The organism is Paraburkholderia sp. JHI2823 (assembly GCF_038900695.1).
In the GTDB taxonomy this organism is placed as follows: Bacteria; Pseudomonadota; Gammaproteobacteria; order Burkholderiales; family Burkholderiaceae; genus Paraburkholderia; species Paraburkholderia mimosarum.
This window is the reverse complement of the sequence record NZ_JAYMRY010000025.1, coordinates 57672-113547: the sequence shown is the minus strand read 5'-3', so window position 1 is coordinate 113547 and position 55876 is coordinate 57672. Positions and strand designations below refer to the sequence as shown.

Genomic DNA, 55876 nt, shown 5'->3' with positions numbered 1-55876 from the left:
GAGGTGAATGGTGGCAGGCATTGGCGGTGTGAGCGGCTTTCTTTTGCCTACTTTTCTTTGCCGCGGCAAAGAAAAGTAGGTGCCGCCCCGCACAGGGGCAACGCCTGCATACCGACGCGAACACAAGGAAGGGCAAAAAAAGCGAAAAGGGCGCGCCCAGCCCTCACTGCTGCTTACGCAACGGCACATCCCGCAACAGCAAAGCAAGCGCGAACGAGAAGACCACGACAACCGCGGCCGAGAGATAAACCGTGTGCAGCGCGCCGGCGAACGCATCGAGATATTGCGCGTGGAGGGCGGGCGGCAGATGGCGGATCACCTCGGGCGTGAGCGGCTGCGGCAACTCGACACCGTCAGCCAGCACCTTTTCGAGCCGCGCGTGCAACCCATGCGAGAACACCGCGCCGAACGCGGCCACGCCCACCGAGCCGCCAATCGAGCGGAACAGCGTCGCGCCCGAAGTGGCCACGCCCATGTGCCGGAATTCCACCGCGTTTTGCACAGCGAGAATCAGCACCTGCATCACCATGCCCAGACCGCAGCCGAGCAGCCCCATGTAGAGATACATGAGGTGAACCGGCGTGTCGATCTGCAGGCGCGCGAGCAGCATCATCGCCACGGCCACGAGCGCCGTGCCCACGATGGGAAAGATGCGGTACTTGCCGATCGTGCTGATGATGCGCCCCGTAATGATCGACATCACGAGCACGCCACCCATCATCGGCAGCATCTGCATGCCGGCCTGCGAGGGCGTGGAGCCCTTCACGACCTGCAGATAAAGCGGCAGGAACGTGACCGAGCCGAACAGCGAGACGCCCACGATGAAGCCGATCAGGCTCGCGAGCACGAAGGTGCGCTCGCGAAAGAGCCCGAGCGGCATGATGGGCTCGGCCGCATGCTTTTCCTCGTGGATGAAGCCCGCCACGGACACCATGCCGAGCAGCAGCGTGAGCCAGAGGGTGGGCGACGTCCACGGCAGGAGCGAGCCGCCCTCGCTCGTGAAGAGAATCAGACAGGTGAGGGCGGCGGCGAGCCAGCCCGCGCCCATGTAGTCGATCACGTGCTTCACGTGTGCGGCGTGGGGCTTGAACACCGCGCCGATCACCACGAGCGCGATCGCGCCGAGCGGCAGGTTGATGTAGAAGATCCAGCGCCACGACAGATGCTCGACGAGAAAGCCGCCGAGCAGCGGTCCGATCACGGTGGCGATGCCGAACACGCCGCCGAACATCCCCTGGTACTTGCCGCGCTGCGCGGGCGGAATGACGTCGCCGATGGCGGCCATCGTGACGACCATCAGCCCGCCGCCGCCAATGCCCTGCAAGGCGCGCAGCACGATGAGCTGCTCCATGTTCTGCGCCACGCCGCACAGCGCCGAGCCGATCAGGAAGATCACGATGGCGGCCTGCAGGACGATCTTGCGGCCGAACAGGTCGCCGAACTTGCCATAAAGCGGTACGACGATCGTCGAGGTGAGCAGGTAGGCCGTGACGACCCACGAGAGCCGGTCGAGCCCGCCCAGCTCGCCGACGATGGTGGGCAGCGCCGTCGAGACGATGGTCTGATCGAGCGCGGCCAGCAGCATGACGAGCAGCAGCGCCGGAAACAGCAGCCGGATGGGAGGGTGGCCGAGCGCTTGGCCAGCGGGGGCCGAGGGCGTCGGCGGGGTTCCGGCGGGATGCTTCGTGCTGGAGTCCATCGCGTGCATGGTCTTGAAATTAATTAATGTGGCGATTAATATTAGGGTAATTATCCCAGTCGGTCAAAATTCAAATCGTTACAAGATAAAACAGCATGAAAGCGCCAGAACCTTCCCGGGACCGCGCTGCCGGTGCGCCCGATCCGGCGCCCGCGCGCGGTCCGGGCCGCCCGAGTGGCAGCCCGGGCGGCGCGGAGCAGCGCACACGGCTCATCGAGGCCGCGCTCGCGCTATTCGCGCGTCACGGCATCCTCGATACGTCGCTTGCCGCCATTGCTCGCGAGGCGGGCGTCACACCCGCCATGGTCCACTACTACTTCAAGACGCGCGACCAGCTAATCGACGTGCTCATCGACGAGCGCTTCGTCCCGTTGCGCGAGGGACTCGGTGACATCTTCGTGGAGCATCGCGACGATCCGGTGGCCGCGCTCACCGCGCTCGCGCAGCGCTTCGTCGCGGTGGGGCAGCGCTATCCGTGGTTTCCGCCGCTGTGGGTGCGCGACGTCATCAGCGAGGGCGGCGTGCTGCGCCAGCGCATGCTCGAGCGGGTTGGCCGCGAGCACCAGGAAAAGGCGCACACGGCGATTGCCCGCTGGCAGCGCGAGGGACGGCTCAATGCGGCGCTCGAACCTTCGCTGCTGTTCCAGTCGCTGATGGGCCTGACGCTGCTCCCGCTCGCCACCAGCCAGATGTGGCGCGGCGATGCGGAGAAACCGTGCGTCGGCGTCGAGGACATCGCGCGCCATGCGGTCGCGCTCATCACGCAAGGCGTGGGGCCGGGGCCCGTCGCCCGCATCGATCGGGGCTGATCGCGGCGCCGCGCCGCGCAGGCGCTGAGTTGGCGCATTTTGTCCCTTTTTGGTCCCTTTTTTATCCCGTTTCGCGGGCACGCGGCGCCGTGTTACGCTGCGTGGCTTCGCGCAACGGCCGGTGTGCCGTGCCCGCGAAACGCACCGCAATGTGCGGCACAAAACGTCTTCCGGTCGAGGTCCGGTCTGCCTTCTTCTTCCGCCCATTCCAGGATAGCGCCAGCCATCGTCTGGTTTCGCGACGATCTCCGCCTCGCCGACCACCCCGCGCTCGCGGGCGCCGCGGCGAGCGGTCTTCCGCTGATCTGCGTCTGGATCCATGATCCGCGCGCCTGCGGCGAGCGCCCGGAGGGCGGCGCGGCGCGCTGGTGGCGTCACGAGTCGCTGCGCGCGCTCGAGGCAGCGCTGGCGGCACGCGGCGGGCAACTGCTCCTGCTCCAGGGCGACGAAGCGGCGACGCTCGACGCCCTCGTTACCGAATCCGGCGCCCAGGCCGTGTACTGGAACCGGCGCTACGGTGCGGCGCAACGCGAGGCCGATGGCAAGCTGAAGACCGCGTTGCGCGAGCGCGGCGTGAGCGTCGAGAGCTTCAACGGCCGGTTGCTCAGCGAGCCCTGGACCGTGCTCAACCAGTCAGGCGAGCCGTTTCGCGTTTTCAGCGCCTACTGGCGCGCCTGCCTGCGCATGGGCGACCCACCGCCGCCCGAGGGCGTGCCGGAACGGCTGATTTTTCAACCGCTACCCGCAAGTCTTACCCAGCGCGCATCGAAGCTCGACGATCTGGGCCTCGCGCCCCGCTCGCCCGACTGGTCGGGCGGTTTGCGCCACGCGTGGCCCGCGGGCGAGAAGGCCGCGCTTGCGCGCCTGCGCGCGTTCCTCGCCACCGATCTTGACGCCTATGCCGGCGAGCGCGACCAACCCGGCGAAACGGCGACGAGCCGCCTCTCGCCGTATCTGGCTGTCGGCGCGATCTCGCCGCGCCAGGTGTGGGCGGCGCTCAAGGCGGCGCAGCACGCGCCTGGCGGCGGGGCGGCGCGTCGCGCCGCGAGCGCGGAAAAGTTCGCGAGCGAGCTCGGTTGGCGGGAGTTCAGCCATTACCAGCGCTTTCACTACGCCGATCTGGCAACCCAGAACCTGCGTCCGGCTTTCGACGCCATGCCGTGGCGCAACGACACGGCGGCCTTGCGGGCGTGGCAGCGCGGGTTGTCCGGCTATCCGCTCGTCGACGCGGGCATGCGCGAGCTCTGGCAGACGGGCTGGATGCACAACCGCGTGCGCATGGTCGTCGCGTCGTTCCTCACGAAGCATCTGCTGATTGACTGGCGCGCGGGCGAATCCTGGTTCTGGGACACGCTCGTCGACGCGGACCCCGCGAGCAATCCGGCCAACTGGCAGTGGGTGGCCGGCTCGGGCGTGGACGCCGCGCCCTGGTTCCGCATCTTCAATCCAGTGATGCAGGGTCAGAAGTTCGACACGCTCGGCGCGTACGTGCGGCAATGGGTACCCGAGCTGGCGGGCCTGCCCGATGCGCTCGTGCACCAGCCGTGGAAGGCGAGCGCCCAGCAACTCGAAGCGGCAGGTGTGCGCCTCGGCAAGCATTATCCGCAACCGCTCGTGGAACATGAACTGGCGCGCCAGCGCGCACTCGAAGCCTATGCGCAAACGGGCGGGGCGAAGCGTCTCGCGGCTTCTAAACAGGGCGGCAACGCGTGAACGCGACTTTCATCGCGCTGTCTTGTGACACCGCTATCGTGCGCCGCGGATCGCCGTGCGCCGCGCACTGGAACTGACGGCATCAGGATTGCTCTATCAAGACGGCCCGCGTTGCGGTGCGCCCGGTTCATATCGGGCTCGCAATCCTTCCGAGGAAGCGAACGGGCAGGACGCTAGAGCAAGAAAGTAATCAGCCTGGACAGGCCCCAGCGAGGCGCAGTTGGCCACGCAGCGACTCACGCGGTAATGGGCCTGACAGACAGAAAGGCATGTAAGCAAAGACAATGAATGCAGTACACAAGCTCGACCGGACGACTATCGTTCTTGTCGAAGACGATCCGCACAGCCGGGCGTCACTGACCTCGCTACTGGAGGCGGAGGGCGCGCACGTCGTCGCGGTCGAAGACGCCGAAACGGGCGTGGAAGCGGCCCTGAGCCTGCACCCCGACGCCGTGGTTTGCGACCTCGACCTGCCGGCGATGGACGGCTTCTACCTGATCCAGCGCTTGCGCGACTACGAGATTCGCGGCGATCACGCACCGACCGTCGCCGTCGCGCTCACCGGCCATACCGACGAGAGCTGGCGTTTGCGCAGCATCGGCGAAGGCTTCCAGCACTTCATGACCAAGCCGGCCCGCCCCGAGGAACTCGTGGCGCTCCTGAGCGGCGCGATCGACGCGCGCCAGTCGCTGTGACGCAGCGCGCGTAGCTGGCGCTGCGAGAGGCGGGAAACGTGCGGGTGACGAGGCGCCGCGAACGCGGCGCTGCTTCCTGATGCCCGCGCGGCGCGGCGGGCTAAGCAGGGTTTGCTGATGCTTCAGGAGTGCGCGGCGGCTTCGGGCGCCGCGGCCGTGCCGGCTTGCCCGCCTGGGGCGGCCTGGTTGGCCTGGTTTGCCTGGCATTGCGCGCAGAGGCCCTTGAGTTCGATGCCGTCCCCGGCGAGCCGGTAGCCCGCCGCCTCGATCTGTGCAACGAGCGCTTGCCGCAGCTTGGGCTCGTGCAGCTCGGTGACGTTGCCGCACTGCTGGCACACGACGAGAATGCCGTGCTGGCACTGCGTGAGATCGTGACAGACGGCGAACGCGTTGATCGACTCGATGCGGTGAATGAGCCCCGCCGAAAGCAGGAAATCGAGCGCGCGGTAGACCGTGGGCGGCGCCGAGCCCGGATGGATCTGGCGCATTTCGTCGAGCAGCGAATACGCCTTGGTCGCGCGGCCCGACGCGAGCAGCAACTCCAGCACCTTGCGGCGGATCGGCGTGAGCTTTTCGCCGCGGGCGCGGCAATAGGCTTCGGCCATCGCGAGCGCGGACTCGAGCGACGCGCCCTGGGCGCCGTCGTGCGAGTGTGCGTGGCCGTGATCGTGCGCGTGGTCGTGCGCTTCGCCGTGCAAGGCCGTGGCGTCCAGGGACGGTTTTGCTGTCTTCATGCGTGCGATTATACGGGGCGCGCCGGCGGGCCGCCCGCGGCCCGAATCAGTCGTCGCTCAGGTGAGCGGCACGCCGATGTACTTGCGAAAGCCCTGGCGCTGCGCGATGCGCTGATACCAGCGCTCGAGATTCGGCAGCGGCTCGCGCTCCACGCCTTCGAGGCCGAACCAGCGGCGTGCGTACGCGCCGAGTACGATGTCGGCGAGCGAAAAGCGCTCGTTTTCGATGAAGAAGCGGCCGCGCAGATGGTGGTCGAGCAGCTTCCAGAGCTGGCTCAGCTGCTCAAAAGCGGCGGAGATCTGCGCGCTGTCGCGCTGTTCCGGCGGCGTGCGCACGAGGCCGATGAAAACCGGGCGCTCGGTGGGCGCGAGCGTGCTCGTCGACCAGTCGAGCCAGCGGTCGATCGAGGCGCGCACCTTCGGATCGGTGGGGTACAGCACACTCGACGGGCCATACTCCATCGCCAGATAGCGCAGAATCGCGTTCGATTCCCACAGCACGAAGTTGCCGTCCACGATCGTGGGAATCTTGCCGTTCGGATTCAGGGCGAGGTAGGAAGGCTCGTCGAGATGGCCGAACTGGCCGCCGGCGTCGACGCGCTGGAACGGCAGCACGAGCTCATCGCAACACCACAGGACTTTCTGGACATTCACCGAATTGGCGCGTCCCCAGATCGTGATCATCCGGCGTTTACTCCTTGCAAGGTAATAGGGTCAAGCGTGGCGCAGCCCGCCACGATACACGATTCTCGCGCGGTATTTTTGAGCGCCCCGCTTTTCGTAGAATAGGCGCTGCATTGCGCCCGGAGTTCCATCGCCTTGCCCGATCCGTGCGGCATCGCTCCCTCGATTCCCACGCGGTCGTTCCGCCGCACAACCCAGAACTCGCCCGAGACCCGTCCATGGCCCGCATTGTTCCCGACGACTGGCAGCATCTCGAAGCCACCGGCGCCGCCGCGCGCGAGCGCGAAACGCTCGCCGCGCTCGCGCGCGGCCTGCCCAATGGCTACACCGTGTATCACGGCGTGCACTGGACGCGCCTCTCCGAAGGCTTTTCGGTGTTCGGCGAGGCCGACTTCGTGATCGTGAGCCCCGCCGGGCGCGTGATGATCGTCGAGCAGAAAACGGGCTTTCTGCGCGAAACGCCCAACGGGCTCGTCAAGGCATACATGCAGACCGAACGGAACGTGGCAATCGCGCTGGCGCGCACGGTCGAAGGGCTGCGCCGGCGCTTCACCGCGTCGTTCGGCGCCGGCACGTACGGGCTCGACGAGCTGCTCTATTGCCCCGACCATGTGGTGCGCGAGCCGGCCATCGCGGGCGTGGACCCGGCGCGCATCGTCGATGCCACGCGCAAGACGCAGCTTGCCGCGATCGTCCTCGAAGCCATGCCCGCCGACGAGCCGCGCCTGCCTTGCGCCGCGAAGATCCACCACTTCCTCGCCGACGAACTCTCGCTCACGCCCGACACCAGCGCGCTCGTCGGCGCGGCGGGCACGCTCGTCACGCGTCTCGCGGGCGGCCTCGCCACATGGGCGCGGCGGCTCGAATTTTCGCCGTACCGGCTGCGCGTGATCGGCACGGCGGGCTCGGGCAAGACGCAACTGGCCGTGCAGGTCATGAAGGACGCGGTGGCGCGCGGCGCGCGCACGCTGTATGTGTGTTTCAACCGCCCGCTCGCGGACCATATCGCGAAGCTCGCGCCGCCCGAAGCGAAGGTGGCGACCTATCACCAGCTTTGCGACTGGGTTGCGCGCGACGGCGGCCACGTGCCCGACTTCGAGCGCCCCGGCGCGTTCGACGAACTCGTGCGGCGCTTCGGTGAGACGCCGATCGGCGAGCGCTGGCAGTTCGATACGTTGATCGTCGACGAGGGGCAGGATTTCCAGCAGCCGTGGGTCGGCGCGCTCGAACGCCTGTTGCGGCCCGGTGCGGCGTGGTGGTGGCTCGAAGATCCGCTGCAGAACCTGTACGTGCGCGAGCCGGTCGCGCTGGCGGGCTGGACCGTGTTGCGGGAGAACACGAATTACCGCAGCCCGCGCGATATTCTCGCGTTCCTGCGCGACGTCGCCGGACCGACCGTACCGGCCATCGCGCAGCTCGGGGCGGGCAGTCCGTTCGACGGGTCAGAAGTGACGGTGGCGAGCTGGGACGACCGCGAAACTGGCGCCGAGCCCGGCGTGATCCTCGCGACCAAGCGCGCCATTACGCAGGCGCTGTCGCTCGGCTTTCGCAAGCAGGACATCGTCGTGCTTTCGTATCGCGGGCGCGAGCATTCGCGTTTCTCGACGCTCGACGAGCTGGGCCCGCACCGGCTGCGCAGCTTCACCGGCGAGTACGACCTGTTCGGCAATCCGCAGTACCGCGAGGGCGACGTGCTGCTCGATTCCATCTATCGGTTCAAGGGGCAGTCCGCGCCCTGCGTCATCCTCACCGAGGTGGATTTCGAGGCGTTCGACGAGCGCGCCGCGCGCAAGCTCTTCGTCGGCGCGACGCGCGCGGCCATGAAGCTCATCGTGGTGGCGTCGCCGCGTGCAGCCCGCTTCATCGAGGGCCGGCGCGGCGGCGTGTGAGCGCCGTCAGCTCCAGGCCGAGGCGCCGATCAGCGTGCCCGTGCGCGCGTGGGCGTTCCACCAGATCACGCGCAGAAGCGGCGCGCTCTGGGCGATCAGGATGGCCTGCACCGGATCGCTCTCGATGAAATGCGTGACGCCGCAGCGAATCGCCGCCGCCGCCTTGTGAGCGGCCGCGCCCGCGGCCGTTTCGTCGTGCTCGGGCGTGCGCATGATGAGTTCGAGATGCCCGAAACCGTGGCGTTCGAGCCAGGCGAGCGTGCGCTCGCGGTCCATTTCCGGGCGGCCCGTGATGATCGCGCGCGCCCGCTGGATGTCGATGCCAGGCAGGCGCTCGAACGGCACCAGCTCGTCGCGCTCGGCGAGCGCGGCGGCGAGGTCTTCGTCGTAGCGTGCGAGCGGAAGATCGGGGAGCAGCACACCGTCCAGATCGATGGCGTAGACGGCGTACTCGTGGTCGTCGGCCATGCGCGTGCCTTCGCCGTTGCCCTCGCTGATCCAGTCGGCGCGATAGCGGTCGGTGTAGGCCTGGCGCTCCCACGGGAAGAGCGTGAAATAGCCGCTCGCATCGATCGAATAATCGGGGCGCAAACGGCTGAGGTCGTCATAGGCGCCGGTCAGCGTGCGCACGACGAGGCCGTGTTCGCTGAGGAAGGCGATGCAGTCGATCAGCGTATTGCCTCGGCCCGCGATGTCCTCGCACAGCAGCACTTTCGCGCCCGGCTCGGGCAGTGGCATCGTGGAGTCCCAGCGCACTTCGCGCGTGGCGCGGTCGTAGCGCAGGAACGCGACGCCCGCGCCCGTTGCGTGCGAAACCATCAGCGCGAGCGGGGCGCCGCCGCGCAGAATGCCGACGACGACGGCGAATTCTTCGGCGACCAGCGCCGGCTGCAGCGACTCGACCCAGTGATCGAGCTGTTCGTAAGTGAGCGGAACGACAGGTTTATCCATGGGCTGAAATGGGAGGCAACGTGGCGCGTATCTGGCCAGTGAGCGGCAAATGGGCGGCAATTGCGTTGGAAAATGCGCAACACGGGTGCAACACGCATCCGAAAGCCGCGTAGGGCAAGAAGACGCCTGGTGTCAGTGCAAGGATTGACGATATTATGCCTATGCTCGCCGGCTGCTGCTGGCCGACCGGGTGGAGCAAGCGGAAACAAGCAGAAAAAAGAAAGAAGCGGCGCAGCGCCGCCACACCACACACGAAAACGACGCGATTCATCGCGCGAAAGGGCTCGGGCAACATGCAGTATTTCAAGGTATGGCCAGGCTGGCGGCGCTGGGCCGCCGTGGCGGCGTTCGTCTTCGCGGGCGCGGCGCCGCCGTTCGCTCAGTCGGCATTTGCGGCAGACCCTGCGACTTCGCTCTCGCTCGACGTGGACGGCGAAGTCCGCGTGACCAACAATGCCACCCATACGGCGTATCACTTCAGCGAGGCGCAACTGCTCGCGCTGCCCGCGCATTCGATCACGACGACCACTACGTGGACGCCGCGCTCGACCTTTACCGGTCCGCTGCTCTCGGATGTGCTCAAGGCGGTCGGCGCGTACGGCAGCCAGATCGAGATCCACACGCTCGACGATTACACTTGCGTCGTGCCCGTGGCCGACGCCGATCGCTACGGTGTGGTGGTCGCCTACGCGATGAACGGCCAGCGCCTGAAGGTGAGCAACTTCGGTCCGCTGTTCCTGATCTATCCGCGCGACCAGTATCCGCTCGAGCTAGACGGTGCGGCCGGCGACTCGAAATTCGCGTGGCAGATCAAGTCGATGACGATCAAGCAGTGAGTAGCCGGGGTCTGGTTTACACACATATGCAACGTCCAATGCGACGCCTGTTGCAGGCGGTGATCTGGATGGCGGCGCTTGCGCCGCCGGTGGTGGCGGTCGGCTATCTGCTCTATGCGAACCTGCTCAATCCGCAGGTCGTGCAGCGCATCACCAGCAATTACGACGGTCTGTACTGGGACGCCGCGCAGCTTCAGATCGCCTATGCGCGCTTCGAGAGCCAGCTCCTCATGTTCGCCGACGGCATCGACCGCGATCTGGACAAGGTACGGCTACGCTACGAAGTGCTGCAGTCGAAGCTCAACGTGATGAAGGGCTCGACGCAATCGCTCGATGCCGCGCACGGCTTGAGGAAGCGCCAGGAAGCCGATCTGGCCATTCTCGATGCGGCGATCTCGCCGTTCGAGGCCGAAATCGCGACGCTCGCGGACAACCCGGAGCGCGCGGTGCCCATGCTCATGGCACTCGACCTGCACTGGACCCAGGTCACCGATCTGGCGCTGAACCGGCGCTTCGCCGACGTCACCGAGCGCGAGGCGATCCGGCATGACTTCATTACGAAACGCCGCGAGCTGTTCGCGTCGGGGCTCGTGCTGCTCCTGCTTGCGGCGGCGGCGGGCGTGCTGCTCGTGATGAACGGCTACCGGCGCACGCGCCTGCTGCACCAGCAGCGCGCCGCGCTCGAAGCCGAGCACCAGGCGAGCCGCGCCGCGCGCGAGGCGAGCATGGCGAAGGACGCCTTCCTCGGCATGATCAGCCACGAGCTGCGCACACCGCTGCACGCGATCGTTTCGTCGATCGAGCTGCTCGGCTTCAACTCGCATTCCGACGCCGACCGCAAGGTGATCCAGCGCCTCGAAATCGCCGCTCGTCAGCTGGAAGCGCAGATGAAGGACCTCACCGACTACGCGCGCCTCGGCGCGGGCAAGCTCGAACTGCGTCAGGAGGAGTTCGAGCCGCGCGAGCTGCTGCAGTCGATCGTCGACGAGAACGAGCAGGCGGCGCGCTCGCGCGGGCTCGAATTCGAGCATGGGTGGGCGGGGCCGGAGCGACCCGTGGTGGCCGATCCGCACCGCATTCGCCAGATCGCCAACAACCTCGTCACGAACGCGATTCGCTACACCGAGCGGGGCAAGGTGCGGCTCGAATTCTGGCTGCAGGCGCGGGAGCGGGGCGCGCGGACGTCGCCGGGCAGGGATGACGCGCGAAGGCCGGCTGGCGACGACATGCTCGTCATCGTCGTCGGCGACACGGGGCCGGGCGTGGCCACGGAGCAGATACCGCTCATCTTCAAGGAGTTCACGCAGCTCGACACCTCGCGTTCGCGGCGCTACGAGGGGGCGGGGATGGGGCTCGCGATCGTGCGCGGCCTCGTCGAGCTGTTCGGCGGCACGATCGAGACGCAAAGTCAGGTGGGCAAGGGCACCACCTTCACCGTGCGCATTCCCGTGACGGCCGTCGAGCCGCCCGCGCTCGCCGTCGTGGCCGAAGCGGCGCTGCCGGCCCATTCGCCGCCGCGGGTGCTCGTCGTCGACGACAACCCGCTCGTGCGCGATTCGCTCTGCGAGATGGTTGCGCACATGGGCTACAGCACGCTCGCGGCCGGCGACGCCGACACCGCGCTCGCGCTGCTCCACGACGAGGCGTGCGATGTCGTGCTGCTCGATTTGCACATGCCGGGCCGCGACGGCTACGACTTCGTGGCCGGGCTCGACGCGGCGCGGGGCATGCACGCGCAACCGCGCGTGATCGCGGTGAGCGCCGATGTGGCGGGGCTCACGGCGCTTCCTGATGACACGCCGGGCAGCGAGCCTGCGCCGTTCTTCGACCGGCTCACGAAACCGGTGCACTACGAGGTGTTGCGCGCGGCGTTGCAACGCGCGCTGGCGGCACCTCGCGCGGCGGCCTGAGGCGGCGCCGGTCCGAAGCGGCGTCGGCCCGAAGCGTTTGACGGGGCCGGGCCGAACCGGGCGCCGTTAGCCGCGATTGAGCCGCTTCGAAAGGTCCGCTACGAGAATCGCCATGCGCGCCGGCTTTTCGTAGCACGCCACGTTGTAGTGGCGCACGACCTGGCTGATCTCCGATTCACTGGCCTTGCCGGTCAGCAGCTCGCCGGTGAGCACGAAGATGGGCGCATCGGGGTTCTCGGAGGCGCGCACGCTGCGGATCGCTTCGGCGGCGGTCTGGCTGCCGAACAGCCAGTCGATCACGACGCCGTCGAACACGTTGTTTTCCAGCGCCTCATTGAATGCTGCGAGACCGTAGAGCGCGAGCGCCGCGTAGCCGCTGTGCTCCAGGTAGTCGCGCAGGTTGTCCGCCGAGGACCGGTCGTCGTCCACCACCGCGATGAGCGGCTTGTCGGACTCGGCGCGGCGCGGATAGATCTCGATCTTGTGGACTTCGCGCGCGTTGTGGTACAGCGCGCCGTCGGGGCGCACGACGCGCCACTGGCCCTGTTTTTCGTACGCGACGAAGTCCGGGCGGCTGCCGGCCTCGACCGGCGCGCCGATCCACGCGGTGCACGGCAGTTCGGCCGCGCTCACGCAGAGTATCGCCTCCTGCGCGCTCGCGCCGACCATGCCGGGGTCGAGCAACTGCGCGCCAAAGAGCTGGCCAGCGGGTTCGCCGAACGCTTCGGCTACCTTCTTGATCTGGGCGAGCGTCCACGGGCTGTTGCCGCGCAGCTTGCGGTGCCCTTGCGAAAAACTCAGATCAAGAATCCGGCACAGTTCGGTCGTTTGCTGACGCTTGCCGATGCCATGACGGCTCATCAGTTCGCGTACGCGCTCCGCGACCGAGGCCGAGTCGGTTGTTTGTGCGACGTTCGACATACCGCTTCAGGAGGGGATTCGTGGATTCAGTTTCTGATTCATCATGCCGCCGCGCCGTGAGGCCTGTGTGACGGGACCTCACACGGTCTCGCGCGGGGAGCACGATATTCTAAACGCATCAATTGCCAGTCACTGCTATTTTAGCCAATCCTAATCCGGCTCCGAAAAGCGGCGATGCAAGCGAAAGTTCGCCGCCAGAAGTTCGCCGCCAATGACACCCGGGGCTTTCGCGGCTCGCGGCGTTGCAGGTACGGCGCGAGCCTGCGAAGATGCACGATTCTGTACGCCGGGCGCCGGCGCGCGGGCATCAACCTTACAACGACGAGGGGTATCGCTTGGACGACGGGCACCGCGGGCACACCGGTCGCAATGGCGGGACGTGGCGGCATCGAGCCGTGCCGTATTACAGCCAGTGGGGGCGCGCCGAGTGGGTGGCGCCCATCGTCGAGCGCGGCGCCGACCCGTGCGACGACCCGGGCTGGCGGATGAGCGGCTTCGCGCACGCCGACGACTATCGGTTCTGGGCCAAGCGTCTGTGCGGCCTGACCTGCTTCGAATCGGCGCTCGATTATTGGGGTATTGCGCACGCGCCGCGCGCGCAACTGCTCGAGGAGGCGCTGCGTCACGGCGTGTACCGCGTGCGCGACGATGGCGGCGTGGACGGCCTGATCTACCGGCCGTTCGCCGCGTGGGTGCAGGCCGCGTTCGGCGTGCGCGTGGAGGTGATGACCGACGAGGGCATCGAGGCGAGCGCCGCGCGCCTCGATGCGGATACGCTCGCGATCGTCTCCGTGAGCCCCGAGATCCGCTACCCCGAGCGGCCCAATGTCAGCCAGGGCGGCCACCTGATCCTGCTGCACGGCCGCGGCGACGGCGGCGTGTGGTTTCACAATCCATCGGGCATCGCCCCGTATCAGGCTGACGCCTGGCTGCCTTATGAAACCGTCGCGCGGTTTCATGCGCGGCGGGGCATGGCGCTCACCCGGCCGCGCTGAGGCGCCACGTTCAGGCCGGCGCCGGCTGCAGGCCGCCCAGCAACTGCCGCACACGTGACAGATCGCGATTGATCGCGCCCGCGTCCTCGAACAGCTCCGCGAGCCAGTCCACGAACACGCGCACGCGGGGCGACACCTGGCGCGACTTCACGTACGCCACCGAAACCGGTGTGGGCAGCGGCTTCCATTGCGGCAGCACCTCGCGCAGCGCGCCGCTGTCCAGGTACGGCTGCGCGGCGAGCAGCGGCGGCTGGATCAGCCCGTAGCCCTGCAGGCCGCAGGTGAGGTAGGCGAACTCGTCGGAGACATGGACGAAGCCATCCACCTTCACCTTGGTCGGGCTGCCGTCCACTTCGAAGTCGAACTCGAACGGGCGGCCCGTGAGCGGCGAGAGAAAGTTGACGACCGGAGTCCGCGCGAGGTCGTCGAGCGTCTGCGGCGCGTCGTGCCGCGCGAGCCAGGCGGGGCTCGCGCAGGTCACGTGCTCCAGCACGCCAAGGCGCCGCGCCGCGAGCCCGGAGTCGGGCAGCTCGCCGAGCTGGATGCTGCAATCCACGCCTTCGCCGACGAGATCGACGTTGCGCAGGCTCACGCCGATCACGAGGTCGATCTGCGGGTAGCGCGCGTGGAAGTCGTCGAGCGCGGGCAGCACGATCGCGTTCGCGATCAGGCCAGGCATCTCCACGCGCAGGCGGCCGCCGATCGCGCCGGGCGACTGGCGCACGCTCGCTTCGGCATCGTCGATGTCGGCGAGGATTTGCGCGGCGCGCTCGTAATAGGCGGCGCCTTCGGGCGTCAGCGAAAGGCGCCGGGTGGTGCGCACGAGCAACTGCGTGCCAAGCAGCGATTCGAGGTTTTGCATCAGCGTGGTTGCGCTGGCGCGGGGCATATCGAGCGACTGCGCGGCTTTGGTGAAACTGTTGGTGTCGACGATGCGGATAAACGTGCGCATCGCCTGGATGCGGTCGATCACGGGCTAGCTCCTGAGAATGGGCTTGAGGCTTGAACGAAATCCGCGTTGCTGCTGAAAAAGGGTGAGCCGCGTAGCGCTGCTGCGCGGTGCCGGCGTCTCGCGGAAAGCGACGCGCGGCGGTCAAACGGCGAGGACGATCAGGTGGCGGCGCGCGCGGGCGCCGGCTCGACTACGGGAGGCCAAAAAAGGGAGGCCTCGAAGCGGAAGGGCTGGCGGGCCATCCTGAATGGACGGCCCGGCGGGGCAGGGTGTTACGTCAGGGTGCGCAGCGCTTGTTACTTGCGCAGCGAATCGAGGTCGATCACGAAGCGGTACTTCACATCGCTCTTGAGCATGCGCTCGTACGCGTTGTTGATGTCCTGCATCCTGATCAATTCGATATCCGAAGTAATGCCATGCTTGCCGCAGAAGTCCAGCATTTCCTGGGTTTCTGCAATGCCGCCGATCAGCGAGCCCGCGAGACGCCGGCGCTTCATGATGAGGTTGAACACTTGCGGCGACGGGTGATCGTGCTCGGGCGCGCCCACCAGTGTCATCGTGCCGTCACGGCGCAGCAGCGCGAGGAACGGGTTGAGGTCGTGCTGGGCGGCCACCGTGTTCACGATCAGGTCGAAGCTGTTGGCGTGCTTCGCCATTTGCTCCGGGTCCTTCGAGATGACGACTTCGTCGGCGCCGAGCCGCTTGCCGTCCTCGATCTTCGAAGGCGACGTGGTGAACAGCACGACGTGCGCGCCCATGGCATGCGCGATCTTCACGCCCATGTGGCCGAGTCCGCCGAGGCCCACGATGCCGACCTTCTTGCCGGGGCCCGCGCCCCACGTGCGCAGCGGCGAATACGTGGTGATGCCCGCGCACAGGAGCGGCGCGGCCGCGGCGGCGTCGAGGTTCTCGGGCACGCGCAGCACGAACGCTTCGTCCACCACGAGCTGCGTGGAATAGCCGCCGTAGGTCACGTCGCCGCTCACGCGGTCGTTGCCGTTGTAGGTGCCGACCCAGCCGTTCTCGCAATACTGTTCGAGGCCTTCGGCGCAGCTCGGGCAGGTGCGGCACGAGTCGACGAGACAGCCCACGCCGACCAGCTGGCCCACCTTGTACTGCGTGACGCCCTTGCCGACCTCGGCCACGCGGCCGACGATCTCGTGGCCCGGCACGACCGGGTACATCGTGTTGTGCCATTCGTCGCGCGCCTGGTGCAGGTCGGAATGGCATACGCCGCAGAACAGCACGTCGATGCGAACGTCGAGTTCGCGCAGGTCGCGGCGCTGGAATTCGAACGGGGCGAGCGGCGAGGCGGCGTCGCGGGCGGCATATCCGTAGGTCGGGTACATGTTGGCTCCTGTGTCGATGCGAAGTCGGGCTTTAGCCCTTACTCCAGTCCCATGCCGTGGTGGTCGGTGCAGCGCGTTGCATGGGGGTTGCGGCAGGGTTCCCATCGTAAGGATCGAGGCCCACCCAGGGAATACCTGAAGCTATCGAAGACTTGCCTGATTCTCCTGGCGCGAAGCAAAACTGCGGGTTCGGTGATAGATTGGCAAGCCTGTTTCTCTGCCTGACCGACTCTTTTGGGGCACAACCGATATGGGCTACGTCAAAACCCTCGCCGCGGCGGCCATCGCGCCGGCGGCCGCCACGCAGGCGCGCACGGTCGACCTGCTCATGCAAATCACGCAGCGCGACGGCGTGCACGCCACGGCGGTCGAAGGCGTTCGGCTCTATCGCGGCAGCAAGAGCCACCCGCGCCAGCCGGTGATGTACGAACCGAGCATCTTCATCGTTTGCCAGGGGCGCAAGCGCGGCTTTCTCGGCGATCAGATCTTCATTTACGACGCGCAGCAGTATCTCGTCCTTTCCGTGCCGATGCCGTTCGAATGCGAGACCGAGGCGAGCCCCGAGAAGCCGATTCTCGCGATCTCGATTCGCGTCGATCTCACGACCGTCGCCGAGCTGCTCATGGCGCTCGACGATCCGCGCCGCCCCGTGTCCGAGCCCTCGGGCATCTACGCCACGCCGCTCGACGCGACGCTCTCGAATGCCGTGCTGCGCCTGCTCGAGGCGCTAGCGCAGCCTCACGAGGCGCGCATTCTCGGGCCTTCGATCGTGCGCGAAATCTGCTATCGCGTGCTCATGGGCGAGCAGGGCGATGCGATTCGCGCGGCGCTCACGCATCAACATCATTTCGGGCGCATCGCGAAGGCGCTGCGGCGCATTCACACCGACTACCGCGACGACCTCGACGTCGAGACGCTCGCGTCCGAGGCGGGCATGAGCCTCGCTGTCTTTCACGCGCATTTCAAGGCAGTCACGTCGACCTCGCCGATGCAGTATGTGAAGACCACGCGCCTGCATCACGCGCGCCTGCTGATCACGCACGACGGCCTGACCGTGAGCGCGGCGGCCACGCGCGTGGGCTATGAAAGCGCGTCGCAGTTCAGCCGCGAGTTCAAGCGCCTGTTCGGCATGACGCCCGCCGACCAGATGCGACTCGTGCGCGACGCGGCGGCGGCCGCTGCGGCGCCACGCGTGGAAGTCCTGCCGCCGCGCTACGTGACGGCCGTGTGACGCCGCGTTGTGCACGTTGAGTGCGCGGTATTCCATCGATTCGATACCGACATTGGGCCGTGACACCGGCGCGGGGATCTCAAAGGCTCAACAATGAAAACGCTGATCGGCGCGCTGCAAGAGCGCGCGGCCCACGTGGTGAACCGCTTCTATGAAGAGTTGGGCCGCCTGCCCAAGTCCCGCCGCATTCTCGAAATGCTCTCGGGCGCGGAACTCGCGCATCTGAAGTCGCGGCAAATTCAGAATCTCCTCGCGCTCGCCGATTTCGGCCTGACCGCGCGCGAGCACGAGGAAATGGCGCAGCGTATCGGCCGTATCCACGCCATCGTCGGGCTCGACAAGGAAGAGCTCGTACGCAGCCGCGGCATTCTCCACGAAGTGCTTTACGCGGAAGTGGGCCGCTCCGTGAGTGCGCAGCAGCTCTCGCTCTACGCGCGGCGCCTCACGTCCGACCTCGCGTGGCAACTCAAAGCCTACCAGGACGTGCAGGATTCGCAGCAGGAGGCGCTGTTGCGCATCACGCGTCTCGTTTGGGAAGCGGGCAGCTATACGAATTTCATCGACCAGGTGATCGCCACGCTGGCGGCTCACGAGGAAGTGGCCGCCTGCACGATCGGCCGGCCCGACGAAGCGGGCATTTTTCATTTCGAGGCCGGTGCGGGCGGCAAGACCGAAAGCGGCATGCTCGACGTGCTCGCCGCGCACGATCACGAAGTCAGCGTGCGCGCCGATCACCCCCAGGGGCAAGGCGCCATTGGCCGCGCGTGGCGCAGCGGCAAGGCCGAGCGCGTGGTCAACTACCAGACCGACCCGCTCGTCGTGGCGTGGCGCGATCTCGCGGCGCGCGAAGGCGTGCGCTCTTCAGTGGCGATTCCGCTCGCTGCGCCGGGACAGGCGCCACTCGCCGTGCTCAGTTTGTATAGCGCGTTTCCGGGCGGCTTCGTCGGGCCCAATCAGGTGGCGTTCGTCGATCTGCTGCAAACGCTGCTCGGCTGCGCCACGATGCGTATCCGGACCCACGACGGCATGAGCGCCGCCGTGCCGATAAACGTGCGCCAGCATTGGGCGGCGCTCGTGCGCACCGGCGCGCTGGAAATGCACTATCAGCCGCTGCTCAGCCTGGCAACGGGGACGGCCAGCAAGGTGGAGGCGCTGGCACGCCTGCGCGACGGTGAGCGGCTGCTGCTGCCGGACGAATTTCTCCCAGCGCTCTCCTCCGACGACCTGCTGGCCCTCTTCGCGCGCGGCCTCGACGAGGCGCTCGCCGACCGTGTGCGCTGGCATGCCGAAGGCCGCGATCTGGAAGTGTCGATCAACCTGCCGCCGGCGGCGCTGAACGATATCCGCTACTACGAGTCCACCCGCGCCGCCCTGGCGAGGCACCGTTGCCCCGCCGTGCGGCTCACGCTGGAAGTTCTGGAGAACGAAGCGCTTTCGCTGAGCCAGGGTCAGAGCGCCATTCTCGCGAAGTTCCGCGAGCTGGGCGTGCTGCTCGCGCAGGACGATCTCGGCGCGGGACACAGCGGCCTCACGCGCCTGCGCGAAGTGCCGTTCGACTGGATCAAGCTCGACCGCGAGATGGTGAAGGTGAGTGGCGACGACCAATTGAATACGCTGCGCGTGATCTATCAGTTGACGCGTCTTGGCCATTCGCTGGGCCGGCTCGTGCTTGCCGAAGGCATTGACACGCTCGACCTCCTCAATGCGCTCACGATTCTCGGGGTGGACGGCGCGCAGGGTTACGGCATCGCGAAGCCGATGGAAGCCGCGCGTCTCGTCGAATGGCTGGACCGCACGCCGGCCTTCGTCGCGACGGCGGTTGCCAAAGACGGTGCGGGAAACGAAAGTCTGCTCGCGCGGCTCGCCCGCTTCGTGGTCTGGGAAGAGCGCATGCTCATGATTGCCGCCGTGCCCGAAGCGGGGCAAGCGTTGCTGCAAGCGCTGACTCGCGATACCGGGAGCGTGCCGCTCGCGCAATCGCTTACCGGCTTCGGCACCATCCTGCCTGCGGGACCGCAACGCGACGCGTTGCATCGTCAAGTGGTCGGTGCGCTGCTTACCCACGGCCCCCACAGCGAAGCTTGGCGTGTCGCGCTGAACGGCCTGATAGCGGCGATCGCGGCTACTGCGTAGACGCGGGCGGCTGGCCGCCTTCGCGCGATTGTCGTCGTGCGAAACGCTATGGAGTCGCCACTATTTCGGATTCCTTCACGATGCCGGATTCGAGAAGGCGTTGCTGGGTGGCAGCGTCGATGCCGAGTGCGTCCATCACGGCGCGCGTGTCGGCGCCGAGCGCAGGCGGACACTTGCGATAAGTCGGCGGTGTGCGCGAGAGCTTCACCGGCGCGCCCGTGCCGCGATAGCCTTCCATCTCGACGATCATGCGGCGGTGCCGCGTGTGCGGATGCGCGGCCACGGCGTCGACGGTCTGCACCGGCCCGCACGGCACACCGGCGTTGATCAGGTCGCGCGCGAGCGGCTCGCACTCGTGCGCGGCGAGCCGTGCTTCGAGCGCGGCCTTGAGCTCCGGGCGATGCGCGCAGCGGCTGCGATTGTCGGCGAAGCGCGGGTCGTCGGCGAGATCGGGTATGCCCAGGTGCGCACAGAGCCTGGCGAACTGGCGGTCGTTGCCCACCGCGAGGAAAATGGGTGCGCTGCCGGTCGCGTAGCTGTCGTAGGGCGCGATGTTCGGGTGCGCGTTGCCGCTGCGCTGGGGCGTGCGGCCGTTGCCGAAATAGTTCGGCAGATGCGGGTGCAGGAGCGACACGCCGCAATCGTAGAGCGCGATGTCCACCGACTGCCCGAGCCCGCTCTTTTCGCGTTCGGCCAGCGCGAGCAGAATGCCGGCGAGTGCGTTCAGGCCCGTGACCATGTCGACGATGGGCAAGCCGATGCGAAGCGCGGGGCCATCGCGCTCGCCATTCACGCTCATGAGCCCGGCCATGGCCTGGATGACGGCGTCGTAGCCGGGCAGCCCGCCTAGCGGGCCGTCCGCGCCGAAGCCGGAGATCGCGCAGTGAATCAGGCGTGGAAAGCGCGGGCGCAAGTCGCGCTGGTAGTCCATGCCCCAGCGCGCGAGCGTTCCCGGCTTGAAGTTTTCGACGAGCACGTCCGCGCCTTCGAGCAATTGCCAGAGGATCTCGCGGCCTTCCTCGTGCGCGAGATCGACGGCGATGCCCTGCTTGTTCCGGTTCACGCCCACGTAGTACGAGGCGGTATCGCCCACGAAGGGCGGCCCCCAACCGCGCGTTTCGTCGCCGCCGGGCGGTTCGAGCTTGATGACGTCGGCGCCGTGGTCGGCGAGCGCCTGGGTGCAGTACGGGCCGCCCAGCACGCGGCTCAGGTCGATGACGCGCAGGCCGTGCAACGCGCCGTTGACAATGGTTGATCTGGATTCCTCTGGAATGTTCATGGCGTGCAACCTCACTGCGCGGGCATCAGTTGCATGGCCTGATCCAGGGGAAGCACGTGTTCTTCCACGAGGGCGCGCAGCGTTGTGGCGTTTTCGTCGCGCTCGTCGAGCGCGAGCGGGTCGCGCGGCAGCAGCTTGTGGCGCACGAGCAGATGCGCGAGCGCGAGGCGTCGATAATCGGCGGCGCTGCGCGAAACCTGCGCCGCTTCGCAGGCCATGAAGGCGGCCGTGGTGGCGTGATAGAGCGCGCTCGCGGCCTGGCGCACCGACTCGTCGCGGCCGCATTCGGCCACGCTCATGAGCGCCGCGCCCGAGCGGTCGAACATGCGGCGCAGGAGTGTTGCGCTCGTCGCGTGCAGGCCGCATTCGGTCAGCGCTTCATGCACGTACTGCGTCAGCGCTTCGAGCGCGCCCTCGCGCTTCGCCGCGCGCGCCACGTCGAGTGCGACGATATTGCTCGTGCCTTCCCAGATCGAGCCCAGGTGCGCGTCGCGCACGAGGCGCGGGTCGCTCCATTCCTCGATATAGCCCACGCCGCCGCGCACTTCCATCGCGTCGCCGGTCACGCGGCGCGCGTCGCGGCAGGCGCGGAACTTGATGAGCGGCGTGAGGATGCGCACGCATTTCGCCGCGCGTTCGTCACCGTGGTCGGCTCGTGCGAGCAGTGTGGCGATGCGCATGAACATCGAGCGCGCCTGCTCGGCGGGCAGCATCATCTTGAGCAGTTGGCGCTGCATCAACGGCATGTCGATGAGCTTGCGGCCGAACGCCTCGCGGTTGCGCGCCACGTGCAGCGCTTCGGTCACGGCGCGGCGCATGAGGCCCGCCGCGCGCACGCCGTTCGAGAGACGCGACATATTGATCATGTCCGCCATCTGATGAAAGCCGCGGCCCACTTCGCCGATCAGCCAGGCCTGCGCGCCTTCCAGCACGATCTCGCCGCTTGCCATCGAGCGGCTGCCGAGCTTGTCCTTGAGACGCACGATGCGATAGCTGTTGCGCGTGCCGTCGGGCAGTTTCTTCGGCAGCAGGAAGAGGGCGAGGCCCTTGATGCCGGGCGGCGCGTCGTCGGGGCGCGCGAGCACCATCGCGAGATCGGCGTCGGCATTCGAGCAGAACCACTTGTCGCCGTAAAGACGCCACACGTCCTCGCCATTCGCGCCGCGCTCGCGCGTGGCGCGTGTGGCAATGCGCGCCACGTCCGAGCCCGCGGCCTGCTCCGTCATGAACATCGCGCCCTGGTACAGCGTGTCGAAGTCCTGCGAGGCGAGCATCGGCAGATAGCGCGCGATGAGTTCGGGCGAGCCGAAGCGGCGCAGCGTGCGCGTGAGCGAGTCGGTCATGCTGACCGGGCAGCACAGGCCGAACTCGGCCTGCACGAACAGGTACGTGAGCGCGTATTTGACGAGCGGCGCGGGCGCGTTCTCGCGATGGCTCATGGCCGCGAGGCCGAGTTCCGCATAAGCGACGCGTTCGAGCGCCACGTAGTCGGGATGCTTGTCGATGCGCTGGATCGCTTCGCCGCTGCGCGTGCGTTGTTCGAGCGTGGGCGGGTGCTTGTCGGCCGCTAGCGCAAGCGTGTCGAGTTCGTCGGATGCGCGCTGGCCTAGCGAGACGAGTTGCGTCTCGATCGCGCGGAATGCGGCGTCGCCGAGATAGCTGCGCAAAAGAGGCGCGAAGCCGGGATCGCTCGTGTAGAAGTTGATGCCGCGGCTATCGGGAATGTTCGCCGCGCCGCTGGCGGAGTTTGCTGGGCTCGCGTATGTGGCGTTTGTAGCTGGCGTGGCGAAGGCGGGGCGATCGTTCATCTTGTGCTGTCTCCGTTTTGTGCTCTGCGATTCGGCGTAGCTTAGGCACGGCATCGATAACGGTCCAATACAAAGGATGTCATGTACGATAAGGGCCATCTATTGATCAAAACGCCCGGGGAATCGCCATGGAACTCAAACAACTGCGCTATTTCGTGGCCGTGGCCGAGGAACTGCACTTCGGCCGCGCCGCGCGTCGGCTGTTCATCTCGCAGCCGGCGCTCAGCTTCGATATTCGCAAGTTCGAGGAACAGCTAGGCGTGCAACTGCTCGAGCGCACCAACAAGGCGGTGGCGCTGACCAACGCGGGCAACGTGTTGCTCGAAGAGGCGCGGCGGCTGCTGGAGCAGGCCGACGAAGTGCGGCGCATCGCGGCGCGTTCCGCGCACGGGCTGGCGGGGCGGCTGCGCATCGGTTTCGTCAATTCGATGCTCTATCGCGGGCTGCCCGAGGCGGTGCGGCGTTTCGAGGCCGATCATCCAGCGGTGGAAGTCGTGCTGCGGGAGATGAACACGGCGGAGCAGGTGCAGGCGCTGCAGCGTTTGCAGATCGATCTCGGCTTTGCGCACTGGGGGCGCTTTCCGGCCGAGACGCAATCAGAGGTGCTGTTTTCGGAGCCGTTCCTCTGCTGTCTGCCGGTTGCGCATCGGCTCGCACGCCAGCGCCGCATCGAGCTCGCGACGCTCGCGCTCGACCCGTTCATCCTGTTTCCGCGTTCGGTGTCGCCGCACTATCACGACCAGATCATCGCGACCTGCGTGGAGGCGGGGTTCAGCCCGCAGATCCGCCACGAAGCAAGGCTCTGGCAAACCGTCGTGACGATGGTGGAGTTCGGCATGGGCATCGCGCTGGTGCCGGCTGCGCTGGGGGCCACGGGCAGCGGGCGCGTGGTGTTTCGGCCATTGTCCAGCAATCCTTACGAATCGCAGGTGCTCCGGCTCGTGCGCGCCGGCGAGGCGAATGCGCTGGCTCAGGGATTTGCGACGTACCTCAGGGCGGGCAAGGAGAGCAGGGCGGCTGGCACGCCGCCCCGCAAGTGAGCGCCAAACCTCAGCCGCACGTCCCGATCTCTCCGCACGCCGTGCAGAAGTCGCAGCCGTCCTTGCGGATCACGGCATTCGCCCCGCACGAGCCGCATTTGCGCCCGAGCATCGCATGAGGCATGGCATGGTGCGAGTCGGCGGGCAGCGCGTTGTCGCGTTCCAGCACCTGATCGCCGGAACGTTCCGCCGGTGGCGCTCGGTCCACGTCCGCTTGCGCTTGCCCAGATCCGGTCAACGCGCCGCTGCGCAGTTGCGCGAGCAGACGTGACGGCACCTGGCGCCCTTCGGCATCGAGAAAGCCGCGCCGATGCAGGATCTGCTGGATCGCGTAGGCGATGGCCGCGACTTCGGAGTCGTGCCAAAGCGGGATGCGCCGGCCGTCGAGGCGCTGCGTTTCGCCGTAGCGCACCTGGCCGCGATCCCATGACACCTTGCGCAAGTCCTGCAGATTGCGCGCGACGAAACCGCCGCGCGCCGCCAGTGAGAGCGAACGCATCGTCGCCGTGATCCATTGCTGCGATTCATCGCGCTGGCCCACGGGAATGAAGAATTCGATAGGCCGCTCGATCGTCACGGCTTCGCCGCCGACGTGGCCGGTCACCTCCAGGAACGAGACCGCCACGTAGAGCGAGACCTTGCCGGTCTGGGTGATGTACTCGATCTTTTCGATCACGGCGGGCAATTCGCCCTTTGGCCGATGATCGATCGCCACGCGCAGCGGGTCCAGCAGCAGATCGCCGAGCGCATCGTCGGCAGGCGCCGCGGCTTGCGGCGGCAGCGTTTGCAGAACCGCGCCGAGCGTCTCGTTCGGCCGGTAGGTCGCGAGTCCCTTCAGGCCGCGCCGCCATGCGTCGAGATAGAGGTTTTCGAAGTCCTCGAAAGGATAGTCGGCAGGGACGTTGACGGTCTTCGAGATCGACGTGTCGACATAGGGCTGCACGGCCGCCATCATCGCCACGTGGTCCTGCGCGCTCATTTCCAGCGCGCTCACGAAGTACCCGGGCAGTGCGTTCACGTCGCCGCCCAGCTCGCGGTACACGCGCCACGCGTGGTCCTCGACGTTGAAGGTCTCGCGGCTGCCGTCTGCCATGCGGCGCGTGCGCTGATAGGTCCACGAGAACGCGGGTTCGATGCCGTTCGAGACGTTGTCGGCGAACGCGAGGCTCACCGTGCCCGTGGGCGCGATGGAGAGCAGATGGCTGTTGCGGATGCCATGCGCGCGGATCTCGCCCTTGAGATCGTCGGGCAGGCGCGAGGCGAAGGTGCCGGCTTCGAGATAGGTATTGGCGTCGAAGAGGGCAAACGCGCCGCGCTCGCGCGCGAGTTCGACCGAAGCGTGGTAGGCGGCGTCGCGCATCGTGCGTCCCACGCGTGCGCCGAATGCACAGCCTTGCTCGGAGTTATAGCGGATGCCGAGCATCACGAGCGTGTCGCCGAGCCCCGTGAAGCCCACGCCGATGCGCCGCTTGGCCGCCGCTTCCGCCTGCTGCTCGGGCAGCGGCCAGAGCGTGGCGTCGAGCACGTCGTCGAGAAAGCGCACCTGGGTGCGCGTGCGTTCGGCGAGTGCGTCCCAGTCGAAATCGGTGTCTTTGTATTCGCCGCGGCCGCGCAGTTGCGCGAACGGCTCGATCACGAAGCGCGTGAGGTCGAGCGGCCCGAGGTTGCAGCACCCGTAGGCGGGCAGCGGCTGCTCGCCGCACGGGTTGGTCGCGCGGATCGCTTCCTGCGCGCGCAGGTTGTTGTCCTCGTTCATGCGCGAGATGAACACCACGCCCGGTTCGGCGACGTCGTAGGTCGAGCGCATGATCGCGTCCCACAGCGCGCGGGCGCGTAGTTCGGCGTAGACCCAGTTGCCGTCGTCGCGCCGGTGCAGGTCGCCCGAGGCGCGCAGCGCGGGCGAGGGCTCGGCGCGATGCACGAGTTGCCAGGGCGCATCGTTTTCCACGGCGTGCATAAACGCGTCGGTGACCGCCACCGAGACGTTGAAGTTGTTCCAGCGCCCCTTCGAATGCTTGGCCTCGATGAACTCGGGCAGGTCGGGGTGATCGCAGTCGAGCACGGCCATTTGCGCGCCGCGCCGCGAGCCTGCGCTTTCCACGGTGCGGCACGAGGCGTCGAACACGTCGATATAGCTGCACGGCCCCGATGCGCTCGATCCCGTCGACTTCACGAGCGCGCCGCGCGGCCGGATCGCCGAGAAGTTGTAGCCCACGCCGCCGCCGCGCCGCATGGTTTCGGCGGCCTGCAGCAGCGCGACGTAGATGCCGGGGCGGCCCTCGTCGTCCACCCCCTGGATGCTGTCGCCCACCGGCTGCACGAAGCAGTTGATCAACGTGGCTTCGATGCCGGCGCCCGCCGCGCTCATGATCCGCCCCGCGCCGAGCGCGCCGTGGCGCAGGTTGTCGACGAAACGCGCCTCGACCTCGGCGCGCAGCTCCGGTGGCTCGACCTGGGCGACGCCGCGTGCGACACGGCGATAGATGTCGTCGGCGGTTTGCTCGTCGCCTTTGGCGTATTTCTCGAGCATCACGTCGAGCGAGAACTGCTGTGGAGGAAACGGAAGCGGGGGCGTGTCTTCTGCCATGGCCGGGCCTCGCATAGCGCCGCGCGCGGGCGGCGGTTGAAGGACGATTCAAGGGTGGCGGGACGGCGCGCGAGACGCGCGGCAGCCGTGCCGCATGCGCTCAACCTTACCCCAGCGGCGCGGCGTGTGCACGGCGGCGCAAGGGCGCAGGCCAGGGCGGGTGGAGTTCGCGGCGGCCGCTCGCATTCTGCGGTTACACTGCTCGCGCCCGCAGGCACATAGACAACGAGGAGACACGATGACGAACGACACAGCGCCCGTGGTCTATCACGACACGGTGCGCGCGGAGTGGGTCGATTACAACGGCCACTTGCGCGACGCCTTTTACATGTTGATCTACAGCTACGCGACCGACGCGCTGCTCGATGCCATCGGTCTCGACGCGGCGCAGCGCGATGCGCGCGGGCGCTCGATGTACACGCTGGAAGCGCACCTGAACTACCTGCACGAGATCAAGGAGGGCGCGCAGGTGCGCGTCGAGGTGCGCGTGATCGAGCACGACGCGAAGCGGGCGCGCCTCTATCTCGAGATGTACGCCGGCGAGCGAGCCGAGCCGGTCTCGGCCAGCGAGCAACTGCTCTTGCACGTGGACCGGTCGGGCCCGCGCGCGGCGGCCTTCGACCCCGACGTGCTCACCCGCGTGGCGGCGTTGTGCGCCCGCTCGGCGGGCTTCGCGCCGCGGCACGCGGCGCGCGCTATCGCGCTCGCGCCGCGCTGAGGCCGTCGCTGTGCTTACAGCGCCAGTTCCGCGCCGATGAGCTCGCCGAATACATCGGCGGCGATCATCACGGAGGCGTTGAGCGGTGCGGGACGTTCGGCCGGCTTGAACACGGCGTCGCCACGGCGGATCTTGCGGCGCGATACGGCGCAGGTGCCCGAAGAATGCGCCGAGCGACGGCGCCAGCGCTGCTCGCCATAATGACAGCGCCCAGGCTCTACCCAGCGGATCACCAGCGCCGTATCCGTCTGCTCGAGTATTTCGATGCGCTCACCGTTGGCTCCGTCAAGCGAGAGGCACGCTTTTTTCTTCATTGTCGGCTCCGAAAGTGTGGTTGCCGCGAATGTAGACCCGCTTGCTGACAAGTGCCATTGTGTCGCCGTTGAAACACCATTCCATTATCAGCAACAATTGCACAGCGACACGTGGCGATTCACGAAGGAATGGGGGTTTGCGGCCGATGGAGGGGCGACGTCGCGAATTTGTGCAACGCACTGTTGTGCGTGGCGCGACATCGATGGGCTCGTTAAGCGGTGCCGGGCGGGATGTTCGCGGTGGGGACGGAACGGACGGGACGGAGGAGGATCTGAGAAAAGCGCGGCCCGGCGCGATTGACTTGCGTGGTGAGCAAGCTTCAGACAGCTTCAGGCAGCTTCGAAACCGGAGCCCTTGTTTTGAACTTTCCAGAGGTTACATGATTCAACGTCCGCCTGTTCCGAACTCCGCAAGCGAGCAAAAAATCCAGCGCGCCGCCTCTGCGGTGCTGTTCGCCACGCTCGTGCTGCTCGCGCTGTGGATCGTGCGCGAGTTTCTGCCCGCGGTGGCGTGGGCGAGCGTGTTCGCGATCGTGCTGTGGCCCGCCTATCAGGCGATCGAGCGCCGCGCATGGTTCAGGGGCCGCAAGACGCTGATCGCCAGCCTGCTCACGCTCGCCATCGGCCTGCTCGTGCTCCTGCCCATCGCGGTCACGGCCATCCGGGCGGGCGGGGAGGCCCACGAGCTCTATCTGTGGCTGCGCGACGCCCAGCAAAACGGCGTGCCGGTGCCCGACTTTGTCGCGCGGCTTCCCATAGGCAGCCGTCAGGTGAGCGACTGGTGGCAGGCCAATCTCGCTCAGCCGCTCAAGGCCTCTCCGGCGATGAAGAGCCTGCACGGCGACACCATGGTCTCGTTCGGCCGCCACTTCGGCGCGCAAGCCGCCCACGCCACGATGACGTTCGCTTTCATGCTCATCACGCTGTTCGTGATTTTCCAGGCTGGGCCGCGCCTGTCGGCCACGGTCATGCGCGGCGCGCTGCGCGCTTTCGGTGCCGACGGCGCCCAGCTCCTGTCGCGCATGGCGGCTGCCGTGCGCGGCACGGTCATCGGGCTCGTCGTCGTGGGGCTGGGCGAGGGCGTGCTGCTCACCGCCGCCTATATCGCGACCGGCGTTCCGCACGCGGCGCTGCTGGGCGCCGTCACCGCCATCGCGGCCATGCTGCCGTTCTGCGCGCCCGTCGTGTTTTGCGGCGCGGCGCTATGGCTCCTGATACAGGGTTCGTTCGTCGGCGCTGCCGCGCTCGTCGTCTGGGGTTTCGTGGTGGTGTTCGTCGCCGAGCATTTCGTGCGGCCCGTGCTGATCGGCAATTCCACTCGCCTGCCGTTTCTGCTCGTGCTGTTCGGCATCCTGGGCGGAGCGACCACCTTCGGGCTGATCGGCATCTTCATCGGACCGGCGCTCATGACGGTGCTGATGGTGCTGTGGGTGAACTGGGCGCAATGAGCCCGGCGACGCCGGGACGAGGCGCGCCGCGTGCCTCGCTCAGCGCACGCAGGCCAGCGTGTACCTGAGCGCGGCGGGCAGCAGTTCGCGCCAGACGGGCCACGCATGGCCGCCGTCGACGATGCGCAGCGCCGCGGGGTTGCCCGCCTCGCGCAGCCGCGTGTACAGGAGCGACGCCTCGGCCTGGATCACGAGGTCGTCGTCGCCGGCGGCGATGAAGAACGGCACGCGCCAGGGCCGCGCGAAATAGGGTTTCCAGAGCGCGGGGTAGTTGAGCGTGCGCCAGATCTGCGCGTCGAACTGATGGTCGCCGAACACGCCCACATGCCGCGCCGCCGAGCTGGGCGGCGGATCGCTCGCATAGACCGCCGGCGAGAGCAGCAGCGTGCCGCAGAACATGTCGGGGTGTTCCATCGTGTAGCGCAGCGCGCCGAATCCGCCCATCGAGACGCCGCCGATCGCGCGCCCGTCCCGGGCGTCTTCCACCGCGAAGTGCGATTCGATTTCGGGCAGCAGGTCCTGGAAGAACGCCGTCTCCATCTTCTCCTTGCGGTCGACGTACCAGTCGGTGCCTCCCTGCGGCATCACGATCACTACGGGCGGAACTTCGTGGCGGGCAATCAGCCCATCGACCGTGGTCTGGAGCTGGCCTTGCGTGACCCAGTCCATCGGCTCGCCGTTGTTGCCGTGCAGGAGATAGAGCACCGGGTAGCGGTTCTGGTCGGCTCGATAACCGCTCGGCAGGTACACCACGTACGGCCAGTCGCGGTTGAGCGCCTCGGCGTGGAAGCTGCGGACCGCGATCGTGCTCGCCGCGGCAGGCGCGCCCGGCGTGACGAAGGCCGCGCATGAGAGCGCGAGCGGAAGGAGCGCGGTTCGAAGGAGTCTGCGCATGGCAGGGGCGAAGGAACGGTTGGGCACCAGTGGCGCGGGGTCATCATGCTAGCAGCCGCCCGATGGCGCCGGAAGCCGGTGCCGGCGGCCGGCTGCGCGGACGTTTATCAGCGGCGGCGTCGTTTCAGGCGGAAGCTTTGGCGCGCGAAGGCAGCAGGCGCTTGAGCGGGCCGGATGCACGCGCGACGATCAGCAGCGCCGAGATCGCGACGGCGTCTGCGACGAGGCCGAGCGGGACATCGAGGTAGCCGTCCGTGTACCAGTAGAGGACCGAGTCGACCGTGAGCGATATCACGGCGCCGGCCACGAACGAGAGCATCCCCTTGCGTCCGACGAGGCCCACCCACGGCAGTGCATGCGCGAGGCGCCTCGCCCATCCGAGGCGGATCGCGTGCGCCGTGAGCCAGGCAATGCCGAGGAAATTGAGCATGCGGAACCATGCGAGGTTGCGCTTGAAGTCGCTATCGAGCGCGACGTTGCCGAGTTGCAGGCGATAGATGGCCGCGGCCGCGACGACGGCCAGGGCCGCCAGTGTCACGAGCGATCCAAGGCGGTGCGCGCTGGCGCGCTGGAATACGGGCTGCGCCTGCGCGATTACGCCGAGGACGAACATCAACTGCCAGCCGAACGGGTTGAAATCCCATTGCACGTCCTCGACATGCGGCAGCCACGGCGCCAGGTGGGGCGCGACGCCCCAAAGCGCGAGGCTCACGACCAGCAGCAGCCACGGCCGCGTGCGCGCGAGCGGCAGCGCAAGCGGGGCGGCGAGGGCGAAACAGGCGTACATCGGCAGCACGCCTGCCAGATAAGGCTGGCGGCGCAGCAGCACGATGTCGCGCAGCGCGGCGGCGGGCGCGAGCGTGAGATCGTCGAGATCGGTGGTGGCGAGGTTGGGCGCATCCACGTTGCACGCAACGAGAATCGCGGTGACGAGCAGCATCAGGAGCGCTGTCACGACGAACGCGCGGTAGATCTCGAACGCACGCTTGAGGAAACGCTGCCTGGCCGCCGCCTCGGTGTGGCGCGAGCAAAGCGCGGCCCACGCGGTGGCCGTGGCGAATCCGCCGAGGAAGACGAATACCTCGGCCGCGTCGCACAGCGCGTAGGCGTGGAGCGTGACGCGCGAGACGATGCTGCCGCCGATGTGATCGACGACGATGATGAGCAGCACGAGGCCGCGGAAAAAATCGAGTTCGACTAGACGGTGGGATGACTTGGACATGTTGGAGCAGCGGACCGTGTCGCCAGGGCGCTTTAAGCGGCCAAAAAAAGCGGACGGCGGAATGCTGGGAATACCTACCGGAAAAACAGAAAACCAGACGAGGTTCGCGTGACGCCGCGCGCTGGGAATCGCGAAACGCCGCTAGCGCAACCGCGAGACAAGCCCACGAAAAGACCTGATGAAAGCGCGAGGGTTCCCGTGAGCCGGGGCTCGGGTCTGACGGCGGCCGATACTACAGCAATCTCAAATGACTTTCATTGAACCCGCCGCAGTCGCAGTTCAAGTTTCCGAGGGCGTTTGCCGATAAGGCAAGTTAAAGGGCACGATGATGGGCCCCCGAGCGCCGCGCTGATGCACGCGGGCGCGTCCTTGTGCCCATGGCCGATTTCTTCGTGGTACGAGAATCCGGCCATTTAACATTTGTTTCAAAGTGTTGTCCCTGGGGTGATTTGGGGGAATTGGGCTTTACAATGCCGGATCGTTTTTGAGATGGCACGCTCGTTCGTTATCACGGCGATCGGCGTGCGTTGAATGTTTATCGGTCGAGATGCGGTCTTTTGGCTGCAAATCGACGCGGCCCTGCGCTGGCGGGCCGGGGCGATGTCAGGGCGGGAGCGCGATATACGCAGCAGACCGTCTCTCGCCGATTCGCGCGGGCTGCATGCACCGCAGGAGGTAACTATGTTCGAAGATCGTCGCGCTCAGCGGATCAACGGTCTGAAGGGATTCTGGGCCGTGTTGGGAATGGCGGCCCTGCTGGGCGGCTGCGCCAACGTGAATCAGCAGCAGCAACAACAGCCGCAGCCCGACACATCGGCAGCGGCGAGTCCGGCCTCGGACGCATCGGCTACCGATGCCAGCAACATGCAGGCGGCGGCGAGCGCGCCGGTCACGCGCGTCGTGACGAAAACGACCTACGTGCGCGCGCACCGCGGCGACACGCTTCAGCGCATCGCGCAAAAGCACAGCGTTTCCGTCAAGGACCTGGCCGCCTGGAACCACATGAAGCCGAACGGCCATCTGCGCGCGGGCCAGTCGATCAAGCTGGTTTCGAAGCAGACGATTACCGTGCAGGTGGCCGCGCCTCAGACTGGCGGCACCGCCTCGAACCCGGCCGCGAGCGCCGCCGGAAATCGCCAGGTCGCAGCAGAAGTGGCACGCCACGCGAGCAGCGTCGCGCTCGTGTGGCCGGCGCATGGCCGTGTGGTCGAGCCGTTCGCGCCGGGCATGACGCGCGGCATCGAGATCGCGGGCAAGGCGGGCGACCCGGTGATCGCCGCCGCGGATGGCAAGGTCATGTACGCGGGTACGGGGCTCAACGGGTACGGCAGCCTGATCATCGTCCAGCACAACAAGGACTTCCTGACGGCTTACTCGCACAACCGCCGTCTGATGGTGAAGACCGGCGACACCGTGCATCAGGGCCAGCAAATCGCGGAGATGGGCAGCGACAACAATGACCGCGTGGCGGTGCTGTTCGAGGTGCGCCGCGACGGCAAGCCGGTGGACCCGATGCCGTATCTGCCTTCATCGCCGCAGAGTTGAAGCGGGGTTTTCGACGCACCAATACGGGTGTCAAGAAAAAGCCGCCCCGGCGCATGCAGCGCCGGGGCGGCTTTTTCATTGCTTGACGCCGCGTTGCCGGGTGTTCAGAACGCGTCGCCCGGAACCCGCACCCAGCCTTCCATCAGCACGCGCGCGCTGCGGCTCATGATGGCTTTGGTGACCGTCCAGTCACCGTTCTCCTGGCGCGCCTCTGCACCCACGCGCAGCGTGCCCGACGGATGGCCGAAACGGACCGCGCTGCGCTCGCCGCCGCCCGCGGCGAGATTCACGAGCGTGCCCGGAATGGCCGCCGCGGTGCCGATTGCCACGGCCGCCGTGCCCATCATGGCGTGGTGCAGCTTGCCCATCGACATGGCGCGCACGAGCACGTCCACATCGCCGGCCTCCACGCGCTTGCCGCTCGACGCCGTGTAGCCCGCGGGCTTCGCGACGAAGGCGATCTTGGGCGTGTGCTGGCGCGTCGCGATCTCGTCGAGGCTCTTGATGAGGCCCATGCGCAGCGCGCCGTACGCGCGGATCGTCTCGAACTTCTTCAGTGCCGCGGCGTCGCTGTTGATCGCGTCCTGCAACTCCGTGCCCGTGTAGCCGATGGCCTCGGCGTTCACGAAGATCGTCGGGATGCCCGCGTTGATCATAGTGGCCTCAAGCGTGCCCACGCCCGGCACTTCCAGGTCGTCGACGAGATTGCCGGTGGGGAACATCGCGCCGCCTGCGCCTTCTTCCTCGGCCGCCGGGTCGAGGAATTCGAGCTGCACTTCGGCGGCGGGGAAGGTCACGCCGTCCAGCTCGAAGTCGCCCGTTTCCTGCACGTGGCCGTTCGTCATTGGCACGTGCGCGATGATGGTCTTGCCGATGTTGGCCTGCCAGATGCGCACGGTCGCAATGCCGTTGTCGGGCACGCGGCTCGGGTCGATCAGGCCGCCGCTGATCGCGAACGGGCCGACCGCGGCGGAGAGGTTGCCGCAGTTGCCGCTCCAGTCGACGAAGGCTTTGTCGATGGACACCTGGCCGAACAGATAGTCGACGTCGTGACCGGGCTTGCTGCTCTTCGCCACGATCACGGTCTTGCTCGTGCTGGAGGTCGCGCCTCCCATGCCGTCGATCTGCTTGGCGTACGGGTCGGGGCTGCCGATCACGCGCATGAGCAGTCTGTCGCGTGCCTCGCCCGGCTGCTGCGCGGAGGCGGGCAGATCCTGGAGGCGGAAAAACACGCCTTTGCTGGTGCCGCCGCGCATGTACGTGGCGGGAATTTTGATCTGGGGTACGTGTGCCATGTGTTGTCCTGAAACGAAAGGCGGCGCCTGCGTGTCACCGCGGCGCCGCCCGTTGCTCGTTTATGCCGCTGCCTGCGACGACTCGAGGAAGTCCTGTGCGAAACGCTGCAGCACGCCACCCGCCTCGTAGATCGACACTTCTTCCGCGGTGTCGAGCCGGCAGGTCACCGGCACTTCCACGCGCTCGCCGTCCCTGCGATGGATCACGAGCGTGAGGTCGGCGCGCGGCGTGCGACCGCCGACCACATCGTACGTTTCCGTGCCGTCGATGCCGAGCGTCGTGCGGTTCGTGCCCGCCTTGAATTCCAGCGGCAGCACGCCCATGCCGATCAGGTTCGTGCGGTGAATGCGCTCGAAACCTTCGGCGACGATGACCTCCACGCCCGCGAGACGCACGCCCTTGGCCGCCCAGTCGCGCGAGCTGCCCTGGCCGTAGTCCGCACCCGCGACGATGATGAGCGGCTGCTTGCGTTCCATGTAGGTTTCAATGGCTTCCCACATGCGCGTGACCTTGCCTTCCGGTTCGATGCGCGCGAGCGAGCCCTTCTTCACGGCGCCGTCCACCACGGCCATCTCGTTGATGAGCGTGGGGTTCGCGAAGGTTGCGCGCTGCGCCGTGAGGTGGTCGCCGCGGTGCGTGGCGTACGAGTTGAAGTCCTCTTCGGGCAAGCCCATCTTCGCGAGGTATTCACCGGCCGCGCTGTTCGGCAGGATCGCATTGGAAGGCGAGAGGTGGTCCGTCGTGATGTTGTCGCCGAGCACGGCGAGCGGGCGCAGGCCCTTGAGCGTGCGCTCGCCCGCGAGCGCGCCTTCCCAGTACGGCGGGCGGCGGATGTAGGTGCTTTGCGCTCGCCAGTCGTAGAGCGGGTCGGTCGTTTCGCCGCTTGCGGCCGTGGCCGCGAACATCGGTTCGTACACCTTGCGGAACTGCTCGGGCTTCACGCTCTGCGCGACGATGGCGTCGATTTCCTCGTCGCTCGGCCAGAGGTCCTTGAGATACACCGGCTTGCCGTCCTGGTCCGTGCCGAGCGAATCGCGCTCGATGTCGAAGCGGATCGTGCCTGCAATCGCGTAGGCGACGACCAGCGGCGGCGAGGCGAGGAACGCCTGCTTCGCATACGGGTGAATGCGTCCGTCGAAGTTGCGGTTGCCCGAGAGCACGGCCGTTGCATACAGGTCGCGGTCGATGATTTCCTGCTGGATCTTCGGATCGAGCGCGCCCGACATGCCGTTACACGTCGTGCAGGCGAACGCGACGATGCCGAAGCCGAGCTTCTCCAGCTCGGGGAGCAGCTTCGCTTCTTCGAGGTAGAGCTCGACGGCCTTCGAGCCAGGCGCGAGCGAACTCTTGACCCACGGCTTGCGCGTGAGGCCGCGCGCGTTTGCGTTGCGCGCGAGCAGCGCGGCGGCGATTACGTTGCGCGGGTTGCTCGTGTTCGTGCAGCTCGTGATGGCGGCGATGATGACCGCGCCGTCGGGCATCTGGCCCGGCGTTTCTTCCCACTTGCCCGCAATGCCGCGTTCGGCGAGGTCCGAAGTCGGCAGGCGCTTGTGCGGGTTCGACGGGCCGGCCATGTTGCGCACGACGCTCGAGAGATCGAACGTGAGCGTGCGCTCGTATTGCGCGTTCGCGAGCGTGTCGGCCCAGAGGCCAGCCGTCTTCGCATAGGTTTCGACGAGCCTGACCTGCTCTTCGTCGCGGCCCGTGAGGCGCAGGTAGTCGAGCGTCTGGTTGTCGATGAAGAACATCGCGGCCGTGGCGCCGTATTCGGGCGCCATGTTCGAGATCGTGGCGCGGTCGCCGAGCGTGAGGCTCGATGCACCGGCGCCGCGGAATTCCAGATACGCGCCCACGACCTTTTCCTTGCGCAGGAATTCGGTGAGGGCGAGCACGATGTCGGTGGCGGTGATGCCGGGCTGGCGCTTGCCCGTGAGTTCCACGCCGACGATATCGGGCAGGCGCATCCACGAGGCGCGGCCGAGCATGACGTTCTCGGCTTCGAGGCCGCCCACGCCGATGGCGATCACGCCGAGCGCATCCACGTGCGGCGTGTGGCTGTCCGTGCCGACGCAGGTGTCGGGGAAGGCCACGCCGTCGCGCGCCTGGATCACGGGCGACATCTTCTCCAGATTGAGCTGGTGCATGATGCCGTTGCCGGGCGGGATCACGTCGACGTTCTTGAACGCTTTCTTGGTCCAGTTGATGAAGTCGAAGCGGTCCTCGTTGCGGCGGTCTTCGATCGCGCGGTTCTTCTTGAACGCGTCCGGATCGAAGCCGCCGCATTCCACGGCGAGCGAGTGGTCGACGATCAGTTGCACCGGCACCACCGGGTTCACCTTGGCGGGGTCGCCACCTTGGGTCGCGATGGCGTCGCGCAGGCCGGCGAGGTCGACGAGCGCGGTTTGCCCGAGGATGTCGTGGCAGACCACGCGCGCGGGGAACCACGGAAAGTCGAGGTCGCGCTTGCGCTCGATGAGCTGCTTGAGCGATGCGGTGAGCGTGGCCGGGTCGCAGCGGCGCACGAGGTTTTCGGCGAGCACGCGCGAGGTGTACGGCAGCGTGTCGTAGGCGCCGGGCTGGATGGCCTCGACGGCTTCGCGCGCGTCGAAGTAATCGAGCCGGGTGCCGGGGAGGGACTTGCGGTAGGCGGTATTCACGGCTTGGGGACCAAAGATGTAAGGGGTTTGCGGCGGCTGAGCGCGCCTGAGCCATGCACTCACTTTACGCGCGCGCCGCCGTCTCGCAGTCGTGCGGACGGCATAGACCATCCGGACGACTGGCGTGCTTCGATCAGCGCTTGCCGATCGGCACGAAGTTCAGATTCTCCGGACCCGTGTAATTCGCGCTCGGGCGGATGATCTTGTTGTCGACGCGCTGCTCGATGATGTGCGCGCTCCAGCCGGCCGTGCGCGCGATCACGAAGATCGGCGTGAACATGGCCGTCGGGATGCCCATCATGTGATAGGACACGGCGCTGAACCAGTCGAGGTTCGGGAACATCTTCTTGACTTCCCACATCGTCGATTCGAGGCGCTCGGCGATATCGAACAGCTTCATGTTCGACTGCTCCTTCGAGAGCTTCTTCGCGATTTCCTTGATGACCTTGTTGCGCGGGTCCGAGATCGTGTACACCGGGTGGCCGAAGCCGATCACGACTTCCTTCTTCTCCACGCGCGCGCGGATATCGGCTTCTGCTTCGTCGGCGTTTTCGTAGCGCGACTGGATCTCGAACGCGACTTCGTTCGCGCCGCCGTGCTTCGGGCCGCGCAGCGCGCCGATCGCGCCCGTGATGGCCGAGTAGATGTCCGAGCCCGTGCCCGCGATCACGCGGCCCGTGAACGTCGAGGCGTTGAACTCGTGCTCGGCGTACAGGTTGAGCGACACGTGCATCGCGTCCACCCACGACTTCGAGGGCGCGCGGCCGTGCAGCAGGTGCAGGAAGTGGCCGCCGATCGAGTCGTCGTCGGTTTCGACTTCGATGCGCTTGCCGTTGTGCGAGAAGTGATACCAGTACAGCAGCATCGAGCCGAGCGAGGCCATCAGGCGGTCGGCGATATCGCGCGCGCCCGGCAGGTTGTGGTCGTCCTTCTCGGGCAGCACGGTGCCGAGGATCGAGACGCCGGTGCGCATCACGTCCATCGGGTGCGCCGAGGCGGGCACGGCTTCGAGGGCCGTCTTCACGTTGGCGGGCAGGCCGCGCAGCGCCTTGAGCTTCGCCTTGTAGCCGGCCAGTTCGGCCGTGTTCGGCAGCTTGCCGTGCACGAGCAGGTAGGCGACCTCTTCGAACTCGCACGCGGTGGCGAGATCGAGAATGTCATAGCCGCGGTAGTGGAGGTCGTTGCCGGTGCGGCCCACGGTGCACAGCGCCGTATTGCCCGCCGTCACGCCGGAAAGCGCAACCGACTTCTTCGGCTTGAAAGCGCCGGCGGCCTGGGTGGTGTTTTCTGCTTCGCTCATGATGTCTTCCTCTATCTCTATGTGTCCGGGGGCGTTACTTTTTCGCGGCGAAGAGCGCGTCGAGCTTGTCTTCGTACGCGTGATAGCCGAGGTACTTGTAGAGGTCTTCGCGCGTCTGCATCGTGGAGACGGCGGCCTTTTGCGTGCCGTCGCGCTTGACGGTCTCGTAGAAGTTCAGTGCGGCCGCGTTCATCGCGCGATACGCGCCGCAGCAGTAGAGCGCGATATCGACGTTCGCGCTCTTGAGTTCTTCCGTCGTGAAGAGCGGCGTCGAGCCGAATTCGGTCAGGTTGGCGAGAATCGGCACGTTCACGGCCGCGCGAAAGCGCCGGTAGTCGTCGAGCGTCTTCATCGCCTCGGGGAAGATCATGTCCGCGCCCGCTTCGACATAGGCCACGGCGCGTTCGATCGCCGCGTCGATGCCTTCCACGGCCGCCGCGTCGGTGCGCGCCATGATCACGAACTGGTCGTCGGTGCGCGCGTCCACGGCGGCCTTCACGCGGTCCACCATCTCGTCGGTCGCCACGACTTCCTTGTTCGGGCGATGACCGCAGCGCTTCTGGCCGACCTGGTCTTCGAGGTGCACGGCCGCTACGCCGGCCTTGATGAACGACTTGATCGTGCGCGCGATGTTGAAGGCGCCGCCCCAGCCGGTGTCGATGTCGACCATCAGCGGGATATCCACGGCGTCGGTGATGCGGCCGGCGTCGATCAGCACATCGTCCATGGTGCTGATGCCGAGGTCGGGCACGCCGAGCGAATTCGCGGCCACGCCGCCGCCGGACAGATAAACGGCCTTGAAGCCGGTCGCCTGGGCAAGTTTTGCCGCATACGCGGTGATCGCGCCGACGACCTGGAGCGGTTGCTCGGCGGCTACTGCCGCGCGGAATTTCGCGCCGGCGCTTGCGGGGGATTTGCTGTTCATGCGTGATGTCTCCAATTGAATCGCCGACTCATACTGCAGATAGTGTGCCAGCTCGTTGGGAAGTCGCTAATCCATTGATTCTGCGGGGAATTCGTTAGATCGTGGCGTCGACCCCGGTTTCTCTGGTGAAATCAGGATTTCAAAAATGAAATCGACGCGTAAAATGTCGAGACTGCCCCGTCGACCGGCTCCCGGATTCGTGCCAGGGCAGCGCGCTCCACGCAGTCGACCATCCGTTGGACATCATGAACCGCTTTCCCGCTCCCGCTTCCCCCGCTATTCGCCCGCGTGTGTGGGCCATGGGCATCAGCCGCCTGCGCGATCTCTTTCGCGATATCGCCCGCGAATACGACGAACTCGCGGACCTGCGCGTGGTGCCACGCGGCTTCGAGGAAGCGGTCGCCGAAATCGCGGCGGCGGGGCCGAACCAGCGGCCCGACGTCGTCGTGGCGGCGGGCTCGAACGGCACCTACCTGAAGGCGCGCATCGATTTGCCCGTTGTGCTCGTGCAGCCCACCGGCTTCGACGTGATGCAGGCGCTCGCGCGCGCGCGGCGCGAGGCCGAACACGTCGCGCTCGTGACCTACGGCGAGACGCCTGTCGAGGTACGGCGCTTTGCCAGCGCCTATGGCATCGACGTGGTGTTCGGCCAGTACCGCACCGTGCAGGACGCCGAGGCCTGCGTGCTCGACCTGCGCGATCGCGGCGTGGGCGCGGTCGTGGGGCCGGGTCTCGTCAACGATCTGGCGGCGCGGCTCGGGCTCGTGCCGTTCTTCGTCTATTCGCGCTCCTCCGTGCGCGCGGCGTTCGACAACGCGCTCGAACTCGTGCAGGCCACCTGGCGCGAGACGCAGCGTCGCCAGCGCCTTGACAGCGTGCTCCAGCACCTGCGCGACGGGGTGGTGGCGCTCGATGCGCGCGGCCGCATCGAGGCGATCAACCAGCGGCTCGCGGAAGTGTTAGGCATCGATCCCGCGGCGGCGGCGGGACAGTCGCTCGCGACGCTCGCGCCCGACATCGCCTTCGCGCTGCCCGAAGCCGATGGCGAATCGCTCGAGACCGTGCGCGGCGTGAGCTATGTCGTGCATCGCGGCCCGCTCGTCGACAACGGCGTGACCACGGGCGCCGTCCTCACGTTCCAGGAGTCGCGCGCGGTGGAGCGGCTGGACCGCACGCTGCGCTCGCGCCAGCGTACGCAGCAGTTCGTCGCCCGCTATCGGCTGGACGACCTGAGCGGCGCGTCGCCCGGCATCGAACGCGTGCGCCAGCTCGCGCGGCGTTACGCGAAGTCGGATGCCACCGTGCTGATACGCGGCGAAAGCGGCACTGGCAAGGAGATGATCGCGCAGGGGCTGCATCGCGAGAGCGCGCGGCGCGATTTTCCGTTCGTCGCCATGAATTGCGGCGCGTTCCCGGAGGCGCTGCTGGAGAGCGAGCTGTTCGGTTACGAGGAGGGCGCGTTCACGGGCGCGCGGCGCGGCGGCAAGGTGGGGCTCATCGAGGCCGCGCACCGCGGCACGCTCTTTCTCGATGAAATCGGCGAAATGCCGCTCCCGTTGCAAAGCCGCCTGTTGCGCGTGCTGCAGGAGCGCGAGGTGGTGCGCCTGGGCGCGACGGAGCCCACCCGCGTGGACGTGCGCGTGGTCGCCGCCACGCACCGCGCGCTCACCGAGCAGATCGAGGCGGGCGAGTTTCGCGCCGACCTCTTCTATCGCCTGAACATCCTCAATCTGGCCATTCCGCCGCTGCGCGAACGCGGCGCGGACATCCCGCTGCTCGCGGCCGAACTCCTGTTTCAGGCCTCGCGCCGCGAGCCGCGCGTGGCCGTTCGCATCCGCACGCCCGAGGACGCCGCTCGCACGCTCGCGCTGGTGAGCGGCGCGCTGGCGCGCCACGCGTGGCCGGGCAACGTGCGCGAACTGCAGAACGTGATCGAGCGGATGGTGGTGGAACTGGCGGATTCGGAAGAGGACGTGCTGACGCCGGACGTGCTGCGCTCGATCGCGCCGGAGGTGTTCGAGTCGCGCCGCGCCGTGGGTGCTTCGACGGCGACGGCGGGCGAGGCCGCGCTGACGTTGCGCGAACGCAGCCTCCATACAGAAGCCGACGAAATCCGCGCCGCGCTCGACGCGTGCAACGGCGATCGCGACCGCGCTTGCGAGATGCTCGGCATCAGCAAGACGACGCTCTGGCGGCGCCTCACGGCCGCGAATGGCAAGCGCGGCAAGACAGGCGGCGGGACCAGCGAGGCGAGCCTGGCGACGACGCCGCGCAAGACACCGCGCGGCTGAGGCCATGCCCCGTGCGTTCAGTTCTTCAACGCGTTGAGGAGCGGGACGACCGTTCCATGCAGGTGGAGGATCTCCGGACTTGCCTGCAGCAGTGCCTGATAGCGCTCGTAGAACTCCGCCGATTCCTCGCCGGAAAAGAGCGCCGCTACGCCTTGGGCGGCGCCGATGCGGTCGTCGGGGCTCGCGTCCTTCGCGTCGAGCGTTTCATCGACGTTGGCGATGACCGTCGACAGCGGCGCGAGCCAGCGAAAACCCGAGCCGTTGATGAGCACTTGCAGGAAGGCCGCCGGCGTGACGGGCCCGAACTCGCGCTCGTACCCGGCGCGCTCGTGATCGAGGATCGCCTTGTGCAGCGTGAGCAGGGGCTTGCGCACGGTCGAGAGGAATTGAATCGCGCTTTGTTCGTTCATCGTGCGGCTCCTTATGTGGCGCATGCCTGGTCGCGAGGTGGCGCGAAACTGCCGCGCGGATATGCCGACGATGGTAGCGCAATGGCCGGCCGCGCGTGGCTATGCACAGCGCGTTCGTGAGCGGTGCTACAGCTACACTCTGCCGGTTCGCGAAGGCAGGACGTGCGCCTTCCTGAACGGAAATCCCGGGAGAGCCTTTCGATGACGATACTGCCATTGCACCGCGACGACCTGCCGACCGATACCGCCGAGCTCGCCCGCTTCATGGTGGGCAAATATCTCGTCCGCGACCTCGCGCGCGGGCGCATTGCGGGGCGGCTGGTCGAGGTCGAGGCCTACCCCGTGGGCGACTCGACGAGCTACGCCTACATCGGACGTCGGCCTTACAACGCGGCGATGTTCCTCGAGCGCGGTCATGCGCACGTGCGGCTGACCTACGGCAGCGCATGGATGTTCAATATGTCGAGCGAAACGGTGGACGTGGGCGCCGGGATCCTGTTTCGCGCGCTGGAGCCCATCGAAGGTATCGACGAGATGGCGGCGCTGCGCCCCGGCGTACCGCTGCGAGATCTCGCGCGCGGACCAGGGCGGCTCTCGCAGGCGTTAGGTGTTGGGGCAGCGTTCGACGGCGTCGATTTGTGTCGCGGGCACGGTCTCTGGATCGGTCGCGTGGAGGAACCGGCGCGGCCGGTTGGCGTGACGACGCGCATCGGACTTTCTCGTGAAATGGACCGGCCGCTGCGCTTCTACGAATTGGGCAGCCGGTTCGTGAGCGGACCGCGCAGGTTGCTGGACGGAGGCATCGTCGCGATTTGACCGGTGCAGGCGAGGGGCCGCGAGGCGCGCCCGCTTGGGGGCCGGGCGTACACAGGGCATTGTTGCCCGCGTTGAAACTGTATTTTTTCAAATTAAGGGTTTCCCCTGGTCTTTTGCCTCACTAAACTGAAATCACTGAATCCGGCGACGCACAGAGCGCCGGCGTAAAACAAGTGATGGAGGTAAGCACCATGAAGACCCGCACCCTGATCCAGGCGGCATTCGTCGCCGCCCTGGTGGCCGCTCCGGCCCTGTCGTTCGCGCAGGCGCAAAGCGATGCGCCGAAGACGCGCGCCGAAGTCAAGGCCGAACTGATCCAGCTTGAAAAGGCTGGCTACAACCCCGCCAAAGTCAACGACACCAGCTATCCCGGCGACATTCAGGCCGCCGAAGCGCGCGTGACGCAGCAACAAGGCCTCGCGCAGCAGCAAGCGCCGGCAGCCGACACGAGTGGCTATGGCCCGTCGACCTCGGGTTCGGCGCAGTCGGGCCAGCCGGCCACGATGCATCCGTCGCAATCGGTGTATTTCGGCAATTAAGCGGCAACTGAGAGGTAACTGAGCGGCAACCCATCCGGCAAGCCCCCTGACCGGTTAGCGCCGCAAACCCCGTTGCTCGCGCACCGGCACGAGCAACATCGCGTGGCGGTAGGCCGTGGCCGATCCTGCGCAGCCCGGTGCCGCTGGCTAGCGCAACCAGTCAGCGTTGCCGCCCGGCAAGGCTGCCTGCCAAGGCTCCCAACGACAGCAGCGAAGGCGGATGCAATTCCGCCTTCGCCCCAACCGCCTGCGCGAACTTCGCGCGCATCATACGTGGAACCTCCGCCGCCGCAAGGTGGCTTCGCCCAACCCCGCAGGGATTGGGCGCTTTTTCACGTTCTTCGGTATCACGAGAGCCGGAGCTGGCCGTCAGGCGGCGCCGGAGCCGCCGGTGATGTAGTGCTCGAGCTGCTCGATCGTGAACTTCTGCTCGGCGATGATTTCCTTCACGAGGTCGCCGATCGACACCATGCCCACGAGCTTGCCGTTGTCCATGACGGGCAGATGGCGCATTCGCCGCTCGGTCATGAGTGCCATGCAGTCGAAGGTGGTCTGCTGCGGTTCGACGAAGCGCACATGTGGACTCATGATGTCGCGCACGGGCGTTGTTTTCGACGAACGGTCCATGAGCACGATCTTGCGCGCATAATCGCGCTCGGTGACGATCCCGGCAATCGCCGGACCGTCGGTCACGAGCAGCGCGCCGATCTGCTTTTCGGCCATCAGGCGGATTGCGTTGTAGACGGAATCGGACGCTTCGATCGTGTAGACCACTTGTTCCGGCTTCGATTTGAGTACCTGTGCAACGCTTGTCATAGGGCGACCCCTCTTCGTCCTTCTGGTTGTGCAGTCATTGCGCGGCGCAGCACGCCGGGCGCGTTGCCCGTCGAGCCGTTGGAAAGCCACTTCAGTATAGGCGGATGACGTGCGGCGCGTCGTCGGGGTATGCGCGGGGTGGCGCCGTTTATGCGATGGGTATGCGGCGTGGCGAGGCCGGCGCCGCAGCCGTCCGGGCGGCCGCCTGGCGGGGCGGGGCGCCGGGGTAAGCCAAATGGCGGTAAACTCCGGTTCCAAACACCGACCCGGCCCCGTGCCGGTTTTGCCAGCCTTTTGTTCCAGATCATGCCTACGCTTCCCGAGTCGTCCTGTGCGGACGGCGAACACACCAACGAATGCGTCGTGCTTGACGCGACCGCCACCCTGCCCACGCGCTACGGCACCTTCGAGTCCTATGTCTATCGGGTGAAGGACGGCGGCGCCGAGCATCTGGCGCTCGTCATGGGCGATGTGGGCAGCGGCGAGCCCGTGCTGGCGCGGCTCCATTCCGAATGCCTCACCGGCGACGTACTGGGCTCGTATCGCTGCGACTGCGGCGAGCAACTCGACCTTGCCCTGCGTTACATCGCGGCCGAAGGCCGTGGCGTGCTGCTCTATCTGCGCGGCCACGAAGGCCGCGGGATAGGGCTGTCGAACAAGATTCGCGCGTATCAGCTGCAGCAGCAGGGCCGCGACACGGTCGAGGCGAACCTGGATCTCGGCTTGCCCGACGACGCGCGCGAATACGATTCGGCCGCGGCGATCTTGCGCCTTCTGAAAGTGTCGTCGGTGCGGCTCATGAGCAACAATCCGAAGAAGTTCGATACGCTGCGGCAGCACGGGATCCCGGTGATCGAGCGCGTGGCGCTCGCGATTCCGATGCGCGAGGAAAACGAGCGTTATATCCGTACCAAGCAGGTCAAGTTCGGACATTACTTCGAAGAGAACGAATAGTCTTGGCCTGGGCGACGGAAGTCCATCCCGATTCTGGTCATGTTTGAATAACTGCTTGACTTGTAAGTATTTGCCAGTCGCCCAACCCCTCCCGCGAGCAATTTGCGGCATCGAATACCAGAAATTGGTATCCTTGCCAAAGGAGGTTCGAGCCATGAGCAAAAGCACATCATTCACGCTCGGTGAACATTTTTCAGAATTCGTCGATGACCGCGTGCGCAGCGGCCGCTACAGTACAGCCAGCGACGTTGTCCGCGCTGGCTTGCGCTTGCTCGAGACCGAGGAAGCGAGGCTGGAGGCGCTGCGAAACGCCCTGATCGAAGGCGAGCAGTCTGGAGCGTCGCGCCCGTTTGATTTTCGCAGGTACGTCGCGGGTAAGCGGAACAAGGCTGCATGAGAGCGTATGTTCTCTCGCCGGCGGCCGAACTAGACCTTGACGACATCTGGGATTACACGTTGGCCAGATGGGGTGAGCCACAGGCTGAGCGTTACATCCTGAGCATCGAAAGCGCCATTGTCGGTCTAGTTGACGGCACGCAGCCGAGCCTGTCTGCTGCAGACGTGCGGGAAGGCTACCGGAAAGCGGTGGTTGGAATGCACGTCGTGTTTTTCAAGGAATCGGCGGCGCTGATCGACGTGATCCGCATTCTGCATCAACGGATGGATATCCCAGGCAGGCTAGAAGACGACAAGTAGCTCGTCAGCACGGTGGTGTTACCCGCAAACAGGGTGTCGCGACTATGCAAGCCTCCACTTCGCTATCACTAACAGGACATCGCTCCTGGCCTGGGTATGCCGCAGCCGCTAGACGCTGTCCAAGCGCTGGTGCCTGTACACGCCATCGACAAGGGCGGGACATCTCGATCTCCGGCCTGCATCGCGTCGATGCCGGTCCACCCGGTCGAACAGGTGAGCTCAACCCAGTGGAGTCCACCGGGTCAATTCATTCGGCGCGGGTTTTGCCGTAGCTTTCGAGAAGAAGGCTTGCTGGACAAGGCCAATTCATTACTTCGAAGAGAACGAATAGCGGAACGTCCAGTCTGCTGTGGAGTTGTCCCACCCGGCCTGATAGTGGCGGTAGGCCGCTGACCCTTCAGCGATCGCATGCGACCGGTCGGCCTTATCGGGAAACGCCGTGACTGTCCTCCCGTCCGCTTCGGTCACTGTATTCTGCGATGCTTGCATCGTACCGACCGCCTTTTCCGCCGAGCGCGACGGTTGCGCGCCTCGCGCTGTCAAGCAAAGCTGCAACGGCCGCGCCGATGGTCGCAGGCGTACCGAATCTTTCCTTTGGCCCCGATAGCGTGAGCGCGCCAACCAACTCGCCCGTGGAGTCGAACACGGGTACGGAGGCCGAGGCGGTCTCCGGATCCCGCTCGCCATAGGACGCCGCCCAGAACGCCTCGCGGACTTCACGCCAGCGCGAATCATGCGGCTCTGAGAAGGCGAGCAGCACTTTTCCCGATGCGCCCTTGTCGATCGGGAATTCCTCACCGACGCGGATCGAGACCCGCACACTTCTCGTCGGCTCGACGCGATAAAGCACCAGGCGATGGTCGCCCTGTCGCACATAGAACGATGCTGTCTCTCCAAAATCCCGGCTCAGCTGATGCAGCAGCGGCTCGATGACCGGACCCACCTCGAACGACCGCTGGTAAAGCGCGGCAAGCCGTAATGGCTGATGGCCGACGCCGTACTGCCCGTCGCTCATTTTGCGAATGAAGCCTCCGTGCTCCAGTGCGCCCAGCAGACGCAAAGTCGTGCTTTTGTACAAACCCGTGCGGCGCGAGAGTTCGGTGAGCGTCAACCGGTCGTCGGTCGGACCGAACGCGTTGAGGATGGCGAAGGCGCGGTCCAGCACCGCGACGCCGCTGGAGCCTTCGGCGTCAGCAGCGGGTTCTGGTGTTGAAGGGGTGTCGGCGGGCATGGGTTCTTTCGTCGTCGTATTCATAGTCCCCATCTTAATGTTCTGTCTGATAGAACTCAAGTTCTATTATTTTGGGTTTACCCGTCTTGCGGGTGGCACATCGGCGACCTATAGTTCTTCTCAATAGAACTCAGGTCTATCAGATAGAACATTGGAGCCGCGTGTGAATACTTCAAATCCGAAGGTCTTGATCAGCGAAGTCGGGCCGCGCGATGGTCTGCAGAGCATCAAAACCGTCATGCCAAACCCAGCCAGGCTGCGATGGATTTCCGCGCTCGCGGCTGCCGGAATCAGGGAAATCGAAGTGGGATCGTTCGTGCCGGCGAAGCTGCTGCCGCAGATGGCGGACATCCGCGAAGTCGTCGCGCATGCATTGGCGATTCCGGATCTGCACGTCGCGGTTCTCGCGCCGAATCTGCGTGGAAGCCGCAGCGCATTCGAAGCAGGTGTGCATAAAGTCACGCTGCCCGTTTCCGTGACCGACGAACACTCGCTGGCCAATATCCGCAAAACCACCGGGCAGATGATCGAAGAAGTCCGCAATATCGTCGCGCTTCGCAACGAACAGTTCCCTCGCGTGCAGATCGAGGCCGGCGTTTCGGTTGCCTTCGGCTGCACCATCGCGGGCACGGTGAGCGACGACCAGACAATGCGCGTGTGCGAGGCAATGGCCGAGTGCGGTGTCGACGAAATCGGCCTTTCGGATACCAGCGGTTATGCAAATCCGGCGCAGGTTCGCCGTCTGTTCCGTCGTCTGCAAGCCGAATTCGGCGCGAAGGCTGGCGGCGCGCACTTTCACAACACACGCGGACAAGGACTGGCCAACGTGGTCGCGGCGCTCGACGCCGGTGTGACGACGATCGATTCGAGCCAGGCAGGTCTCGGCGGGTGCCCCTATGCCCCGGGCGCGACCGGCAACATCGTGACCGAAGACCTCGCGTTCCTGCTCGAAGCGATGGGCTATGACACGGGCGTCGACATCGACAGGCTCATCGCTGCCCGTAGCATCCTCGCCGAGGCGCTGCCTGGCGAATCGCTGTACGGGCACGTCCCGGACGCGGGGCTGCCCAAGGGATTCGCGTATGCGGACGGCCGCGCCCCCAGCGCGCCACAACCGGAAGGCTGCCTGATCGGGGTGGCGCAATGAGCGACGCAAGCGCAAACCAGAATTTGCCGTATGGCGGCGTGCGTGTCGTCGAGATGACGCACATGGTGATGGGGCCCACCTGCGGTATGGTGCTGGCGGACCTGGGTGCGGAGGTGATCAAGATCGAGCCGCTCGCCGGCGACAGCACACGTGCCTTGCGCGGCTCCGGTGCGGGCTTCTTCGGCACGTTCAACCGAAACAAGAAAAGCATTGCGGTCGATGTGAAGGACCCACGTGGCGTGGAGATCGTCCACAAGCTGCTTGCCGGGGCGGACGTCTTCAGCGAGAACTTCAAGAGTGGAACGATGGACAAGCTCGGCCTCGGGTATGCCGCGCTTTCCAGGCTCAATCCACGGCTCGTCTATGTGTCGCACAAGGGGTTTCTGCCCGGCCCGTACGATCATCGCACCGCGCTCGACGAAGTCGTGCAGATGATGGGCGGACTCGCCTACATGACAGGGCCCGAGGGCAGACCGCTGCGCGCCGGGACGAGCGTCAACGACATCATGGGCGGAATGTTCGGTGCAATCGGCGCGATGGCGGCGCTGGCTCAGCGCGAACGTACGGGGCGTGGTCAGGAAGTGCAGAGCGCGTTGTTCGAGAACAATGTGTTCCTCGTCGCCCAGCACATGATGCAGTTTGCCGTGACCGGCCAGGCCGCGGCGCCGATGCCGAACCGCATTTCCGCGTGGGGTGTCTACGACGTGTTTTCGGTCAAGGACGGCGAGCAGATATTTTTGGCGGTCGTCTCCGATACCCAGTGGGCGCTGTTCTGCGACGCTTTCGGCCTCGCCGAGCTGAAGTCGGATGCGCGCATCGCCTCCAACAATCAGCGCGTGCAGGCCCGCGACTGGTTGCTGCCGCAGCTTCGCAGGCATATGGAAGCCTTCACGGCTGCCGAGATCAGCGCAATCTTCGAGCGTTGCGGGCTTCCTTATGCACCGATCACGAAGCCGCAGGATCTGTTCGATGATCCGCACCTGCTCGCGACGGGCGGCCTCGCCGAGGTGACTTTGCCGCCCGATGCAAGCGGCGCAGGGCGGGCCATCGAGACGAGGACGGCGCTGCTGCCCTTGACGCTCGGCGGCGAGCGCTTGCCACTGCGCGCAGCACCGCCTTCACTGGGGCAGGACACGCAAACGCTTCTGATGGGGCTCGGATACACGCCTGAGGATGTGAGGCAGTTGAACGAGGCCGGGGTCGTCAAGTGTGCGCACAGACAGCCCGGCGATGCGTCGAACCCTTCGGCGAACGAAGCAGCCAGCGCCTGAAGCAGCCACGTAACACGAAAGACACAAGGAATCATCGAGCCGCGGAAGCCGGCAAGGCCTCCGCGCGCCGAGATTCGGCCGGAGACACGACATGACATCCCTCTCATCAAACATCGAAACGGGCAGCGCGTTCGCGTCCACGCACGAGCAGTCCGCGGTCAGGAAGGCGGCGTGGCGTTTCATCCCGCTGCTCGCGCTTGCGTACTTCTTCAACTACCTGGATCGCACGAGCGTCGGTTTCGCGGCGTTGACGATGAATCGCGATCTTGGTTTGACCGCCACACAGTTCGGCTGGGGGGCGGGCATCATGTTCGCCGGGTACTGCGTGTTCGAGGTTCCGAGCAACCTGGCGTTGTACCGCTTCGGCGCGCGGCGCTGGCTCGCGCGAATCATGATCACGTGGGGTTTCTTCGCAGCGGCAACAGCGCTGGCCGTGGGCCCGAAGAGCTTTTATGCGATCCGGCTGCTGCTGGGCATCGGCGAGGCCGGTTTCTTTCCGGGCGTGATCTTCTTCCTCGCGGTCTGGTTTCCGGCTGGCTATCGCACACGCGTGCTCGCATGGTTCACCGTCTCCACGCCGCTGTCCTCGCTGGTGGGCGGGCCGCTCTCGGCGTGGCTGCTCCACATGGACGGCGTTCTGGGACTGGCGGGCTGGCGGTGGATGTTCATCGTTCAGGGATTGCCCGCGTGCGTGCTCGGTTTCCTGGTGCTCAAGATGCTGGCGGACAAGCCTGCCGATGCGACCTGGTTGTCCCATGACGAACGGCAAGCGCTGCAAAGCGTAACCGATCGCGAAGGCGCGTCGAGTCAGAAAAAGAAAGATTTCGTCGCGGCGTTGAAGGACGTGCGCACCTACATTCTGGCGATGATTTCTTTCGGCTTCACGATGGGCTCCTACGGCATCGGTATCTGGCTGCCCCAGATGCTGAGAAGTCATGGAATGAGCGTGACGCAGACCGGCTGGATGTCGGCCGTGCCGTACTTCTTCGCCACCATCGCGTTGCTCTGGTGGGCGAAGCGAGTCGATCGTCGCGGCGGCCCGATCGGCAATCTCGCCGCAGGTCTCTTGATCGGCGCAGTCGCGCTGGGAATCTCGACGCATTTCCATCAACTGGTTCCGGCGATGACCGGCATCACGCTGGCGCTGATCGGCACGATTGCAGGCCGGACGATCTTCTATACGCTCCCGGCGCGATTCCTTTCCGGACAGGCCGCCGCCGGCGGGTTGGCGTTCATCAACTCGATCGGTGCGCTAGGCGGCTTCGCGGGACCGTACCTCGTGGGGTACCTCAAGGACAGTTTTGGTACGTTTTCGGCCGGCATGACGGGTCTTTCGATCGTGCTGGGTATCACGACCCTGCTGACCTTGTCCCTATACGCTTTCGGTCGCGGAGATTGAGAATGGAGCCACGTCCCTCGTTCCGACGCCGTGGGGTTCTCGGCGCTCTCGCAACTTCGATGTTGTTGCCCGCCATCACCGCGCGCCTTGCATTTGCAGGAGAGGAAACACATCCCGTGAGTACAACCAACAATTACCTGCCCGTTCGTGCCGACTGGCTCGCCTCGGGTGCAGAAGCGGCGCTCGAGCCCGATATGCCGATCATCGACGCGCATCACCACTTTTACGACCGGCCGGGCTGGAGCTACCTTCTCGACGAGTATCTCGAGGACGTGCGCACGGGTCATAACATCACTGCCTCGGTGTTCATGCAGGCGCTGACACGGTATCGCACCTCGGGTCCGGAGCCGCTGCGCCCCGTCGGCGAAATCGAATACGTGGCTGGCGTCACGGCTCCTTTGCAAGGCGGCAAGCCGCAGGTTGCAAAAGGGATGATCGGCTACGCGGATCTTCGACGGGGAGCGGCGGTGCGCGATGTGCTCGAAGCAGAACTGCGCGCCGGCGATGGCCGGTTCCGTGGCATTCGACATCTCGTTACATGGGACGCGGACCAGACACTCGTCAATCCCTTGTCGGCGGCGCCGCGAGGGCTGCTGCTCGACCCCGACTATCGGGCGGGCCTTGCGCAACTGGCTCCGCTGGGTCTGTCGTACGACGCATGGCTATTCTTTCCGCAATTGCCGGAGCTGTTCGACCTCGCAAAGGCGTTTCCAGATACGCGTTTCATCATCAACCATTGCGGCGGCGTCGTCCGCATCGCCAGCTATGCGAATCAGCGCGCGGAAGTGTTCGATGCCTGGTCCCGTTCGATGCGCTCACTCGCCGCGTTGCCGAATGTCTATGTGAAGCTTGGTGGCCTCGGCATGCGTATCAATGGCTTTGCGTTTGAAAAGGGCGAACGTCCGCCGTCATCGGATGAGCTGGCGCACGCGTGGAAGCCATGGATGCATACCTGTATCGAAGCGTTCGGTGCGGATCGCTGCATGTTCGAGAGCAATTTTCCTGTCGATAAGGGATCCTATCCATTCAGCAACGGTTGGAATGCTTTCAAGAAATTGACGGCTCAAGCCGGTGCTGATGAGCGCGAAGCCCTGTTCCGGGGAACGGTGAGCAAGGTGTATCGCCTCGGGTAAGCGGGAGCAACCGGCCAGCGGTAAGCCGCTGACGATCAGTGTCCATCGAACATGGAGAACCCCGCCTCGCTCTGCCGGGCCGCCGATGTTGGAAATAGTGTTTAATGAACATTCGATGCCGAATGTCGGGGCTTTGCGGCTTTCGCATCTGCCGGTGCGCATGAAAATGCGTCCGGGGTTCGAGGGCTCGTCGCCTCGCACCGATTTGTATTGGCACGGGCCTGCGACCATCGCCGGCACGAAAGTTGCGCAGTGCCAGGAACAAATAGCTGCAAAAGGGAGCAACAATGTCAAAGCGCCCCCGGACGCGCCCGCGTGCGCCCGCCTTAGCGCTCGCAAGCGCGAGCCTCCTGGCCGGTCTTGCGCTCGTCTCGTCCCACGCCGCCGCGCAAACGGCGGCCTACACCAGCGAACCCGTGGATCTGTACGCGGGTCCTTCCGGCGACTACCCGGTCGTTTCGCAGATCGGACCCGGCGTACCCGTCACCGTGATGGGCTGCGTGAGCGACTATTCATGGTGCGACATCACCGTGCCAGGTGTGCGTGGCTGGGTCTACGCCGGTTACCTCAGCTATCCGTATCAGGGCGCCTATGTGCCGCTCACCGACTATGGGGCGTCAATCGGCCTGCCGATCGTCGGGTTCTCGCTCGGCGCGTACTGGGGCAGCTTTTACCGCGACCGGCCATGGTATGGCGAGCGGGACCGCTGGGCCCACGTGCCGCATCCCGAGCGCGGGCGTCCGCCTGAGCAGCCGGCATGGTACGGCGCGCCGGGACGTGAGCCCCGCATGCCGCCGCGCAGCGAGGAGCGTTTGCCCGGACCCAACGCGCCGGTGCGTGGCGGGCCGGCGCCCGTCAACCCGCAAGCGCCGCGCGAACCGGCTCATGTGCCGCCGTCTGACGTTCCCCACAACGCGCCGCGTCCACACGAGGCAGGGCATCCTCCCGCGCCCGAAGCGCAGCAATTCGGCGGCCGCCAGCCGGCCGGCGCGCCCTCCCAGGGCTACGCGCATCCGCCCGCTGCCCAGCCGCAGGCCGGCATGCGCGCGCCCGGCCCCGCCCCTGCACCCGCACCCGCACCCGCGCAAGGGCGACCTGCGCCGCCGCAAGGTGGCCAGGGTTGGCAGGGCGCACATGCCCCCGCGCAAGGCGGCGGCCGGGGCGACGAACGGCAACACGAGCATTGATCGATAGCGCATGTGCGCGAGAACGGCGGGATTCCCATGGCGGGCATCCCGCCGTTCTGATGTGTCGAGTCGAGAGGCGTTCCAGCGATCGATCAGGATTGCCAGGTAACCGGACAGCGCGAAAGCCATCGAACGCCTGATCCTGGACGGCGCTCACCGCTGTCCTGACGGATTTAACAATCCCTGACAGTAAATCTACAGCGTTCAGGCGAGAATGAGTCGTCGTGGCAAATCGCATATCGGCCGCATGGCGCTTTGGGTGCGCGAGCAAGGCGCCCGCGCAGAGGCGGCGGATCACTGCGAAGGGGGCTGGCTCGCGTGGGACCTGGGGGCAGCCAGAACCAGGAAGTAAGAGCGAACCTGAGTTCGCCGGATAACGCTGGTAAAAGCCAGTGCTTTGAGGTGGATGTGGCGATGGCGGCACGTGCCGGGTCGTGCAGGGCGGAGGCGGCGGGGCTCGCGCCGCGCACGGCGATGGCTGCGCAGGCGGTCCGCTTGCGGGGGCGGTTTCCGGAGACCACGCAGCGCGTAGCACGCGGCCGTCGCCACTTTTTTCCGCAACTGAGCCGAGCGAATGTTCCTTTCCGCTGCGTACCACGAGCGGCCCATGGTGTTGCGTCCGCGAAAAAGATCTGGCGTCGATTGCGGATTTTTGCACTGTCCCGTCGCATCCTGTTCGGGCTCGGCGATTGGCGCGGTGCAAGGAGGCGGACAACGCCGCCCCGGCAGCTTCGGCTCGAACGAAGGTAAATTCGACTACTATGGGCGGTTAACGTGAAAGCGATCCGATTACCGCAGCCGGCCATGGCGTCGCGCACCCATTTTTTCCGGGATGCGGCGAAAGTGGCGGTCCTCGGCGCGCGGCAGGGCCGGCGCGCCGCAAGCTCCAGAGTCGCGAGCCGGCGACCCGGCGCCGGTTGGCGCGCCGCGCCTCGCAAGAGGGCGATGATGGCGCTGGTCACGGCCGCGGCGCGGTGCGGCAGGCAGTCCATCCTGAGACGGTAAAAACAAACCTGGTGGCGGGGTGTTATGAGAATTGCAGTACTGGATGACGATCCGGCGCAGACAGATTTCGTCTGCCAGACCTTGAGCGCGTCGGGCCACGCCTGCCACGCGTTCGTGAAGGGCAGCGAACTCGTCAGGCAGCTTCGGCGGCAGACGTTCGACCTGCTCGTCCTCGACTGGAACGTGCCCGACATGGCAGGCGACGAAGTGCTGCACTGGGTGCGGCAGAGCCTTTCCACGCGCTTGCCAGTGCTCTTCATGACGAGCCGCAGCCGCGAGACCGACATCGCGCAAATGCTCAACGCGGGCGCCGACGACTACGTCGTCAAACCCGTCTCCGCGCCGGTGCTGATCGCGCGCGTCAACTCGCTGCTGCGCCGCGCGTATCAACTTCATTCGCCCGCGCTGAGAGAAACTTTCGGCGAGTACGAGTTCGATGTGAAATCGCGCCAGGCTTCCGTGAGCGGCCGCAACGTCGCGCTCACGCAGAAGGAGTTCGATCTCGCGCTGCTGCTCTTTCAGCATCTGAGCCGTCCGCTATCGCGCGCCCACATTCTCGACGTGATCTGGAAGCAGTCCGACGACATCCCGTCGCGCACCATGGACACGCACGTTTCCATGCTGCGCTCGAAACTCGGTCTGCGTCCGGAAAACGGCTATCGCCTCACGCCGATCTACGGCTACGGTTACCGCCTCGAGCGCATCGAGGGGGACGACGCGTGAGGGGCGCGCGTGCGGTGCGCGCGTCTGCAGTTCCGTTCATTGCCTGCGCGCTCGCGCTCTTTCCCGTTGCCCGCAGTGCCGGTGCGCGCGAGAGCGCGCCGCGCGCACCGGCGCCGGCGCCCGAAATGACAACCTACGTCACACGGCCCGGCGACTCCCTGGACAACATCGCTACGCGCTATCTGCGCAGCCAGGACGACTGGAAGACACTCGCCCGCCTGAATCACGTGAGCGCGCCGCGCCGCCTGCAGCCGGGAACGACGCTGCGCGTGCCCGTCGCGCTGCTGCGCCAGGACGGCCTCGGCGCGAAGGTGATCGCCGCGAACGGCACCGTGCAGCATGCGTTCCACGGCGGTCCGCTCCTGCCTGTCGTGGCCGGCATGAGCCTCGTGGAAGGTGACCGCGTGCAAACAGGCCACGACGGTTTCGCCACGTTCGAACTGGCCGACGGCTCGCACATCGTGCTGCCGCCCGATACGACGCTCGACCTCGCCACGCTGCGCCAGACCGCGCTCACAGGCGCGACCGACCGCATCGTCGACCTGCGGCGCGGAGAGGTGCGCAGCGAGGTCACGCATGCCACGAAGAAGGACGATCGTTTCCAGATCCGTTCGCCCTCCGTGGTAGCCGGCGTGCGCGGCACGCAGTTTCGCGTGAGCTACGACGGCAGCAGAGGCGCGACTGCGGTCGAGGTGCTGGATGGCGCGGTGGGCGTGGACGCCGATTCAACCGCCCAGACCGGTCATCAAGGCCGTAGCGGCAAGGCCCCATCCGCAAAGTCCGTTGCACCGGCGCCGGGCACGCCGCTCGCCGCTTCGGAGCAGCTCGTGGAGGCTCGCCACGGCAGTTTGACGCTGGCAGGCCAGCCGGCGGGCGCGCCTGTCGCGCTGCTCGACGCCCCCGAGCTTCTGCATCCGTCGAAGGTGCAGGAAGACGATGAAGTCGCCTTCGATATCGCGCCGCTCGCGCTCGCGCACGGCTATCGCGTGCAGATCGGCCGCGACGCGGGCCTGCTCGACATGATTCGCGACACGCGTAGCGCCGACCCCCATGTATCGACTGGCGCCCTCGAAGACGGCACGTACTTCGTGCGCATCGCCGCCATCGACGAGCGCGGCCTCGAAGGCATGCCGGCCGCCTATGCGTTCGAGCGCCGGCGCGTCGCGCTCGGCGCGAGCGCGGGTGCGATCGAGGGCTCGCGCGACTTCGCCTTCCGCTGGTTCATCGACCGCAACGCGCAGCACACGCGCTTTCGCTTCGTGCTCGGCACGACGGCCGATCTGCGCGCGCCGCTCGTCGACCGCACCGACATCATGGCGGGCGAGCTCGTCGTGCGCGATTTGCCGAAGGGCGTCTACTACTGGACGGTGATCGCCGAGCAGTTCGACAACGGTCGCTACTATCAGAAGGCGAGTCCGGTCCAGTCGTTCAGGCTCGACTGGTGAAGCGGCCGGAGGAGCCCCGCTCGAGCGTGAGTCCGCCCGCGGGCCTTGGCCGGTCCGTCGGGCGTCGCTTTCTGTTCGAGTGGGCCGGGGTGGGCTGCGCGGGCGTGCTGGTGGTCGTGCTCTGCGTGATCTGGCAGCTGACGAGCGGCGCGGACCACCTGGTGTACGACCAATTTCTCGCCACGCGCTCGCTGCCGGTGTCGCCCGACATCGTGCTGGTGGAAATCGACAACGCGAGCGTCGCCGCGCTAGGGCGCTGGCCCTGGCCGCGCGCGCTGC

47 protein-coding genes (1 of these 47 running past the window's edge) are annotated in these 55876 nt (G+C 66.4%); 27 read left to right on the top strand and 20 right to left on the bottom strand.

Features of this window, described 5'->3' with window-relative positions:
• Positions 1-163 precede the first annotated feature (163 nt).
• Positions 164-1699, bottom strand: coding sequence for an MDR family MFS transporter (locus VSR34_RS24510; RefSeq protein WP_342963776.1), 1536 nt, complete (start codon positions 1697-1699; stop codon positions 164-166).
• Between the two features lie 95 nt (positions 1700-1794).
• On the opposite strand from VSR34_RS24510, the gene VSR34_RS24505 reads away from it, so the two are divergent.
• The 3 genes from VSR34_RS24505 to VSR34_RS24495 all read left to right on the top strand — a co-directional run bounded on the left by VSR34_RS24505 (position 1795) and on the right by VSR34_RS24495 (position 4916).
• A complete protein-coding gene (locus VSR34_RS24505) occupies positions 1795-2508 on the top strand; it encodes a TetR/AcrR family transcriptional regulator (protein ID WP_042291056.1) in 714 nt (237 codons plus the stop codon).
• 186 nt (positions 2509-2694) lie between these two features.
• Positions 2695-4221, top strand: a complete 1527-nt coding sequence (locus VSR34_RS24500) for a deoxyribodipyrimidine photo-lyase (RefSeq protein WP_342963777.1) — start codon at positions 2695-2697, stop codon at positions 4219-4221.
• Between the two features lie 284 nt (positions 4222-4505).
• On the top strand, positions 4506-4916 hold the full coding sequence (locus tag VSR34_RS24495; protein WP_342963775.1) for a response regulator: 411 nt from the start codon (positions 4506-4508) through the stop codon (positions 4914-4916).
• 122 nt (positions 4917-5038) lie between these two features.
• Here the strand turns inward: VSR34_RS24495 and VSR34_RS24490 are convergent, their stop codons facing one another.
• Positions 5039-5650 (bottom strand): Fur family transcriptional regulator, encoded by a 612-nt coding sequence (locus VSR34_RS24490; RefSeq protein WP_028214507.1) that lies wholly within the window; start codon positions 5648-5650, stop codon positions 5039-5041.
• A gap of 57 nt (positions 5651-5707) precedes the next feature.
• A complete protein-coding gene (locus VSR34_RS24485) occupies positions 5708-6334 on the bottom strand; it encodes a glutathione S-transferase (protein ID WP_028214508.1) in 627 nt (208 codons plus the stop codon).
• Between the two features lie 218 nt (positions 6335-6552).
• On the opposite strand from VSR34_RS24485, the gene VSR34_RS24480 reads away from it, so the two are divergent.
• Positions 6553-8223 carry an ATP-dependent helicase gene (locus tag VSR34_RS24480; RefSeq protein ID WP_028214509.1) on the top strand — a complete coding sequence of 557 codons (1671 nt, stop codon included), beginning with the start codon at positions 6553-6555 and terminating at the stop codon, positions 8221-8223.
• 6 nt (positions 8224-8229) lie between these two features.
• On the opposite strand, the gene VSR34_RS24475 is transcribed toward VSR34_RS24480, so the two are convergent.
• A complete protein-coding gene (locus tag VSR34_RS24475; protein ID WP_028214510.1) occupies positions 8230-9174 on the bottom strand; it encodes a phosphoribosyltransferase in 945 nt (314 codons plus the stop codon).
• Between the two features lie 293 nt (positions 9175-9467).
• Here VSR34_RS24475 and VSR34_RS24470 point away from each other — a divergent pair, with 293 nt between their 5' ends.
• Together VSR34_RS24470 and VSR34_RS24465 are read left to right on the top strand one after the other, a co-directional pair.
• Positions 9468-10010, top strand: coding sequence for a molybdopterin-dependent oxidoreductase (locus VSR34_RS24470; protein ID WP_342963774.1), 543 nt, complete (start codon positions 9468-9470; stop codon positions 10008-10010).
• 38 nt (positions 10011-10048) lie between these two features.
• Positions 10049-11920 carry an ATP-binding protein gene (locus VSR34_RS24465; protein WP_342963773.1) on the top strand — a complete coding sequence of 624 codons (1872 nt, stop codon included), beginning with the start codon at positions 10049-10051 and terminating at the stop codon, positions 11918-11920.
• 66 nt (positions 11921-11986) lie between these two features.
• Here VSR34_RS24465 and VSR34_RS24460 read toward each other — a convergent pair whose 3' ends face one another.
• The gene (locus tag VSR34_RS24460) at positions 11987-12841 is read right to left on the bottom strand and encodes a helix-turn-helix domain-containing protein (RefSeq protein ID WP_028214513.1); all 855 of its coding nucleotides are present in this window, start codon (positions 12839-12841) and stop codon (positions 11987-11989) included.
• A 335-nt stretch (positions 12842-13176) separates the two neighbouring features.
• Between VSR34_RS24460 and VSR34_RS24455 the strand changes: the two genes are divergently transcribed.
• Positions 13177-13836, top strand: coding sequence for a C39 family peptidase (locus VSR34_RS24455; RefSeq protein WP_042291036.1), 660 nt, complete (start codon positions 13177-13179; stop codon positions 13834-13836).
• A 10-nt stretch (positions 13837-13846) separates the two neighbouring features.
• Here the strand turns inward: VSR34_RS24455 and VSR34_RS24450 are convergent, their stop codons facing one another.
• The gene (locus VSR34_RS24450) at positions 13847-14809 is read right to left on the bottom strand and encodes a LysR family transcriptional regulator (RefSeq protein ID WP_028214515.1); all 963 of its coding nucleotides are present in this window, start codon (positions 14807-14809) and stop codon (positions 13847-13849) included.
• A gap of 275 nt (positions 14810-15084) precedes the next feature.
• Entirely contained in the window at positions 15085-16137 is a 1053-nt protein-coding gene (locus VSR34_RS24445; RefSeq protein WP_028232019.1) for an NAD(P)-dependent alcohol dehydrogenase, read from the bottom strand.
• A gap of 250 nt (positions 16138-16387) precedes the next feature.
• Between VSR34_RS24445 and VSR34_RS24440 the strand changes: the two genes are divergently transcribed.
• Together VSR34_RS24440 and VSR34_RS24435 are read left to right on the top strand one after the other, a co-directional pair.
• Positions 16388-17368: an AraC family transcriptional regulator gene (locus VSR34_RS24440; RefSeq protein ID WP_342963772.1), complete on the top strand. Its 981-nt coding sequence runs from the start codon at positions 16388-16390 to the stop codon at positions 17366-17368.
• 93 nt (positions 17369-17461) lie between these two features.
• A complete protein-coding gene (locus VSR34_RS24435) occupies positions 17462-19501 on the top strand; it encodes an EAL domain-containing protein (protein WP_342963771.1) in 2040 nt (679 codons plus the stop codon).
• Positions 19502-19547: 46 nt separating this feature from the next.
• Here VSR34_RS24435 and VSR34_RS24430 read toward each other — a convergent pair whose 3' ends face one another.
• Positions 19548-20780, bottom strand: a complete 1233-nt coding sequence (locus tag VSR34_RS24430; protein WP_051391133.1) for a CaiB/BaiF CoA-transferase family protein — start codon at positions 20778-20780, stop codon at positions 19548-19550.
• An 11-nt stretch (positions 20781-20791) separates the two neighbouring features.
• Positions 20792-22588 carry an acyl-CoA dehydrogenase family protein gene (locus VSR34_RS24425; RefSeq protein WP_051391132.1) on the bottom strand — a complete coding sequence of 599 codons (1797 nt, stop codon included), beginning with the start codon at positions 22586-22588 and terminating at the stop codon, positions 20792-20794.
• Between the two features lie 128 nt (positions 22589-22716).
• Here VSR34_RS24425 and VSR34_RS24420 point away from each other — a divergent pair, with 128 nt between their 5' ends.
• Positions 22717-23628: a LysR family transcriptional regulator gene (locus tag VSR34_RS24420; RefSeq protein ID WP_028214519.1), complete on the top strand. Its 912-nt coding sequence runs from the start codon at positions 22717-22719 to the stop codon at positions 23626-23628.
• Positions 23629-23638: 10 nt separating this feature from the next.
• Here the strand turns inward: VSR34_RS24420 and VSR34_RS24415 are convergent, their stop codons facing one another.
• Entirely contained in the window at positions 23639-26215 is a 2577-nt protein-coding gene (locus tag VSR34_RS24415) for an adenosylcobalamin-dependent ribonucleoside-diphosphate reductase (protein ID WP_028214520.1), read from the bottom strand.
• Positions 26216-26453: 238 nt separating this feature from the next.
• On the opposite strand from VSR34_RS24415, the gene VSR34_RS24410 reads away from it, so the two are divergent.
• Positions 26454-26933: a thioesterase family protein gene (locus VSR34_RS24410; RefSeq protein ID WP_028214521.1), complete on the top strand. Its 480-nt coding sequence runs from the start codon at positions 26454-26456 to the stop codon at positions 26931-26933.
• A 14-nt stretch (positions 26934-26947) separates the two neighbouring features.
• On the opposite strand, the gene VSR34_RS24405 is transcribed toward VSR34_RS24410, so the two are convergent.
• The gene (locus VSR34_RS24405) at positions 26948-27247 is read right to left on the bottom strand and encodes a DUF3331 domain-containing protein (RefSeq protein ID WP_028214522.1); all 300 of its coding nucleotides are present in this window, start codon (positions 27245-27247) and stop codon (positions 26948-26950) included.
• A gap of 380 nt (positions 27248-27627) precedes the next feature.
• On the opposite strand from VSR34_RS24405, the gene VSR34_RS24400 reads away from it, so the two are divergent.
• Positions 27628-28695 carry an AI-2E family transporter gene (locus VSR34_RS24400; RefSeq protein ID WP_342963770.1) on the top strand — a complete coding sequence of 356 codons (1068 nt, stop codon included), beginning with the start codon at positions 27628-27630 and terminating at the stop codon, positions 28693-28695.
• A gap of 39 nt (positions 28696-28734) precedes the next feature.
• On the opposite strand, the gene VSR34_RS24395 is transcribed toward VSR34_RS24400, so the two are convergent.
• Both VSR34_RS24395 and VSR34_RS24390 read right to left on the bottom strand, forming a co-directional pair.
• Entirely contained in the window at positions 28735-29589 is an 855-nt protein-coding gene (locus VSR34_RS24395) for an alpha/beta hydrolase-fold protein (protein ID WP_342963769.1), read from the bottom strand.
• A gap of 124 nt (positions 29590-29713) precedes the next feature.
• Positions 29714-30811, bottom strand: coding sequence for an OpgC domain-containing protein (locus VSR34_RS24390; RefSeq protein ID WP_028214524.1), 1098 nt, complete (start codon positions 30809-30811; stop codon positions 29714-29716).
• A gap of 681 nt (positions 30812-31492) precedes the next feature.
• On the opposite strand from VSR34_RS24390, the gene VSR34_RS24385 reads away from it, so the two are divergent.
• Complete coding sequence (locus VSR34_RS24385) at positions 31493-32356, top strand: peptidoglycan DD-metalloendopeptidase family protein (RefSeq protein ID WP_342963768.1); 864 nt, start codon at positions 31493-31495, stop codon at positions 32354-32356.
• A 104-nt stretch (positions 32357-32460) separates the two neighbouring features.
• Here the strand turns inward: VSR34_RS24385 and prpF are convergent, their stop codons facing one another.
• From prpF to prpB, 4 genes are all read right to left on the bottom strand, one after another.
• Complete coding sequence (prpF, locus tag VSR34_RS24380; protein WP_342963767.1) at positions 32461-33651, bottom strand: 2-methylaconitate cis-trans isomerase PrpF; 1191 nt, start codon at positions 33649-33651, stop codon at positions 32461-32463.
• Between the two features lie 60 nt (positions 33652-33711).
• Positions 33712-36309, bottom strand: a complete 2598-nt coding sequence (gene acnD / locus VSR34_RS24375) for a Fe/S-dependent 2-methylisocitrate dehydratase AcnD (RefSeq protein WP_342963766.1) — start codon at positions 36307-36309, stop codon at positions 33712-33714.
• 133 nt (positions 36310-36442) lie between these two features.
• Positions 36443-37609 (bottom strand): 2-methylcitrate synthase, encoded by a 1167-nt coding sequence (gene prpC, locus VSR34_RS24370; protein WP_342963765.1) that lies wholly within the window; start codon positions 37607-37609, stop codon positions 36443-36445.
• Positions 37610-37643: 34 nt separating this feature from the next.
• Positions 37644-38534, bottom strand: coding sequence for a methylisocitrate lyase (gene prpB / locus VSR34_RS24365; RefSeq protein ID WP_036046029.1), 891 nt, complete (start codon positions 38532-38534; stop codon positions 37644-37646).
• Positions 38535-38779: 245 nt separating this feature from the next.
• Here prpB and prpR point away from each other — a divergent pair, with 245 nt between their 5' ends.
• Positions 38780-40825 (top strand): propionate catabolism operon regulatory protein PrpR, encoded by a 2046-nt coding sequence (gene prpR / locus VSR34_RS24360; RefSeq protein ID WP_081723514.1) that lies wholly within the window; start codon positions 38780-38782, stop codon positions 40823-40825.
• A 17-nt stretch (positions 40826-40842) separates the two neighbouring features.
• On the opposite strand, the gene VSR34_RS24355 is transcribed toward prpR, so the two are convergent.
• Positions 40843-41235 (bottom strand): hypothetical protein, encoded by a 393-nt coding sequence (locus VSR34_RS24355; RefSeq protein ID WP_028214530.1) that lies wholly within the window; start codon positions 41233-41235, stop codon positions 40843-40845.
• A gap of 201 nt (positions 41236-41436) precedes the next feature.
• On the opposite strand from VSR34_RS24355, the gene VSR34_RS24350 reads away from it, so the two are divergent.
• Together VSR34_RS24350 and VSR34_RS24345 are read left to right on the top strand one after the other, a co-directional pair.
• A complete protein-coding gene (locus VSR34_RS24350) occupies positions 41437-42051 on the top strand; it encodes a DNA-3-methyladenine glycosylase (RefSeq protein ID WP_342963764.1) in 615 nt (204 codons plus the stop codon).
• A 191-nt stretch (positions 42052-42242) separates the two neighbouring features.
• Positions 42243-42590: a DUF4148 domain-containing protein gene (locus VSR34_RS24345; RefSeq protein ID WP_028214532.1), complete on the top strand. Its 348-nt coding sequence runs from the start codon at positions 42243-42245 to the stop codon at positions 42588-42590.
• A 369-nt stretch (positions 42591-42959) separates the two neighbouring features.
• Here VSR34_RS24345 and VSR34_RS24340 read toward each other — a convergent pair whose 3' ends face one another.
• The gene (locus VSR34_RS24340; protein WP_028214533.1) at positions 42960-43406 is read right to left on the bottom strand and encodes a CBS domain-containing protein; all 447 of its coding nucleotides are present in this window, start codon (positions 43404-43406) and stop codon (positions 42960-42962) included.
• 306 nt (positions 43407-43712) lie between these two features.
• Between VSR34_RS24340 and ribA the strand changes: the two genes are divergently transcribed.
• The 3 genes from ribA (at position 43713) to VSR34_RS24325 (ending at position 45056) form a co-directional block, all read left to right on the top strand.
• Positions 43713-44360 (top strand): GTP cyclohydrolase II, encoded by a 648-nt coding sequence (gene ribA, locus VSR34_RS24335; RefSeq protein WP_036046036.1) that lies wholly within the window; start codon positions 43713-43715, stop codon positions 44358-44360.
• 154 nt (positions 44361-44514) lie between these two features.
• On the top strand, positions 44515-44757 hold the full coding sequence (locus VSR34_RS24330) for a type II toxin-antitoxin system ParD family antitoxin (protein ID WP_028214535.1): 243 nt from the start codon (positions 44515-44517) through the stop codon (positions 44755-44757).
• Positions 44754-45056, top strand: a complete 303-nt coding sequence (locus VSR34_RS24325) for a type II toxin-antitoxin system RelE/ParE family toxin (protein WP_342963763.1) — start codon at positions 44754-44756, stop codon at positions 45054-45056. The genes VSR34_RS24330 and VSR34_RS24325 overlap by 4 nt, the downstream gene beginning before the upstream one ends.
• Before the next feature lie 424 nt (positions 45057-45480).
• On the opposite strand, the gene VSR34_RS24320 is transcribed toward VSR34_RS24325, so the two are convergent.
• Positions 45481-46287, bottom strand: coding sequence for an IclR family transcriptional regulator (locus tag VSR34_RS24320; protein WP_028214537.1), 807 nt, complete (start codon positions 46285-46287; stop codon positions 45481-45483).
• Between the two features lie 163 nt (positions 46288-46450).
• On the opposite strand from VSR34_RS24320, the gene VSR34_RS24315 reads away from it, so the two are divergent.
• The 8 genes from VSR34_RS24315 to VSR34_RS24280 form a co-directional block, all read left to right on the top strand.
• On the top strand, positions 46451-47434 hold the full coding sequence (locus tag VSR34_RS24315; RefSeq protein WP_342963762.1) for a hydroxymethylglutaryl-CoA lyase: 984 nt from the start codon (positions 46451-46453) through the stop codon (positions 47432-47434).
• Complete coding sequence (locus tag VSR34_RS24310) at positions 47431-48705, top strand: CaiB/BaiF CoA-transferase family protein (protein WP_342963761.1); 1275 nt, start codon at positions 47431-47433, stop codon at positions 48703-48705. Before VSR34_RS24315 ends, VSR34_RS24310 begins: the two co-directional genes overlap by 4 nt.
• A 91-nt stretch (positions 48706-48796) precedes the next feature.
• Positions 48797-50104 carry an MFS transporter gene (locus VSR34_RS24305; protein ID WP_028210803.1) on the top strand — a complete coding sequence of 436 codons (1308 nt, stop codon included), beginning with the start codon at positions 48797-48799 and terminating at the stop codon, positions 50102-50104.
• A 2-nt stretch (positions 50105-50106) separates the two neighbouring features.
• Positions 50107-51237 carry an amidohydrolase family protein gene (locus tag VSR34_RS24300; RefSeq protein ID WP_342963760.1) on the top strand — a complete coding sequence of 377 codons (1131 nt, stop codon included), beginning with the start codon at positions 50107-50109 and terminating at the stop codon, positions 51235-51237.
• A gap of 287 nt (positions 51238-51524) precedes the next feature.
• A complete protein-coding gene (locus tag VSR34_RS24295; protein WP_342963759.1) occupies positions 51525-52424 on the top strand; it encodes an SH3 domain-containing protein in 900 nt (299 codons plus the stop codon).
• A 1029-nt stretch (positions 52425-53453) separates the two neighbouring features.
• Complete coding sequence (locus tag VSR34_RS24290; protein WP_342963758.1) at positions 53454-54152, top strand: response regulator transcription factor; 699 nt, start codon at positions 53454-53456, stop codon at positions 54150-54152.
• Positions 54153-54277: 125 nt separating this feature from the next.
• The gene (locus VSR34_RS24285; RefSeq protein ID WP_342963757.1) at positions 54278-55597 is read left to right on the top strand and encodes a FecR domain-containing protein; all 1320 of its coding nucleotides are present in this window, start codon (positions 54278-54280) and stop codon (positions 55595-55597) included.
• A gap of 26 nt (positions 55598-55623) precedes the next feature.
• A protein-coding gene (locus VSR34_RS24280) for a CHASE2 domain-containing protein (RefSeq protein ID WP_342963756.1) crosses the window boundary here: on the top strand, positions 55624-55876 show its start. Its footprint extends 2153 nt past the window's final position; 253 of the gene's 2406 nt are visible here — the first part of the coding sequence; it begins with the start codon at positions 55624-55626; its stop codon lies beyond the right edge, outside the window.

Excerpts from the sequence above, each read along its gene's own strand:
- VSR34_RS24510 (WP_342963776.1), bottom strand. The coding sequence starts at position 1,699 with ATGGACTCCAGCACGAAGCATCCCGCCGGAACCCCGCCGACGCCCTCG.
- VSR34_RS24505 (WP_042291056.1), top strand. The coding sequence starts at position 1,795 with ATGAAAGCGCCAGAACCTTCCCGGGACCGCGCTGCCGGTGCGCCCGAT.
- VSR34_RS24495 (WP_342963775.1), top strand. The coding sequence starts at position 4,506 with ATGAATGCAGTACACAAGCTCGACCGGACGACTATCGTTCTTGTCGAA.
- VSR34_RS24490 (WP_028214507.1), bottom strand. The coding sequence starts at position 5,650 with ATGAAGACAGCAAAACCGTCCCTGGACGCCACGGCCTTGCACGGCGAA.
- VSR34_RS24485 (WP_028214508.1), bottom strand. The coding sequence starts at position 6,334 with ATGATCACGATCTGGGGACGCGCCAATTCGGTGAATGTCCAGAAAGTC.
- VSR34_RS24480 (WP_028214509.1), top strand. The coding sequence starts at position 6,553 with ATGGCCCGCATTGTTCCCGACGACTGGCAGCATCTCGAAGCCACCGGC.
- VSR34_RS24475 (WP_028214510.1), bottom strand. The coding sequence starts at position 9,174 with ATGGATAAACCTGTCGTTCCGCTCACTTACGAACAGCTCGATCACTGG.
- VSR34_RS24470 (WP_342963774.1), top strand. The coding sequence starts at position 9,468 with ATGCAGTATTTCAAGGTATGGCCAGGCTGGCGGCGCTGGGCCGCCGTG.
- VSR34_RS24465 (WP_342963773.1), top strand. The coding sequence starts at position 10,049 with ATGCGACGCCTGTTGCAGGCGGTGATCTGGATGGCGGCGCTTGCGCCG.
- VSR34_RS24460 (WP_028214513.1), bottom strand. The coding sequence starts at position 12,841 with ATGTCGAACGTCGCACAAACAACCGACTCGGCCTCGGTCGCGGAGCGC.
- VSR34_RS24445 (WP_028232019.1), bottom strand. The coding sequence starts at position 16,137 with ATGTACCCGACCTACGGATATGCCGCCCGCGACGCCGCCTCGCCGCTC.
- VSR34_RS24440 (WP_342963772.1), top strand. The coding sequence starts at position 16,388 with ATGGGCTACGTCAAAACCCTCGCCGCGGCGGCCATCGCGCCGGCGGCC.
- VSR34_RS24435 (WP_342963771.1), top strand. The coding sequence starts at position 17,462 with ATGAAAACGCTGATCGGCGCGCTGCAAGAGCGCGCGGCCCACGTGGTG.
- VSR34_RS24430 (WP_051391133.1), bottom strand. The coding sequence starts at position 20,780 with ATGAACATTCCAGAGGAATCCAGATCAACCATTGTCAACGGCGCGTTG.
- VSR34_RS24425 (WP_051391132.1), bottom strand. The coding sequence starts at position 22,588 with ATGAACGATCGCCCCGCCTTCGCCACGCCAGCTACAAACGCCACATAC.
- VSR34_RS24420 (WP_028214519.1), top strand. The coding sequence starts at position 22,717 with ATGGAACTCAAACAACTGCGCTATTTCGTGGCCGTGGCCGAGGAACTG.
- VSR34_RS24415 (WP_028214520.1), bottom strand. The coding sequence starts at position 26,215 with ATGGCAGAAGACACGCCCCCGCTTCCGTTTCCTCCACAGCAGTTCTCG.
- VSR34_RS24410 (WP_028214521.1), top strand. The coding sequence starts at position 26,454 with ATGACGAACGACACAGCGCCCGTGGTCTATCACGACACGGTGCGCGCG.
- VSR34_RS24405 (WP_028214522.1), bottom strand. The coding sequence starts at position 27,247 with ATGAAGAAAAAAGCGTGCCTCTCGCTTGACGGAGCCAACGGTGAGCGC.
- VSR34_RS24400 (WP_342963770.1), top strand. The coding sequence starts at position 27,628 with ATGATTCAACGTCCGCCTGTTCCGAACTCCGCAAGCGAGCAAAAAATC.
- VSR34_RS24395 (WP_342963769.1), bottom strand. The coding sequence starts at position 29,589 with ATGCGCAGACTCCTTCGAACCGCGCTCCTTCCGCTCGCGCTCTCATGC.
- VSR34_RS24390 (WP_028214524.1), bottom strand. The coding sequence starts at position 30,811 with ATGTCCAAGTCATCCCACCGTCTAGTCGAACTCGATTTTTTCCGCGGC.
- VSR34_RS24385 (WP_342963768.1), top strand. The coding sequence starts at position 31,493 with ATGTTCGAAGATCGTCGCGCTCAGCGGATCAACGGTCTGAAGGGATTC.
- prpF (WP_342963767.1), bottom strand. The coding sequence starts at position 33,651 with ATGGCACACGTACCCCAGATCAAAATTCCCGCCACGTACATGCGCGGC.
- prpC (WP_342963765.1), bottom strand. The coding sequence starts at position 37,609 with ATGAGCGAAGCAGAAAACACCACCCAGGCCGCCGGCGCTTTCAAGCCG.
- prpB (WP_036046029.1), bottom strand. The coding sequence starts at position 38,534 with ATGAACAGCAAATCCCCCGCAAGCGCCGGCGCGAAATTCCGCGCGGCA.
- prpR (WP_081723514.1), top strand. The coding sequence starts at position 38,780 with ATGAACCGCTTTCCCGCTCCCGCTTCCCCCGCTATTCGCCCGCGTGTG.
- VSR34_RS24355 (WP_028214530.1), bottom strand. The coding sequence starts at position 41,235 with ATGAACGAACAAAGCGCGATTCAATTCCTCTCGACCGTGCGCAAGCCC.
- VSR34_RS24350 (WP_342963764.1), top strand. The coding sequence starts at position 41,437 with ATGACGATACTGCCATTGCACCGCGACGACCTGCCGACCGATACCGCC.
- VSR34_RS24345 (WP_028214532.1), top strand. The coding sequence starts at position 42,243 with ATGAAGACCCGCACCCTGATCCAGGCGGCATTCGTCGCCGCCCTGGTG.
- VSR34_RS24340 (WP_028214533.1), bottom strand. The coding sequence starts at position 43,406 with ATGACAAGCGTTGCACAGGTACTCAAATCGAAGCCGGAACAAGTGGTC.
- ribA (WP_036046036.1), top strand. The coding sequence starts at position 43,713 with ATGCCTACGCTTCCCGAGTCGTCCTGTGCGGACGGCGAACACACCAAC.
- VSR34_RS24330 (WP_028214535.1), top strand. The coding sequence starts at position 44,515 with ATGAGCAAAAGCACATCATTCACGCTCGGTGAACATTTTTCAGAATTC.
- VSR34_RS24325 (WP_342963763.1), top strand. The coding sequence starts at position 44,754 with ATGAGAGCGTATGTTCTCTCGCCGGCGGCCGAACTAGACCTTGACGAC.
- VSR34_RS24320 (WP_028214537.1), bottom strand. The coding sequence starts at position 46,287 with ATGCCCGCCGACACCCCTTCAACACCAGAACCCGCTGCTGACGCCGAA.
- VSR34_RS24310 (WP_342963761.1), top strand. The coding sequence starts at position 47,431 with ATGAGCGACGCAAGCGCAAACCAGAATTTGCCGTATGGCGGCGTGCGT.
- VSR34_RS24305 (WP_028210803.1), top strand. The coding sequence starts at position 48,797 with ATGACATCCCTCTCATCAAACATCGAAACGGGCAGCGCGTTCGCGTCC.
- VSR34_RS24300 (WP_342963760.1), top strand. The coding sequence starts at position 50,107 with ATGGAGCCACGTCCCTCGTTCCGACGCCGTGGGGTTCTCGGCGCTCTC.
- VSR34_RS24295 (WP_342963759.1), top strand. The coding sequence starts at position 51,525 with ATGTCAAAGCGCCCCCGGACGCGCCCGCGTGCGCCCGCCTTAGCGCTC.
- VSR34_RS24290 (WP_342963758.1), top strand. The coding sequence starts at position 53,454 with ATGAGAATTGCAGTACTGGATGACGATCCGGCGCAGACAGATTTCGTC.
- VSR34_RS24285 (WP_342963757.1), top strand. The coding sequence starts at position 54,278 with ATGACAACCTACGTCACACGGCCCGGCGACTCCCTGGACAACATCGCT.